Source organism: Pseudomonas fluorescens NCIMB 11764, from assembly GCF_000293885.2.
Lineage (GTDB): Bacteria > Pseudomonadota > Gammaproteobacteria > Pseudomonadales > Pseudomonadaceae > Aquipseudomonas > Aquipseudomonas fluorescens_B.
The window spans coordinates 5,388,779-5,444,591 of record NZ_CP010945.1; the positions used below are offsets into that span (position 1 = coordinate 5,388,779).

56 protein-coding genes and 1 pseudogene (2 of these 57 cut by a window edge) are annotated in these 55,813 nt (G+C 60.3%); 25 read left to right on the forward strand and 32 right to left on the reverse strand.

Translation table 11 applies throughout. The features are described from left to right. The 3 genes and pseudogenes from B723_RS24485 to B723_RS24495 all read right to left on the reverse strand — a co-directional run. A protein-coding gene (locus tag B723_RS24485) for an FAD/NAD(P)-binding protein (RefSeq protein WP_017339382.1) crosses the window boundary here: on the reverse strand, positions 1-660 show its beginning. The gene continues 774 nt to the left of window position 1, outside the view; only the first 660 of its 1,434 coding nucleotides appear in the window; it begins with the start codon at positions 658-660; the stop codon falls past the left edge of the window. Positions 661-674: 14 nt separating this feature from the next. Further along, positions 675-914, reverse strand: a pseudogene (locus B723_RS24490) (ABC transporter ATP-binding protein); the annotation flags it as partial. 170 nt (positions 915-1,084) lie between these two features. Further along, the gene (locus tag B723_RS24495; RefSeq protein ID WP_017339384.1) at positions 1,085-1,648 is read right to left on the reverse strand and encodes a helix-turn-helix domain-containing protein; all 564 of its coding nucleotides are present in this window, start codon (positions 1,646-1,648) and stop codon (positions 1,085-1,087) included. Between the two features lie 15 nt (positions 1,649-1,663). Between B723_RS24495 and B723_RS24500 the strand changes: the two genes are divergently transcribed. The 8 genes from B723_RS24500 to B723_RS24535 all read left to right on the forward strand — a co-directional run bounded on the left by B723_RS24500 (position 1,664) and on the right by B723_RS24535 (position 9,810). Then, a complete protein-coding gene (locus B723_RS24500) occupies positions 1,664-2,680 on the forward strand; it encodes an EamA family transporter (protein WP_017339385.1) in 1,017 nt (338 codons plus the stop codon). Positions 2,681-3,280: 600 nt separating this feature from the next. Next, positions 3,281-3,466, forward strand: coding sequence for a hypothetical protein (locus B723_RS24505; protein WP_017339386.1), 186 nt, complete (start codon positions 3,281-3,283; stop codon positions 3,464-3,466). Between the two features lie 280 nt (positions 3,467-3,746). Continuing rightward, positions 3,747-6,665, forward strand: a complete 2,919-nt coding sequence (locus B723_RS24510; RefSeq protein ID WP_017339387.1) for a monovalent cation/H+ antiporter subunit A — start codon at positions 3,747-3,749, stop codon at positions 6,663-6,665. Then, positions 6,665-7,009 carry a Na+/H+ antiporter subunit C gene (locus B723_RS24515; RefSeq protein ID WP_003202835.1) on the forward strand — a complete coding sequence of 115 codons (345 nt, stop codon included), beginning with the start codon at positions 6,665-6,667 and terminating at the stop codon, positions 7,007-7,009. The genes B723_RS24510 and B723_RS24515 overlap by 1 nt, the downstream gene beginning before the upstream one ends. Beyond that, a complete protein-coding gene (locus B723_RS24520) occupies positions 7,006-8,691 on the forward strand; it encodes a monovalent cation/H+ antiporter subunit D (protein WP_017339388.1) in 1,686 nt (561 codons plus the stop codon). Before B723_RS24515 ends, B723_RS24520 begins: the two co-directional genes overlap by 4 nt. Continuing rightward, positions 8,688-9,176, forward strand: coding sequence for a Na+/H+ antiporter subunit E (locus B723_RS24525; RefSeq protein ID WP_017339389.1), 489 nt, complete (start codon positions 8,688-8,690; stop codon positions 9,174-9,176). Before B723_RS24520 ends, B723_RS24525 begins: the two co-directional genes overlap by 4 nt. Next, positions 9,173-9,451: a K+/H+ antiporter subunit F gene (locus B723_RS24530; RefSeq protein ID WP_017339390.1), complete on the forward strand. Its 279-nt coding sequence runs from the start codon at positions 9,173-9,175 to the stop codon at positions 9,449-9,451. Before B723_RS24525 ends, B723_RS24530 begins: the two co-directional genes overlap by 4 nt. Further along, positions 9,448-9,810, forward strand: coding sequence for a Na+/H+ antiporter subunit G (locus B723_RS24535; RefSeq protein WP_008029177.1), 363 nt, complete (start codon positions 9,448-9,450; stop codon positions 9,808-9,810). Before B723_RS24530 ends, B723_RS24535 begins: the two co-directional genes overlap by 4 nt. A 124-nt stretch (positions 9,811-9,934) precedes the next feature. Here the strand turns inward: B723_RS24535 and B723_RS24540 are convergent, their stop codons facing one another. Beyond that, positions 9,935-10,372 (reverse strand): DUF3995 domain-containing protein, encoded by a 438-nt coding sequence (locus B723_RS24540; RefSeq protein WP_017339391.1) that lies wholly within the window; start codon positions 10,370-10,372, stop codon positions 9,935-9,937. Positions 10,373-10,463: 91 nt separating this feature from the next. Here B723_RS24540 and B723_RS24545 point away from each other — a divergent pair, with 91 nt between their 5' ends. Then, positions 10,464-10,850 carry a DUF2946 domain-containing protein gene (locus B723_RS24545; protein WP_017339392.1) on the forward strand — a complete coding sequence of 129 codons (387 nt, stop codon included), beginning with the start codon at positions 10,464-10,466 and terminating at the stop codon, positions 10,848-10,850. An 87-nt stretch (positions 10,851-10,937) separates the two neighbouring features. After that, entirely contained in the window at positions 10,938-13,070 is a 2,133-nt protein-coding gene (locus B723_RS24550; protein WP_017339393.1) for a TonB-dependent receptor, read from the forward strand. Between the two features lie 96 nt (positions 13,071-13,166). On the opposite strand, the gene B723_RS24555 is transcribed toward B723_RS24550, so the two are convergent. Both B723_RS24555 and B723_RS24560 read right to left on the reverse strand, forming a co-directional pair. After that, complete coding sequence (locus B723_RS24555) at positions 13,167-14,180, reverse strand: ABC transporter substrate-binding protein (RefSeq protein ID WP_017339394.1); 1,014 nt, start codon at positions 14,178-14,180, stop codon at positions 13,167-13,169. Between the two features lie 151 nt (positions 14,181-14,331). Further along, positions 14,332-14,802: a hypothetical protein gene (locus B723_RS24560; protein WP_017339395.1), complete on the reverse strand. Its 471-nt coding sequence runs from the start codon at positions 14,800-14,802 to the stop codon at positions 14,332-14,334. Here B723_RS24560 and B723_RS33395 point away from each other — a divergent pair. The 4 genes from B723_RS33395 (at position 14,776) to B723_RS24570 (ending at position 16,207) form a co-directional block, all read left to right on the forward strand. Continuing rightward, positions 14,776-15,111, forward strand: a complete 336-nt coding sequence (locus B723_RS33395) for a hypothetical protein (RefSeq protein WP_162491064.1) — start codon at positions 14,776-14,778, stop codon at positions 15,109-15,111. The genes B723_RS24560 and B723_RS33395 overlap by 27 nt on opposite strands. A gap of 103 nt (positions 15,112-15,214) precedes the next feature. Continuing rightward, positions 15,215-15,451, forward strand: a complete 237-nt coding sequence (locus tag B723_RS33820; protein WP_017339396.1) for a hypothetical protein — start codon at positions 15,215-15,217, stop codon at positions 15,449-15,451. 154 nt (positions 15,452-15,605) lie between these two features. Next, positions 15,606-15,836: a hypothetical protein gene (locus B723_RS24565; protein ID WP_017339397.1), complete on the forward strand. Its 231-nt coding sequence runs from the start codon at positions 15,606-15,608 to the stop codon at positions 15,834-15,836. A 131-nt stretch (positions 15,837-15,967) separates the two neighbouring features. Beyond that, positions 15,968-16,207, forward strand: coding sequence for a DUF2789 domain-containing protein (locus B723_RS24570; RefSeq protein WP_017339398.1), 240 nt, complete (start codon positions 15,968-15,970; stop codon positions 16,205-16,207). On the opposite strand, the gene B723_RS24575 is transcribed toward B723_RS24570, so the two are convergent. The 3 genes from B723_RS24575 to B723_RS24585 all read right to left on the reverse strand — a co-directional run bounded on the left by B723_RS24575 (position 16,208) and on the right by B723_RS24585 (position 19,001). After that, positions 16,208-16,411 carry a hypothetical protein gene (locus B723_RS24575; RefSeq protein WP_017339399.1) on the reverse strand — a complete coding sequence of 68 codons (204 nt, stop codon included), beginning with the start codon at positions 16,409-16,411 and terminating at the stop codon, positions 16,208-16,210. Between the two features lie 380 nt (positions 16,412-16,791). After that, positions 16,792-18,462 carry a methyl-accepting chemotaxis protein gene (locus tag B723_RS24580; RefSeq protein WP_425311798.1) on the reverse strand — a complete coding sequence of 557 codons (1,671 nt, stop codon included), beginning with the start codon at positions 18,460-18,462 and terminating at the stop codon, positions 16,792-16,794. Between the two features lie 134 nt (positions 18,463-18,596). Continuing rightward, positions 18,597-19,001, reverse strand: coding sequence for a TraR/DksA family transcriptional regulator (locus tag B723_RS24585; RefSeq protein WP_007907888.1), 405 nt, complete (start codon positions 18,999-19,001; stop codon positions 18,597-18,599). Positions 19,002-19,404: 403 nt separating this feature from the next. Here B723_RS24585 and B723_RS24590 point away from each other — a divergent pair, with 403 nt between their 5' ends. Continuing rightward, complete coding sequence (locus B723_RS24590; RefSeq protein ID WP_017339401.1) at positions 19,405-20,016, forward strand: glutathione S-transferase; 612 nt, start codon at positions 19,405-19,407, stop codon at positions 20,014-20,016. A 177-nt stretch (positions 20,017-20,193) separates the two neighbouring features. Here the strand turns inward: B723_RS24590 and B723_RS24595 are convergent, their stop codons facing one another. Beyond that, on the reverse strand, positions 20,194-21,126 hold the full coding sequence (locus B723_RS24595) for a hypothetical protein (RefSeq protein WP_017339402.1): 933 nt from the start codon (positions 21,124-21,126) through the stop codon (positions 20,194-20,196). A 278-nt stretch (positions 21,127-21,404) separates the two neighbouring features. Between B723_RS24595 and B723_RS24600 the strand changes: the two genes are divergently transcribed. Both B723_RS24600 and B723_RS24605 read left to right on the forward strand, forming a co-directional pair. Beyond that, a complete protein-coding gene (locus tag B723_RS24600; RefSeq protein ID WP_017339403.1) occupies positions 21,405-22,088 on the forward strand; it encodes a response regulator transcription factor in 684 nt (227 codons plus the stop codon). Continuing rightward, entirely contained in the window at positions 22,066-23,460 is a 1,395-nt protein-coding gene (locus tag B723_RS24605; protein WP_017339404.1) for a sensor histidine kinase, read from the forward strand. The genes B723_RS24600 and B723_RS24605 overlap by 23 nt, the downstream gene beginning before the upstream one ends. Before the next feature lie 73 nt (positions 23,461-23,533). On the opposite strand, the gene B723_RS24610 is transcribed toward B723_RS24605, so the two are convergent. From B723_RS24610 to B723_RS24620, 3 genes are read right to left on the reverse strand one after another with little or no spacing between them, the layout of a single operon-like run. Further along, the gene (locus B723_RS24610) at positions 23,534-23,944 is read right to left on the reverse strand and encodes an SRPBCC family protein (protein ID WP_017339405.1); all 411 of its coding nucleotides are present in this window, start codon (positions 23,942-23,944) and stop codon (positions 23,534-23,536) included. Positions 23,945-23,970: 26 nt separating this feature from the next. Then, entirely contained in the window at positions 23,971-24,768 is a 798-nt protein-coding gene (locus tag B723_RS24615; RefSeq protein WP_017339406.1) for an SDR family NAD(P)-dependent oxidoreductase, read from the reverse strand. 2 nt (positions 24,769-24,770) lie between these two features. Further along, positions 24,771-25,787, reverse strand: a complete 1,017-nt coding sequence (locus B723_RS24620) for an aldo/keto reductase (protein WP_017339407.1) — start codon at positions 25,785-25,787, stop codon at positions 24,771-24,773. Positions 25,788-25,903: 116 nt separating this feature from the next. Here B723_RS24620 and B723_RS24625 point away from each other — a divergent pair, with 116 nt between their 5' ends. Continuing rightward, entirely contained in the window at positions 25,904-26,797 is an 894-nt protein-coding gene (locus B723_RS24625; RefSeq protein WP_017339408.1) for a LysR substrate-binding domain-containing protein, read from the forward strand. 235 nt (positions 26,798-27,032) lie between these two features. Continuing rightward, complete coding sequence (locus B723_RS24630) at positions 27,033-27,953, forward strand: LysR substrate-binding domain-containing protein (protein WP_017339409.1); 921 nt, start codon at positions 27,033-27,035, stop codon at positions 27,951-27,953. On the opposite strand, the gene B723_RS24635 is transcribed toward B723_RS24630, so the two are convergent. From B723_RS24635 to B723_RS24650, 4 genes are all read right to left on the reverse strand, one after another. After that, positions 27,874-28,467 (reverse strand): DinB family protein, encoded by a 594-nt coding sequence (locus B723_RS24635; RefSeq protein WP_017339410.1) that lies wholly within the window; start codon positions 28,465-28,467, stop codon positions 27,874-27,876. The two genes, B723_RS24630 and B723_RS24635, sit on opposite strands and share 80 nt — an antisense overlap. Positions 28,468-28,539: 72 nt before the next feature. After that, on the reverse strand, positions 28,540-29,649 hold the full coding sequence (locus B723_RS24640) for an NAD(P)/FAD-dependent oxidoreductase (RefSeq protein WP_017339411.1): 1,110 nt from the start codon (positions 29,647-29,649) through the stop codon (positions 28,540-28,542). Positions 29,650-29,673: 24 nt separating this feature from the next. Further along, positions 29,674-30,462 carry an SDR family oxidoreductase gene (locus tag B723_RS24645; protein WP_017339412.1) on the reverse strand — a complete coding sequence of 263 codons (789 nt, stop codon included), beginning with the start codon at positions 30,460-30,462 and terminating at the stop codon, positions 29,674-29,676. A 437-nt stretch (positions 30,463-30,899) separates the two neighbouring features. Then, positions 30,900-33,665: a C2H2-type zinc finger protein gene (locus B723_RS24650; protein ID WP_031319003.1), complete on the reverse strand. Its 2,766-nt coding sequence runs from the start codon at positions 33,663-33,665 to the stop codon at positions 30,900-30,902. Between the two features lie 396 nt (positions 33,666-34,061). On the opposite strand from B723_RS24650, the gene B723_RS24660 reads away from it, so the two are divergent. After that, entirely contained in the window at positions 34,062-34,379 is a 318-nt protein-coding gene (locus B723_RS24660) for a DUF2388 domain-containing protein (RefSeq protein WP_017339414.1), read from the forward strand. Positions 34,380-34,448: 69 nt separating this feature from the next. Here B723_RS24660 and B723_RS24665 read toward each other — a convergent pair whose 3' ends face one another. Together B723_RS24665 and B723_RS24670 are read right to left on the reverse strand one after the other, a co-directional pair. Continuing rightward, positions 34,449-35,378 (reverse strand): pyridoxal-phosphate dependent enzyme, encoded by a 930-nt coding sequence (locus tag B723_RS24665; RefSeq protein WP_017339415.1) that lies wholly within the window; start codon positions 35,376-35,378, stop codon positions 34,449-34,451. 312 nt (positions 35,379-35,690) lie between these two features. Then, positions 35,691-36,482 (reverse strand): SDR family NAD(P)-dependent oxidoreductase, encoded by a 792-nt coding sequence (locus B723_RS24670; protein ID WP_017339544.1) that lies wholly within the window; start codon positions 36,480-36,482, stop codon positions 35,691-35,693. A 122-nt stretch (positions 36,483-36,604) separates the two neighbouring features. Here B723_RS24670 and B723_RS24675 point away from each other — a divergent pair, with 122 nt between their 5' ends. Then, entirely contained in the window at positions 36,605-37,543 is a 939-nt protein-coding gene (locus B723_RS24675; protein ID WP_017339545.1) for a GlxA family transcriptional regulator, read from the forward strand. Positions 37,544-37,610: 67 nt separating this feature from the next. Then, the gene (locus B723_RS24680) at positions 37,611-38,270 is read left to right on the forward strand and encodes a methyltransferase family protein (protein ID WP_017339546.1); all 660 of its coding nucleotides are present in this window, start codon (positions 37,611-37,613) and stop codon (positions 38,268-38,270) included. Positions 38,271-38,295: 25 nt separating this feature from the next. On the opposite strand, the gene B723_RS24685 is transcribed toward B723_RS24680, so the two are convergent. From B723_RS24685 to B723_RS24715, 7 genes are all read right to left on the reverse strand, one after another. Continuing rightward, positions 38,296-38,964 carry an HAD-IA family hydrolase gene (locus B723_RS24685; RefSeq protein WP_017339547.1) on the reverse strand — a complete coding sequence of 223 codons (669 nt, stop codon included), beginning with the start codon at positions 38,962-38,964 and terminating at the stop codon, positions 38,296-38,298. 88 nt (positions 38,965-39,052) lie between these two features. Next, positions 39,053-39,460, reverse strand: a complete 408-nt coding sequence (locus tag B723_RS24690; protein ID WP_031319014.1) for a response regulator — start codon at positions 39,458-39,460, stop codon at positions 39,053-39,055. A 112-nt stretch (positions 39,461-39,572) separates the two neighbouring features. Next, the gene (locus B723_RS24695) at positions 39,573-41,180 is read right to left on the reverse strand and encodes a GMC family oxidoreductase (RefSeq protein ID WP_017339549.1); all 1,608 of its coding nucleotides are present in this window, start codon (positions 41,178-41,180) and stop codon (positions 39,573-39,575) included. Positions 41,181-41,307: 127 nt separating this feature from the next. After that, the gene (locus tag B723_RS24700) at positions 41,308-42,525 is read right to left on the reverse strand and encodes a mandelate racemase/muconate lactonizing enzyme family protein (RefSeq protein WP_017339550.1); all 1,218 of its coding nucleotides are present in this window, start codon (positions 42,523-42,525) and stop codon (positions 41,308-41,310) included. Position 42,526: 1 nt separating this feature from the next. Continuing rightward, a complete protein-coding gene (locus B723_RS24705; RefSeq protein WP_017339551.1) occupies positions 42,527-43,846 on the reverse strand; it encodes an MFS transporter in 1,320 nt (439 codons plus the stop codon). Positions 43,847-43,929: 83 nt separating this feature from the next. After that, entirely contained in the window at positions 43,930-45,354 is a 1,425-nt protein-coding gene (gene aldA / locus B723_RS24710) for an aldehyde dehydrogenase (RefSeq protein ID WP_031319015.1), read from the reverse strand. 210 nt (positions 45,355-45,564) lie between these two features. Next, a complete protein-coding gene (locus B723_RS24715; RefSeq protein WP_017339553.1) occupies positions 45,565-46,497 on the reverse strand; it encodes a LysR substrate-binding domain-containing protein in 933 nt (310 codons plus the stop codon). A gap of 184 nt (positions 46,498-46,681) precedes the next feature. Here B723_RS24715 and B723_RS24720 point away from each other — a divergent pair, with 184 nt between their 5' ends. From B723_RS24720 to B723_RS24730, 3 genes are all read left to right on the forward strand, one after another. Next, entirely contained in the window at positions 46,682-47,860 is a 1,179-nt protein-coding gene (locus B723_RS24720) for a hypothetical protein (protein WP_017339554.1), read from the forward strand. Positions 47,861-48,046: 186 nt separating this feature from the next. Beyond that, positions 48,047-48,922, forward strand: a complete 876-nt coding sequence (locus B723_RS24725) for a LysR substrate-binding domain-containing protein (protein ID WP_017339555.1) — start codon at positions 48,047-48,049, stop codon at positions 48,920-48,922. A 300-nt stretch (positions 48,923-49,222) separates the two neighbouring features. Continuing rightward, a complete protein-coding gene (locus tag B723_RS24730) occupies positions 49,223-50,185 on the forward strand; it encodes an IS110 family transposase (protein WP_017341458.1) in 963 nt (320 codons plus the stop codon). 30 nt (positions 50,186-50,215) lie between these two features. Here B723_RS24730 and B723_RS24735 read toward each other — a convergent pair whose 3' ends face one another. From B723_RS24735 to B723_RS24760, 6 genes are all read right to left on the reverse strand, one after another. Then, positions 50,216-51,580 carry an MFS transporter gene (locus B723_RS24735; RefSeq protein ID WP_017337362.1) on the reverse strand — a complete coding sequence of 455 codons (1,365 nt, stop codon included), beginning with the start codon at positions 51,578-51,580 and terminating at the stop codon, positions 50,216-50,218. A gap of 125 nt (positions 51,581-51,705) precedes the next feature. Further along, positions 51,706-53,139 (reverse strand): NAD-dependent succinate-semialdehyde dehydrogenase, encoded by a 1,434-nt coding sequence (locus B723_RS24740; protein WP_017338435.1) that lies wholly within the window; start codon positions 53,137-53,139, stop codon positions 51,706-51,708. Beyond that, positions 53,136-54,170, reverse strand: a complete 1,035-nt coding sequence (locus B723_RS24745) for an aldo/keto reductase (protein ID WP_017338434.1) — start codon at positions 54,168-54,170, stop codon at positions 53,136-53,138. The genes B723_RS24740 and B723_RS24745 overlap by 4 nt, the downstream gene beginning before the upstream one ends. 10 nt (positions 54,171-54,180) lie before the next feature. Further along, positions 54,181-54,693, reverse strand: coding sequence for a formaldehyde-activating enzyme (fae, locus tag B723_RS24750; protein WP_017338433.1), 513 nt, complete (start codon positions 54,691-54,693; stop codon positions 54,181-54,183). 382 nt (positions 54,694-55,075) lie between these two features. Continuing rightward, positions 55,076-55,351, reverse strand: a complete 276-nt coding sequence (locus B723_RS24755) for a pentapeptide MXKDX repeat protein (protein WP_017338432.1) — start codon at positions 55,349-55,351, stop codon at positions 55,076-55,078. Positions 55,352-55,403: 52 nt separating this feature from the next. Next, a protein-coding gene (locus B723_RS24760) for a molybdopterin-dependent oxidoreductase (RefSeq protein ID WP_017338431.1) crosses the window boundary here: on the reverse strand, positions 55,404-55,813 show its 3' portion. 370 nt of this gene lie beyond the right edge of the window; the window shows 410 of its 780 coding nt (coding positions 371-780); its start codon lies beyond the right edge, outside the window; its stop codon occupies positions 55,404-55,406.

A 55,813-nucleotide genomic window follows, 5' to 3' on the forward strand; every position in this document is an offset into this window, starting at 1 on the left:
CAGGCCCGATCCAATGATCAGCACCGTCGATTGCGGGTCGAGCTGACGCATGGCCGCGACATCCCAGGGATCGAGTGCCGCAGCGTTCAAACCGCTGGATTCTGTCTGCGGCGTACGAGCAGCAGGGAACATTCCCGTGGCCAGCACCGCATACCCACCCTGCAACCGCTGGCCGTCGCTCAAGCTCAGCCGCACCGAATCGTCCAGCGCTTGCAGGTCAACCACCTCGGCCCGTACATGTTCGACGGTCGAGCCATTCAAGGCGCCCACCGCTTGCGCCTCGGCCAGGCGCTGCTGCACGTACAAACCGAAAATCCCCCGTGGCGGAAACAGTTCGCTGACCGGCACATGCTGCTCATCGGACTCCGGCCAGCCTCCGGCCACGATGTACTCGGTCAGCCACTGAGTCAGGTCATCGGCATTGTCCGGGTCGACACTCATGCGCGCCGCGTTGCCGTTGAGCGTATGGCCCAACTCGACCGCGCTGTACGCCTCGCCCCGGCCGAGTTCAGCGCGGGGCTCGATCACCAACAACGAGCGCTTGCCGGGCAAACGCAACAACTGCGCCGCGAGCATCGCGCCACTGAGGCCGCCGCCGATGATCAGGATGTCTGCGTGGCGGATGACGTCGGTCGTCTGTCCGCTTCGGGTTTCAGTCATGGCGTTCTCAATGTTCAGTGTTTACCTGGATAGAAGTCATGCAGATCGCCCCGCGCCAGCAACGCTTCGCGGCTGCCGGACAACACCACCCGGCCGGTATCGAGGACATAGTCCTGTGACGCGCACTTGAGCGCCACATTAATGTTTTGCTCGGCAATCAGAAAGCTCACCTGCTCGTCGCGATTGAGCTGGGCGACGATCTCGAAAATCTCCTGGACGATAATAGGCGCCAATCCCATGGAAGGTTCATCAAGCCCAAGAGGTTGTCATGGGCCGACTCCAGAATTCTGGTGAGTGGCACCGGAGCTTTCCGCAGGAGTCATATCTGAAAGTAATTACGTTTAATTTCAGCAGGATGATGAGTTATTCGAGAAATCCGCGCAGCTTCAAACCAGCAATATGTCCATCCTTGATCGGCGAACAGTTAGATCACCACGTTTCTCACGAATCGTGCAGCCACCGGCCCATCGTTGCGATAGGCGTGCGGCTGGTTGCTGGCAAACATATAGAACTCACCAGCGGAAATGTTGTGGGGCGTATCGCCGAGCATCAGGGTCAGGCAGCCTTCAAAGACATAAATCTGCTCGCTCCAGCCATCGGCATCCGGTTGCGACGGGTAAATCTCGCCCGGTTGCAGGCACCATTCCCATTGTTCCACTTCGCGGGTGGCGGTGGCTTTGGACAGCAACACGGCCTTGCTGCCGGGAATCGTCCCCGCCCAGGCCACTTCGTTGATGCGGCTCGGGTCGCGGGCATCCGGGGCCTGGATCAGGTCGCTGAACGCGACGTCGAGCGCTTCGGCTACGCGGTCGAGGGTGGTCAGGCTGACGTTCTTCTCGCCGGCCTCGATGGCCACCAGCATGCGGCGACTGACCCCGGACTTTGCCGCCAGCGCAGTCTGGCTCATGTCGGCCGCGTGGCGCAGGCGCCGAACGTTCAGGCTGACGTGCTGAAGGACCGAAGCCCGTTGCGTTGAATCTTTGTGCACTATATTGCTCACTCGATGGGGTTGGGCAGTATACTGCGCAACATTCGGCGCATTGTGCGTCGCCCTCAGGTAGCGCGCAAGGTCATGACGTCGTTGAACTCCTCCCCGGCTTCTTCCCGATTCTCCCGGTTCAGCAAGGCCGAGTGCGTGCTGGTGCTGATTACCATGGTCTGGGGCGGCACCTTTTTGCTGGTGCAGCACGCCATGACCGTCAGCGGCCCGATGTTCTTCGTCGGCCTGCGCTTTGCGGCGGCGGCGATTATCGTCTCGTTGTTTTCCTGGCGTCATCTGCGGGAACTGACCCTGTTCGAACTCAAGGCCGGCGCCTTTATCGGTGTGGCGATCATGCTGGGTTATGGCTTGCAGACGGTCGGGTTGCAGAGCATCCCCAGCAGCCAGTCGGCCTTCATTACCGCGTTGTATGTGCCCTTCGTGCCGTTGCTGCAATGGCTGGTGCTGGGACGGCGTCCGGGGTTGATGCCGAGCATCGGCATCATGCTGGCGTTTACCGGGCTGATGCTGTTGTCGGGACCGGCCGGCGCGTCGTTCAACTTCAGCCCTGGTGAAATCGCCACGTCGATCAGCGCCATTGCGATTGCCGCTGAAATTATCCTGATCAGCACTTACGCCGGCCAGGTCGATGTGCGGCGGGTCACGGTGGTGCAACTGGCGACCACGTCGGTGTTGGCATTTTTGATGGTGGTGCCGACCCAGGAAGTCATTCCCGACTTCTCATGGTTCCTGCTGTGCAGCGCCCTCGGCCTGGGTGCGGCGAGTGCGGCGATTCAGGTGGCGATGAACTGGGCGCAGAAAAGCGTTTCGCCGACGCGGGCGACGTTGATTTATGCCGGTGAGCCTGTGTGGGCCGGGATTGTCGGTCGGATCGCCGGGGAGCGGTTGCCGGCGATTGCGTTGCTGGGGGCTGGGTTGATTGTCGCGGCGGTGATTGTGAGTGAGTTGAAGACCAAGGGTAAGGATCGTGAGGCAATTGAGGGGGAGCTGGAAAGCGAGCCTGTCGATTCAAATAAATGAAAATCTCGATCGACGTTCAAGCCTCCAACTCCCGACACACACCTATTCTGAATTTACTGTCACGGGTGTAAGGACCACCAACCAGTAACTCCGTATAAGCACCAGAAACCACCAATTGATTGGTCTTGGTTGTTTTGCCTAGCGCCCCCTGCACAGTATCGAGAGATGAGAGGTCTTTCCTGGACCGAGAGGCAGGCGGCTCGCACGCAGAAATGGACACATGACGGTATTTTTATGCCGGCAGACTTGCAGGCTATGCTCGAATTATCCGGTCATTACCGTTTTAAACGTCTGCACCTCTTTCAAAACTTACATTCCCGGAGAGAATAGCCTCGGGCGAACAACGACTGGTTTTGTTTATAATCTGGAGCGCTCCAAGGCTGAGGTCATGCGGCGCTGCGTGTGGTCGTTGGCAGTAAAGACATTACATACGATTTTGGACGATATGGTAAAACCTGGGGAACCTTTGATAGCGAAGGTGAGGTTGTTTTGCAGCCTGCGTCGTGCCCGACGCCTTAGTAGACTCAGCCATTAAAGATGTTCCATATCTTCAAGTTATGGGAACTTTATGCTGCAGCTTCCCCTCGGGACATTTGCCACATGAACAAATCCATTTTCATCGAGAACGCCGGTAATGACTGCGCCGTCAGGCAACGTGAGTTCATACGCTTAGTTGGGAATCGGCTCTTCCCTGTCATTGAGCAATTGAAACTCGACAAACGTCTTTTCTTGCAGAAGTTTGCGAAAAACACTGCTGGCACCGCTGGAGCCGGCATTACCGACTAACGTGTCTGGAGAACCCACTATCGTCTCGGAGCGCGAGAAAATTCAGCGCCAGCGGGATTTTCGATCATTTGACGGCCCGATCAAGGCTTGAGATCCCATCGATTTAAAGATCGTCTTCGCGAGCAAGTCAAAGGGGCCAGACTCGCTGAACACATCCCTCTGAAACAATGTGAACCAGGCCTTTTCCATCTACCGTGTAGGATTCTGCGACAGCTTGCCGTTTGGCGATCCGGGGAGTGGCACGTATGATGCTTCACAAACTTCCGCAGATTAGAAGCCTATGTCCCTGATAGTTCTACTGCTTCTGCCTTTTATCGGCAGCTGTGTTGCGGCTTTGCTGCCGCACAACGCGCGTAACACCGAATCGCTGTTGGCGGGTCTGGTTGCCTTGATCGGCACCATTCAGGTCGCTCTCCTGTATCCGCAGATCGCCCATGGCGGCGTCATTCGCGAAGAATTTTTCTGGTTGCCCAGCCTTGGCCTGAACTTCGTTCTGCGCATGGACGGGTTTGCCTGGCTGTTCTCGATGCTGGTGCTGGGCATCGGCACGCTGGTGTCGCTGTACGCCCGTTACTACATGTCGCCGGACGATCCGGTGCCACGGTTCTTCGCGTTTTTCCTGGCGTTCATGGGCGCCATGCTCGGGCTGGTGATTTCCGGCAACCTGATCCAGATCGTGTTTTTCTGGGAGCTCACCAGCCTCTTTTCTTTCCTGTTGATCGGCTACTGGCACCACCGCGCCGATGCGCGACGCGGCGCCTACATGGCGCTGATGGTCACGGGTGCGGGCGGCTTGTGCTTACTGGCGGGGGTCATGCTGCTTGGCCATGTGGTCGGCAGCTATGACCTGGACAAGGTCCTGGCCGCCGGCGATCTGATTCGCGCACATGCCCTCTACCCCATTTTGTTACCCCTGATTCTGATCGGCGCCCTGAGCAAAAGCGCGCAGTTTCCCTTCCATTTCTGGCTGCCCCACGCGATGGCGGCGCCGACTCCGGTCTCGGCGTATTTGCACTCGGCGACCATGGTCAAGGCCGGGGTATTTCTGTTGGCGCGCCTTTGGCCATCACTTTCCGGCAGTGAAGAATGGTTCTACATCGTCAGCGGCGCCGGCGCGTGTACCTTGTTGCTCGGCGCGTATTGCGCGATGTTCCAGAACGACCTCAAGGGTCTGCTCGCCTACTCGACCATCAGCCACCTCGGCCTGATCACCCTGCTGCTGGGCCTGAACAGTCCGCTGGCTGCCGTCGCCGCCGTGTTCCATATTCTCAACCACGCCACCTTCAAGGCCTCGCTGTTCATGGCCGCCGGGATCATCGACCACGAAAGCGGCACCCGCGACATTCGCAAACTCAGCGGTCTGATCAAGCTGATTCCGTTCACCGCCACCCTCGCGATGGTCGCCAGCGCCTCCATGGCCGGTGTGCCGCTGCTCAACGGCTTCCTGTCGAAAGAGATGTTCTTCGCCGAAACCGTGTTCATCAATGCGACCGCCTGGGTCGAGATGACCCTGCCGATCGTCGCGACTATCGCCGGCACGTTCAGCGTCGCTTACTCACTGCGCTTCACGGTCGACGTGTTTTTCGGTCCGACCGCCACCGACCTGCCGCACACCCCGCACGAGCCGCCACGCTGGATGCGCGCGCCGGTGGAGTTGCTGGTGTTCACCTGCCTGATCGTGGGGATTTTCCCGGCCCAAGTGGTCGGCTCGTTACTGGCCGCCGCGGCCCTGCCCGTCGTCGGTGGCACGCTGCCGGAGTACAGCCTGGCGATCTGGCACGGCTGGAACGCGCCGATGATCATGAGCCTGATCGCCATGTCCGGCGGCATCGTGCTGTACCTGCTGCTGCGCAATCAGCTCAAGCGCGGACGCTTCAAATACCCACCGATCATTGGCCTGTTCAACGGCAAGCGCCTGTTCGAGCGCAGCCTGGTGATCATGATGCGCCTGGCCCGTCGCCTGGAGCGGCGGATCAGCACCAAGCGCCTGCAAACCCAGCTGTTCCTGATGGTGCTCGCCGCCGTGCTGGCCGGGCTGATTCCGATGCTCCACAGCAGCCTGAGCTGGGGTGACCGGCCGAAGATTCCAGGCTCGATCGTGTTCGTGACGTTGTGGCTGCTGGCGATTGCCTGTGCGCTGGGTGCGGCGTGGCAAGCCAAGTATCACCGGCTCGCGGCCCTGACCATGGTCAGTGTCTGCGGCTTGATGACGTGCATCACGTTTGTCTGGTTCTCCGCACCGGACCTGGCGCTGACGCAACTGGTGGTAGAGGTGGTGACCACGGTGCTGATCCTGCTGGGCCTGCGCTGGTTGCCGCGACGGATCGAAGAGGTCTCGCCGCTGCCAAGCACCCTGCGCAAGGCGCGCATCCGGCGTCTGCGCGACTTGCTACTGTCGATTGCCGTCGGTGGCGGCATGGCGCTGCTGTCGTACGCCATGCTGACGCGCCAGACGCCCAATGATATTTCCTCGTTCTACCTGAGCCGCGCCCTGCCGGAAGGCGGCGGCAGCAACGTGGTCAACGTGATGCTGGTGGACTTCCGCGGCTTCGACACCCTCGGCGAAATCACCGTGCTGGTGGCCGTGGCGTTGACCGTGTTCGCCCTGCTGCGACGCTTCCGCCCACCAAAAGAAAGCCTGCAACTGCCCGCTCAACAGCGTTTGCTCGCGCCGGACGTGGTCACCGATCTGGTCAACCCGCGTCACGCCAGCGACACCGCGCTGGGTTTCATGATGGTGCCGGCGGTGCTGGTGCGCCTGCTGCTGCCGATCGCGTTCGTGGTGTCGATCTACCTGTTCATGCGCGGGCACAACCAGCCGGGCGGCGGTTTTGTCGCGGGGCTGGTGATGTCGGTGGCGTTCATTCTGCAATACATGGTCGCCGGCACGCAGTGGGTCGAGGCACAAATGAGCCTGCGACCGCTGCGCTGGATGGGCACGGGCCTGTTGTTCGCCACGGTCACCGGGCTCGGGGCGATGGCGGTCGGTTACCCGTTCCTGACCACCCACACCTGGCATTTCGAACTGCCGCTGCTTGGTGACATTCACATCGCCAGCGCGCTGTTCTTCGACATTGGCGTGTATTCGGTGGTGGTCGGCTCGACGCTGTTGATCCTCACCGCCCTCGCCCACCAATCGGTACGCGGCCACAAAACCGCGGCCCTACCCAGATCCGTCGCCACGAAAGGAGCCGTCTGATGGAAGAAGTCATCGCAATCGCCATCGGCGTGCTGGCCGCGTCCGGCGTCTGGCTGGTGCTGCGGCCACGGACATTCCAGGTGGTCATGGGCCTGTGCCTGCTGTCCTATGGCGTCAACCTGTTCATCTTCAGCATGGGCAGTCTGTTCATCGGCAAGGAGCCGATCATCAAGGACGGTGTGCCCCAGGATCTGTTGCATTACACCGACCCGCTGCCGCAAGCGCTGGTGCTGACCGCCATCGTGATCAGTTTCGCCATGACAGCCCTGTTTCTTGTGGTGCTGCTGGCTTCGCGCGGTCTCACCGGCACCGACCACGTGGATGGCCGGGAGCCTAAAGAATGAATGCGATGACACACCTGATCGCCGCACCGATTCTGCTGCCGCTGCTGACCGCCGCCGTCATGCTGATGCTGGGCGAGAAACATCGCCCGCTGAAGGCCAAAATCAACTTGTTCTCCAGCCTGCTCGGCCTCGGGATCTCCGTGCTGTTGCTGCAATGGACGCAAACCACCGGCGTGCCCGGTTCCATCGGGGTATACCTGCCGGGCAACTGGCAAGCGCCGTTCGGTATCGTACTGGTGGTCGATCGTTTGTCCGCGCTGATGCTGGTGCTGACCGGAATCATCGGCGTCAGTGCCCTGCTGTTCGCCATGGCCCGCTGGGACGGCGCCGGTTCGAGTTTCCACGCGCTGTTCCAGATTCAGATGATGGGCCTGTATGGCGCATTCCTGACGGCGGACCTGTTCAACCTGTTCGTGTTTTTCGAGGTGCTGCTGGCGGCCTCCTACGGCCTGATGCTCCACGGTTCGGGTCGGGCACGGGTGTCATCGGGGCTGCATTACATCTCGATCAACCTGCTGGCCTCGTCGCTGTTCCTGATTGGCGCGGCGTTGATCTACGGCGTCACCGGCACCCTGAACATGGCCGACCTGGCCCTGAAAATTCCGTTGGTGCCGGAAGCCGATCGCGGCCTGTTGCATGCCGGCGCGGCGATTCTTGCGGTGGCGTTCCTGGCCAAGGCCGGCATGTGGCCGCTGAATTTCTGGCTGGTGCCGGCCTATTCCTCGGCCAGCGCACCGGTGGCGGCGATGTTCGCGATCATGACCAAAGTCGGCGTCTACACCTTGCTGCGCCTGTGGACCTTGCTGTTCTCCGGTCAGGCCGGCGCTTCGGCGTACTTTGGCGGCGACTGGCTGATCTACGGCGGCATGGCGACCATCGTCTGCGCGGCGGTGGCGATCCTCGCCGCGCAACGGCTGGAGCGCATGGCCAGCCTGAGCATTCTGGTGTCGGCGGGTATTCTGCTGTCGGCCATCGGTTTCGCCCAGCCGAACCTGATCGGCGCGGCGCTGTTCTATCTGGTCAGCTCGACCCTGGCGTTAAGCGCGTTGTTCCTGCTGGCCGAGTTGATCGAGCGTTCGCGTTCGGCCAATGAAATGCCGCTGTTCGATGACGGCGACCTGATCGCCCGGCCGCTGGAGTCCCTGCAACCGCCCAAAGGCATCAACCTCGACGACGAACAGAAAGCCGTGGTCGGTCAGGTGATTCCCTGGACCATGGCGTTTCTCGGTTTGAGCTTCATCGCTTGCGCGTTGTTGATCATCGGCATGCCGCCGTTGTCCGGGTTCATCGGCAAACTGGGCTTGCTCAGTGCGTTGCTCAACCCGCTGGGCTTGGGCAACGGGACAGATGAACCGGTGTCGAACGCCGCGTGGGGCTTGCTGGCATTGCTGATTCTCTCCGGGCTGGCGTCGCTGATTGCCTTTTCGCGTTTGGGTATCCAGCGCTTCTGGACGCCTGAGGAACGCCCCTCGCCGTTGCTGCGACGGTTCGAATGCGTGCCAATTATCGCGCTGTTGGGCCTGAGCATCCTGCTGACCTTCAAGGCCGAGCCCCTATTGCGCTACACCCAGGCCGCCGCTCAAACCTTGAACAATCCGCAGCAGTACGTGATGGCGGTGCTCGGCACCCGGGCGGTCCCGAGTCCGGAAGCCAAAGGTGCAGTCGCGGAGGTGCAACCATGAAACGCCTGTTTCCTGCGCCGTGGCTGTCGCTTGCGCTGTGGTTGTTGTGGCTGCTGCTGAACCTGTCGATGAGCCCCGGCAATCTGCTGCTGGGCGCCGTACTCGGGTTTTGTGCGCCGTTGATGATGCGCAAGTTGCGGCCACTGCCAATCCGCATTCGGCGTCCCGGCGTGATCCTGCGTTTGTTCTTCATCGTCGGACGTGACGTGCTGGTGTCCAACCTTGCCGTGGCCTGGAGCGTTTTGAACGCTGCTCGGCGCCCGCCGCGCTCAAGGTTCATCAAAGTGCCGATGGATTTGCGCGACGCCAACGGCCTGGCTGCACTGGCGATGATCTGCACCGTGGTGCCCGGCACGGTCTGGTCGGAACTGGCGCTGGATCGCAGCATTCTGTTGCTGCACGTCTTCGATCTGGATGACGAAGCGCTGTTCATCCAGCACTTCAAGGCGACCTACGAGCGCCCCTTGATGGAGATCTTCGAATGAGCCCGATACTGTCGAATGCGGTTCTGCTGAGCCTTTTCTTTTTTTCGCTGGCGATGGTTCTGACGCTGATCCGCCTGTTCAAGGGGCCATCGGCCCAGGACCGGGTTCTGGCGCTGGATTACCTGTACATCGTCGCGATGCTGATGATGCTGACGCTGGGCATTCGTTATGCCAGTGACACGTACTTCGAAGCGGCGCTGCTGATCGCGCTGTTTGGCTTTGTCGGCTCGTTTGCCCTGGCAAAATTCCTGCTGCGTGGCGAGGTGATCGAATGAACGCAGAACTGTCTCTGTGGGTGGAAATCCCGGTGGCGATCCTGCTGGTGCTCAGCAGTGTTTTCGCATTGATCGGCGCGATCGGGCTGGTGCGGATGAAGGATTACTTCCAACGCATGCACCCGCCGGCACTGGCCTCGACATTGGGTGCGTGGTGCGTGGCGCTGGGATCGATCATCTACTTTTCCGCGCTCAAGTCCGGGCCGGTGTTGCATGCCTGGCTGATCCCGATTCTGTTGGCGATTACCGTACCGGTCACGACGTTGCTACTGGCGCGGGCAGCGTTGTTCCGCAAGCGTATGGCGGGGGATGATGTGCCGGCTGAGGTGAGTAGCCGGCGGACCGAGAGCGGAAGTTAGGTTTAGAGATTTGTGTTGATTGGCAGGCCTCATCGCTAGCAGGCCAGCCCCACATTGGGATCTTCAGCGTTTACACGATCCCAGTGGGAGCGGGCTTGCCCGCGAAGGCGTCAGTCGAGGCAACTCATACCCAGGCAACGGCCAACAATCCCGCCCCCAACATCACACACAACGGCGAATAGACCCACGTGTCCAGCCGGGCAAATTTCGAGTCTTTGACGTCTTTGAAAAAGCCCACCAGGTTCGAATCGCCGATCGCCCGGGCGAACATCAGCATCGCGATGGCGCTGATCACCCATTGCAGCGACTGATGGGTCACCGCCGGCATCCACCAGCCGACCCGCAAACACACCAGCGCAGCGATCAGCAGCAATCCGAAAGCCACCAGCAACGTCAGCCACCCCGAAGGCTTGAACGCGGGCCGCGATCTCGCGCCGTTCTCCCCCGGCACCTGCGGCACCGCCGCCACGGCAGCCCACTGGCCACCCAGCGCCCAGTAGACATGTATCAGGCTGATCACCGCGAAGATGGTCACCAGCCATTGAGCCAACACAAACGTCATGTCGAGGATCCTTGAAAGGCATTTAACAGAATCATCCTAGTCGGCATTTTTAGAAGTGCGCGGATGATCAACGGTGATAAAGTGCCGCCCCATGAAACTCGCCCGGACCGATCGCTCACTCATTGCCTGGATGCTGTATTGCTGCGTCCTGTTCAATGTGTTCGCCTGCAGCATCGGTCACGGGCAAATGGTCGGGATGCAGCTCAACGGCCTCGGCGGCCAGTTCTGTACGGTCGATCCGGCCACCCAGGCCCCGGTCGCCTCGAACACCTCCGAAGACAAACTGCCGACCCTCTCGAAGGCCTTCGGTTGCCCATTATGCTCCACCGGTGGCATGGGCCCGGCGCTCAATTCCAGCCTGACCCTGGCGATCCTCCCGGAACAACACAGCCCGCCCCTGGCGGTCGTGGCCAACGCTGACCTCCCCGCTCGCTACACCTGGCCTTCGGCCAACCCCCGCGCCCCGCCGCTCGCCTGAATTCCTTCGCCTTTCAATCAGCTCACTTCGCCAACGCGAGGCGTTCGCCTGTGCGCTGTTTCCTAGTCAAGTCTTCAGGATTCATCGATGAAAACCATCTCTTTGCTGGCCAGCCTGTGCGGCTGCCTGTCCGTTAACACCTGGGCACAGGCCACGGTGGACCTCGCACCGATCACCATTGACGGCCAAGTCACAGCCGAGCCGGGCCTGAGCCTGGATCAATCCAGCGGCATGGCCTCACACCTTGGGCTGAGCGTGCGTGACACCCCGGCCTCGGTGGCGATCGCCAACCGCAACGACATCGAACGTCACGGTGCACAGAATTTCCAGGACGCCGCCAACACCCTGCCCGGCGTCAATGCCAGCGCGCCGCCGGGGTTCGGCGGGTTCGTTTCCTATCGCGGTTTCACCAGCAGCCAGATCACCCAGATGTTCAATGGCGTCAACGTCTCCGGTGGCCTTGCCCGGCCCGTGGATGCGTGGATCTATGACCGGGTGGAGCTGGTGGGCGGCCCGTCATCGCTGATCAATGGCGCCGGCTCGGTAGGAGGTTCGCTGAACTACGTGACCAGACTGGCGACCCGTGAAGAGCAAGCAGTCGAAGGTCGGGTCAGCTACGGCACTTACGACACCACCGAAACCGCATTCGGCCTCAACCATGCCCTCAGTGAAGCCGGTGCGGACGTGCAGCATTACGCCCGGCTCGACGTCAGCCACAACACCGGCAATGGCTACATCGATCGGCAGGAACGCGATGCGTGGAGCGTGGCGTTTTCGCTGCTCAGTGACCTGACGCCGAACCTGTTCCACACCCTGGCCCTGGAGTATCAGGATGAACACGAAGACAGCCCTTACTGGGGTACGCCGGTGCTCAACCCCAAGGCCGGTGAACTGAAGATCGACAAACACAACCGCTTCAACAACTACAACGTCGAGGATGGACGCTACGAACAACGCACGATCTGGGTGCGCTCGATCATCGACTACCGGATCAACGACAGTACCACCCTGCGCAACACCCTTTACCATCTCGACAGTCAGCGTGACTACCGCAACCTGGAAACCTACCAGTACAGCGCTGACAACCGGGCGGTGAATCGCTCCACGGCGTATCAGGTCCGGCATCAGGGCGAGCAGAACGGCAACCAGTTCGAACTGCGTCACGACAACACGCTGTTTGGCCTCGATACGACCTGGTCCGGCGGCTTCGAGTACAAGGTCAACCAGACCACCAACTCACCGCTGAACGTCAAAGGCGCCAGCACGGTCGATCCGAACAACTTTCAGCCCGGGCACTTCTACGACATTCCGGGCACTCGACCGGGCTTTGTCAGCGACAAGACCAACGAAGTCACCACCCGGGCACTGTTCGTCGAGAACCGCCTGGCACTGACCGACAAGCTGTCGTTGCTGACCGGCCTGCGTTACGACGACATAGACCTGGACGTGACCAACCACCGGCAGGTGACCGCCAGCAATCCACGTCATCTCAGACGCAGTTGGGAACCGCTGACCGGCCGCGCCGGCCTGACCTGGCAATTCATCCCTGACGCCAACGTCTATGTGCAATACAGCACCGCCGCTGAACAGCCCAATGGCACGCAGGATTTTGATGTCTCCACCGGCAAGCAATGGGAGGTCGGCAGCAAATTCGATTATCTGGGTGGTCGCGGTTCGGCGACAGTGGCGGCTTACACGATCGAGCGCAAAGACTTCGCAGTCACTGATCCGCTGGACCCGACCCTGAGCATTCCCGTGGGTCAGCAGACATCCAAGGGAATCGAACTGGCGAGTTCGCTGCGGATCACCGACAAGCTGTTGGCCGAAGGTAACTTTGCCTGGGTTGACGCTCAGTACGACGCGTTCACCGAGAAGAATGCAGCGGGTGTGGTGGTGTCACGCAAGGGCAACACGCCGACCAACGTGCCGGACCGGGTCGGCAATCTGTGGCTGACCTATGACTTCGCGCCGCAATGGCAAGGTGGTGTCGATGCGCGATATGTGGCGTCGGTGTTTGCCGATAGCGCCAACACGATGACCGTGCCGTCTTACACGCTGTACGGCACGTTTCTCAGCTACAAGGTCGATCGGCACACCACCGTTACCGGCCGGGTGCGCAACCTGACCAATGAGGTGTATGCCGAGTTTGCACATGTGTCGCCGGCGTATTACCTGGGGACGCCGCGCACCTTCGAACTGGCTGTGCAGACCCGGTTTTAGTCGTAGCACCGGCTCCCTGTAGGCGCTGCCGCAGGCTGCGATCTTTTGATCCTGCCGTAACAAGCAAAATCAAAAGATCGCAGGCTTCGCCAGTGCTTACAGTCCAGCAGACACTTTATCCGCCACATCCTTCGGCACCCACGCCTGCCATACCTCCGGGTGCGCCTTCATGAACGCCTCCGCCGCCTGCCGTGGCGGGGTGTGTTTCTCGCTCATTTCAGCCAGCGCCTTGTTCAACGGGCCGATGGGAAAATCGACCTTGGCAAAGAACTCGGCAATCTGCGGGTACTGTTTCTGGAACGGAGTGGACACGCCAATCGACAGTTTCGAGGGCAATGAGCGGGTCGGTTTAGGGTTCGGGTTATCAGCGTCGGTCAGGGTCTTCCAGGCTTCGGCGTCAAACGGCGGCTCTTCCAGCTGAACCAGTTTGAAACGCCCGAGCAAAGGTGTCGGCGACCAGTAATAGAAAAGAACCGGCTTGCCACGACGAATCGACGAACTGATTTCCGCATCCAGCGCCGCCCCGGAGCCGCTGCGGAAATTCACATAGCTGTCATCCAGGCCATACGCCTTGAGCTTCTGCTTGTTGACCACCTCCGACGTCCAGCCGATCGGGCTGTTGAGGAACCGCCCCTTGCCCGGGGTTTCCGGGTCGCTGAACACGCCCTTGTATTTGGGCAGGTCGCTGACGCTGCGCAGGTCCGGCGCCAGCGGCTTGATGCCTTTCGCCGGATCGCCCTTGATCACATATTCAGGCACCCACCACCCTTCGGTGGCGCCCTTCACCGTATCGCCGAGGCTGACGACCTTGCCTTCGGCCTCGGCCTTGACCCAGACCGGACTGCGACCAGCCCATTCTTCGCCAATGACCTGGATGTCATCTTTGGCCAAGGCGGTCTCCAGCGTGATGGTCGTCCCCGGCAAGGTATCGGTCGGCAGCCCGTAACCCTTCTCGACGATGATCCGCAGGATATCGGTGATCAGGCTGCCGCTTTCCCAGTTCAGGTCGGCGAAGTGGATGGGCGCCTGGGCGGCGAATACCGGAACGGGCGAACCCCACATACCGAAAGCGACCAGGACAGCGGTCAGCAACCGTCGAAATCCGTTCATGCTTTTGCACCTCGTGCTGTTCACAGCAATAGCAGGATGGCCTGATAAAGACCGCAAGCCTCAAAATACTCAGTCAACTGACTGTAGTAGAGGTTCCTGCTTTCGAGGGGTGAGGATTAAATTTCGGAAAGTTCCTGCAAGCCCGAAGCCATTACTCGCTCGCTTTGAACGTCACCAGTTCACCCTTGCGCCACTTGGCGGCCTTGGCCGTCACGGCTTTCAGGGTTTTGGTCAGGCCTTCCTGCAACTGTTGGTGAGCGGCAAACACCATCACCACGCTGTGACCTTCCTTGAACACGATCCCGTGACCGTCAGCCGTGGTCACGAACGCGTAATCGCCGAGGCCGTAGACCGTCAGTTTGATTTCGCGGAACTTGATCTCCAGTTTGCCGCCTTCACGGCTGGGCAATACCGATGCACTGAAATGATCGCCAACCTTGAGTTTCAGGCCGGGCTTGTCGTCCACCACCAGTGCTGATTCGGTGTCGAGTTCGGCAATGTAAATGCCTTCAGCGTTCTGTTCGGTGATGTAAACAAAACGTGACTGGAACTGTTTAACCAGCTTTGCGCGCAAATCACCCAGCACGAACAAAGCATGCATATCGAGATTACTTACTGCCAAGGAAACATCCCCACATCTGAAATGATGCTGCACGCTGACAGGCAGCGCACAGCAGAAAAAAGCGGCAATGCCGAAAGTTGTAGCCAAGGGGCCCGGGTCGAGTCCGGAAACGAGCAGAGTGCTCATCCATCGCGAGGCGTGAGAAGACTACTGGAATGTCACTCGCGTCGTCTTGTCTGGCGTTCGTCAGAAGTTGAAGGAAAACGCACTTCTGTCCGCCAGAAAAACAGGATTACCCACCTTAGGGAAAAAACGCTGCAAAAAAAGCATTTTTCCGACATATCGCCCGTAAAAAATTGCTTTAGATGAGCAGCAATCGCCAACCCGTGACGGTGATTCTAGAGCAGCGATGCTCATCGAGACTACCCAAAACGACGTACACACGTCGGCAAAACCATGAAAAGGACTTCATATGTGCACCCCGACACACTTTATTTCTCACACACACCCTCTGTCCACGCTGTCTCCGGCGCTGTTCCCGCATACCGCGTTTGTCCGAGCAGAGCCTGCCACGCTGCGCTTCCAGGTGGTATTGGCCGGCACTGCTTTCTTCCATATCAAGGAAATTTCCACGGGCCACGTAAGAGGTTTCCGCAGTAACCATAACGCGGCCTGCGCGCTTGCCCGCGCGCTCGAGTTGCGGTGCTGAACGTTCTGCCTCACGCCTATAGACGTTTCGTCACGTCGACGAGTTAACTCAGCCGTCGGCAGGCAACTACTGCCATACTGCCGAACCAATGAAACCCGTTCCCAAGCCGGACGGCGTTCAACACAACAGAATATTTCCAAGGGAAGGCTGCTACGTGACGGAATTTGATATCGGTGAATTTTTTATCCGGGGCGAAGCCAGAGAAGTCGAGGGCGAATTCCAGGCGGTCATTATCATGCGCGCCAAACCGCCACTGACTACAGTGACGTATCACCAGGTCGAGAAAGATCGCTGGTTCAAAACCCCGGACGTCGCCGCCATCGCCGCTCAGGAAGCCGCCAAGGCCCTGAAGCTTGCCGTCGATGAAGGTGCGTTGAAAGCCTGATCAGCCGGTTCGCAGTCTATGCTCATTCCTGCTTTCGAACATCGCTATCGAACTCCTGAAGTGCGGCCGCCTCAGATGCTATGCAGCCGCACCTCAGATCTCGCACCCGTGCGACCAGCAAGGAGATGAAGATGGATTCACCTACACACGATTTGAAAGGCTTGTTCGACCAGCTCGGCCTGGATTCCAGCGAAAAGGCCATCGACGATTTCATCGCCAGTCATTCCCCGCTGCCCGATGATAAAAAGCTCATCGATGCCGAATTCTGGACTCCGCAACAAGCTGGCTTCCTGAAAGAGCGATTGCGTGAAGATGCCGATTGGGCGCGGGTGGTCGACGACCTGAACCTGCGTATGCATCAGGTTCACTAGTCAATGCAGGCTGTCGGGTGCTTCGGCGTTTAATTGCGCCAACCAGGCAGCCTTGCACTCTTGCGCTTCTTCACGACTGGAGAATGCCGTCCCCCGGCGTTCGCCGTTCAGCAACACGACCCAGCAGACACTTTGCCCCGCCGCACGCAAACTGGCGGGCACGCCGCTGCCAATCATGACCGCGACATCGACTTTGGTTTGCATGCTGACCTCTTGAGCTTCATTAACTACCTAACCGTAGACAGGGTAATGAGTTCATTGGCGAGGAAAAAGCGACTGCGCTGCATAGATTAATTGCCAGAATCGCAACAATGCCGTGATGCACATTGCTTGAAAAAATGGCTGCGGTTCAGTTCCCACAGGAGATCGGGGTACGGCTGTTGCTTTCACCACTCTTCAGGCCGAGCATTAGCTCGCCTGCAGCTTTTGATCTTGCGGTGTACGCCCCCTCACGCCCTGAGCCTGTCCGTCAACTTGTGAGCGCCTCCATCGGCGCTTCTCCAAGTGACTCGCCGTAAGGGCGAAACCAATAGCCGCCGTTACCGCAGAAACGGATATGTCCCCACCCCCAAATACCCAGCCGCTCAACGAGCACTCTCCGGCTTATACCCCAAACGCAACCCACCCCAATGCCGCCCCTTGACCATGATCGGCACCGAAAGGTCGTGCATCAGCTCTCCGGTATCCCGCGTATAGGTCTGCAACAGCACAGCCTGTTGATGGCTGCCACAACGAATCCCCGTCCGGTCGGCAAACTTGCGTTTGGTGCGGTTCTGCAACGTATCAACCTGCACATCCCCCGTCAGCGGCTGGCTGAACACCGTGTTATGGGTCGGCACATACCCCTGCTGCGTACAGGCGATGGCAAACACCAGGCCTTCATGACGCGGCAACAACGGTTCCTGAATCGCCGGCAAAACCTTATCGGTGTAACGGTCGAAACGCGTCTGAAACTTCGCCGGGCTCGTATTGGGGATGGCCTGATAACTGCGATCAAACAAATCATCAAGACTGACAACGCCCTGGTCGATATCAGCTTCGAAACGCACCGCAATCTGACGCGCGCCTTCACGGGCCAGGTCATAAATCCGCTGGTGATAGTCATCCAGCCCGACCTCGGCGAGTCGCTCACTGATGGTTTCGGCCTGCCCTTCCATCTGCACCGCCGCCTGGGCCAGGCGCTGGGTCTGTTGATCACTGATCGCCAGGTCGCTGCGCATCTGCTCGATCGCGTGAAACAAGCTGTCGAGTTGCTCGCGATTGGTCTCCGCGCCCTTGGCAATTTCGCCGACCTGACTTTCGACACCGGCCGCCAGGCGCGCAATGTTTTCCAGGTGCTGACCGGTGTGCTCGACCTGTTCGACACCGATGTCGAGGTCGCTGGACAACTGGCGAATCTGCTCAACCACCTGCGCGGTGCGCTGCTGGATATCGGCAACCATCTCGCCGACTTCGCCCGTTGCCGTTGCCGTACGCGCCGCCAGACCGCGAACTTCATCGGCGACCACCGCAAACCCGCGTCCGTGTTCACCGGCCCGCGCCGCTTCGATGGCCGCGTTCAACGCCAGCAGGTTGGTCTGGCTGGCGATGGACTGGATCACCAGGGTGACCCGCTGGATGTCGTCGCTGCGCAGGCTCAGGGCTTCGATCAGCTCACGGCTGTTGCTGGCGCGCTGACTGAGTTGATGCATGCGATTGATGGACTCGATCAACTCCGTGCGCCCTGCTGCGCTGCTCTGATGAGCTTCACTGGCAGCACTGAGGGCGGTTCGACTGAGTGTCAAGGTGGCGTGTTCGGTGGCGATCATGACTTCGGCGTTGCTGACAATCTGTGCCGCGGCACCGAGTTGTGATTGCAGTTTGTCCGCCAGCTGCTTGACCGAATAGGCCACGCCAGCGGCTGACAGAGCGTTATGACTGGTGGTGTAGGAAAGATCGCGAGTCAGCTCGGCGATGGCATTGGAACTGTCTGCTGAGGATGCTTCGGGGATGGCTCGGGAACGTAGCCGAGGCAGCCAGATAATCAGGACGGCCAGCGGCAGGCCGAGATAAAGCGACCAGCCCCCGAGCGTCATGCCGCACAGCAAGAGCATCACGGCGATGCTTTGCAGTGTGGGCGTCAACCAAAGGTTTTTCGGCGAAAGCACGGGTGCAGGCACTGCCCCGACCAGAGATCCGTCCCGCGTCATATCTTCACCCCACACACTTCTAATTGTTGTACCCGCATTTAACGCCACTACAAGGCCATTATCCATGGTCCATTAGTAGTGGGCGTTGCAGCAGATCAATAGAAGTGCCCGCGGTTTTGCGCAGACGAAAAAAAGCATCGCGGGCCAGAGCCTTGCTCCTTCAGGAGTGAGGCTGGCCCGCGATGCGGGGCGCTACGAAATCAGGCCTGACGCTGGTGCTTGTCGATCTGTTCGTGACGCTCTTGAGCTTCGATGCAGTACTTGGTGGTCGGGCTGATCAGCAGGCGTTTCAGGCCAATGGCCTCGCCGCTGTCGTCGCACCAGCCGAAGCTGTCTTCCTTGATGCGTTCCAGCGCCTGTTCCAACTGAGGCAGCATGCGCTGGTCGCGATCGATCGCGTTCACCAGCCAGGTGCGCTCTTCTTCGACAGACGCCGCGTCAGCCGGATCGGCCGGGGTGTCCAGGCTCTCGATGGCGATGCGGTTCTGCTCGATGCGCTCATGGGTTTCGACTTTCATGTTCTGCAACAGCTCAGAGAAAAAAGCATGTTGCTCGGCATTCATGTAGTCATCCGCCGGCATGGCCAGCAACTTGTCCTTTGTCATTGATATCTCTATAAAAAAACGTGCATTAAGGCGAATTAGGGAGCGTTCCGGCGGACCTGGTCTGGCCATCGGAACGGCGCCGTTTATTCCAAGCGCCACCCGGCACTCAATTTACGAGGGGCGGCAGTCTAAGGCCGACTTGAGGCCCCAGCAACTGAAAAGTCAGCGAATTTGTCCGACAAAGCCCTGAAAGTGCTCTATGGCAGCCTTTGCGGTGGTTATCGGAGTGCGTTTATAGCAAGAAATTCAATCGAGCGGCTGTATATAGAAGACAAACGGCTGCGACAGTAGGGGTTATCGACCGCATTTGCCAGTTGATGAGCCGCCGGTGCAACACGTTTGCAGCGCGGGCAACCTCGGCTAAGGTTATCCATCCCGAAACGACCATCTGAGGAGCGGTGCAATGAAACTGATCGGCATGCTGGATTCGCCTTACGTACGGCGGGTCGCCATTACTGCCAAACGCCTGGGCATCGACCTTGATCACCAATCGGTTTCGGTGTTTCGGCACTTCGAGCAGTTCCAGCAGATCAACCCGGTGGTCAAGGCGCCGACGCTGGTACTGGATGACGGCGAGGTGCTGATCGACTCGACGTTGATCATCGATTACCTGGAAGCGCTGGCGCCAACGGGTAAAAGTCTGATGCCTGGCGAGCTGGATCAACGCCTGCGTTCGTTACGCCTGATCGGCCTGGCGCTGGCAGCGTGCGAGAAGTCCGTGCAGCTTTATTACGAACGCAACCTGCGCCCTGCGGAAATCCAGTTTGAGCCCTGGGTGGAACGGGTCGAAGGGCAATTGGCGGCGGCGTATTCGGCGCTGGAGCGGGAATTGGAAATGCAGCCACTGAAGACTGACGGTTCGATCGATCAGGACGGGATTACGCTGGCGGTGGCCTGGAGCTTCACCCATCTGGTGGTGCCGGATCAGGTGGATGATCAGCACTTTCCCCAGATCAGTGCCTTCACAGCGTATGCCGAAGGGCTTGATGAGTTTTTGAGCACGCCGATTGAGTAGACAGATGTGTTGTGACAGATCCCCCGTCAAAACAAAAACGCCGCGTCCACCAGAGGCAGAAGCGGCGCAGGCATGAGCCTCAGCGGATCAGTGCATGAACAGGGCGATCAGTATGATGATCGGGATCGGTACACCGAGAAAGAACAGCAGTAATGAGCGCATGACGATTCTCCAGGGTTAGCGAACAGGTGCAGTGGTCACATAAGCGTCGGATTCCAGATACACCACGGCATCCCGACGACGACCGCCGAATGTGGCGGCGAAGCTGGCGAAGAAAGCGCCGATCAGCAGCGCGATGAACATCCACAGCGACGTCCATGCCGCGACTTTGGCGGCGGTGTCCGCAGCTTGTTGGGCAGCCAGTTTCGCGTCGGCTACGGCTTTTTGGGTACGGGCATAGACTTCATCGACACGACGTTCAGCGTCCGCTTGCGTGAGGTTGGTCCGTTGCGCCACCAGTTGTGCCAGATACGTGCGGTCTTCGGCGGCCAGTTGACCGTCGTTGCCCAGCGAGCGCACGAAGATGCGGGTGACAGTGCCGCGGGCGGCGTCATCACTGACGGCAGCCGGGCGATCGTCGCGGAACAGGCTGTCGACAAAATAGCCGTACGGGTCGCTGTTGGTATTGCCGGCTGCGGTTCCGGCCGCTTGCGTCGCGGCACTTGCGGCACCACCCATCACATTGGCACCGGCCTGCACACCGCCGCTGACGATGCTGCTGACTGAGCCGACCACCAGCGTCGCAGTCACCAGCGTCGCCACGCACCAGGCCAGGAAGCCATGGGCCGTGTCGCGGAAGTAGACTTCATCGCCATGCATGTTCGCCCATTTCACCCGCAGGCGGCCGGCGATGTAACCACCGAGCCCCGAAGCGACGATTTGTGTGGCGGCCAGCCAGATAATCGTTGAAATGCCCAGGCCCTTGGCGCTGACGCCTTCGTTGGCCCATGGGGAAACCGCCGAGAAACCCAGGCCGAAACCGAGCAGTACCAGGATCAACGACAACGCCGCCGCAGCAGCGGCCCCGGCGAAAATCGCACCCCAGGAAACGCCCGACAGCGTGCTTGACTCTTCTGCGGCAGGATAGAAACCATCAGAGGATCTATTCATTATTATGTCGCTCCAGGCAGGAAAGATGTTGTTACAACTCGTCAAAAGAGGAATTGCAGTCAACGTGCCAGTCGCCAATCCTAGATAAGTTGTTGAATTTCAATCACATAGAAAATCTGAACTTAAATTTCTCATGCAAATTGCAAGAAACCGGCAATATCAGCGGGTTTTCTGCATGCCACGGGAAGCACCGCCAAATGAAGTTTTATTTAAAAAGGTTGCAGCCATTTATTGGCAAAATGCCGCACATCGCTGTGAACCTTTAATCAGGCCAACCTATGACCCGCATCTTGACCATCGAAGACGACGCCGTGACCGCCCGGGAAATCGTCGCCGAACTGAGCAGCCACGGCCTCGACGTGGATTGGGTCGACAACGGCCGCGAAGGTCTTGAGCGCGCGGTCAGCGGCAACTATGACCTGATCACGCTGGACCGCATGCTGCCCGAGCTCGATGGCCTGGCGATTGTCACGACGCTGCGGACCATGGGCGTGTCGACGCCGATCCTGATGATCAGTGCCCTCTCCGATGTCGACGAGCGCGTGCGTGGCTTGCGTGCCGGCGGGGACGATTACCTGACCAAACCCTTTGCCACGGATGAAATGGCCGCGCGGGTCGAAGTGTTGCTGCGCCGGCAGAACACCGTGACCGCCCAGGCCACCACGCTGCGGGTGGCCGATCTGGAACTGAACCTGATCAGCCACGAAGCCAGCCGAGACGGTCAGTTGCTGACGCTGTTGCCCACCGAATACAAGTTGCTGGAATTCCTGATGCGCAACACCGGGCAGATTCTGTCGCGAATGATGATTTTCGAAGAGGTCTGGGGCTATCACTTCGACCCTGGCACCAACCTGATCGACGTGCACATCGGCCGCCTGCGCAAAAAGATCGACCCGCCCGGCAACGTCCCCCTGATTCGGACCGTGCGAGGCTCGGGTTATGTCATTGCCGAACCCCTCTAAAGGCTGGCGTTCTTCCATCAGCCGCTTGCTGGCGCTCTACAGTTCGCTGTTCGTGCTCTGGAGCGGGATTCTCATGGGGGTCATGTACTACGAGGTGTCCGCCTACCTGGATAACCTGGCCAAGCACTCGCTGATGCAACGTCAGCATTTGTTCTCGCGCTTTTCCGGCGAACAACTGGTGGACGCCCTCGCCGTCAGCATGACCTTCGACATTCGTGGCATCGACGCCTACGGCCTGTTCGATGCCGAGCATCGCTACCTCAGCGGCGCCCTGCGCCACATACCCGCAGGCCTGCCACTGGACGGCAGGATTCACATGCTCAGCGACTGCGCCGACTCCGATGATCCGACCTTGCCCAGCGACAGTTGCGATGCGGTGGCGACCCAGACGCGTGATGGTCGCTGGCTGATACTGGTGCGCGACAACGGCTCGCTGTTCGCCGTGACCCGGATCATCCTCCACGCGCTGTTCTGGGGCGTGACCCTGACCATTTTGCCGGGCATCGTCGGATGGCACCTGCTGCGCCGTCGACCGCTGCGGCGCATTCGCGGGATTCAGGCCAGTGCCGAGGCGATTGTGGCCGGGGATCTGACCCGACGCCTGCCGCTGTCCAATCGCCGCGACGAACTGGACATGCTCGCCGCCATCGTCAATGCCATGCTCGAACGCATCGAACGCTTGATGAACGAGGTCAAGGGTGTGTGCGACAACATTGCCCACGACTTGCGCACGCCGCTGACCCGCTTGCGGGCGCAGTTGTACCGCATGCAGCAACAGGCGGGCGAAGGTTCCCAGGAAGCCGCGCAACTGGATTCCGTGTTGAGTGAAGCGGACACGCTGATGGCGCGCTTTCGCGGTTTGCTGCGCATTTCCGAGCTGGAAGACCGGCAGCGGCGCTCCGGTTTTGTGCAACTCGACCCGGTGCCGTTGTTGCAGGAACTGCACGACTTTTACCTGCCGCTGGCGGAGGAAGACGAGCTGGTTTTCAAGCTGCAATTGCCCGAATCATTGCCGGCGCTGAAGGGCGATCGGGCGCTGCTGTTCGAAGCCGTGGCCAATCTGTTGAGCAATTCGATCAAATTCACACCGCCGGGTGGCGAGGTGATTTTGCGCGGGGTCAATGAGGGTGGGCATACGCGGATCGAAGTGCTCGACTCCGGACCGGGCATTCCTGCAGCCGAACGCGAAGCCGTGTTCCAGCGTTTCTACCGCGCCGAAGGTGGCAATCAGCAAAGCGGGTTCGGGCTGGGGCTGTCGATCGTGGCGGCGATTGTCAGCCTGCATGGGTTTACGCTGGAAGTGGGTGACAGCGAATGGGGTGGCGCGCGGTTGGTGCTGGATTGTCGGCAGAGCCTCATTCCCCAGACCTGACGCAAATCTGCTGAACTGACACATGACCTGTGGGAGCGGGCTTGTCCGCTACCACAGGTTCTGTGTCGATCAGTCAGGCCGGGTAGTTGGCTCGAAGGGCTTCGAGTCCACCCTGGTAGATCCCGCCAAACAACGCCGTCACCTCCTCCTCACTCACCCCGACCGGCGCAAACCGACCCGACCAGGTCACCCGCGTACTCTCACCCTGCGCTTCAACGCGAATGGTCGCCAGATAATCAGTCGCCGGGAACGGCGCCTGCAAAATCGAGTAGCTGTATGTTTTCCCGGCGTTATCAAACGCCTCCAGCCGCTCAATCACTACCGCGCCATCCGCGGTTTGCAGACTGCGCACGCGCCCGCCTTCGCTCAGCTCGCTTTTGGGAATGAACGGCAGCCAGTCAGGCAGCGAATTGAAGCCACCGATCAAATGCCAGACCTGGTCGGCCGAAGCCGGGATGTCGATAAACGCTGATGCCGTTGCCATGTAATGTTCTCTCTCATTCAAAAATTTCAGATCGCCATGCTGTCGACGACGCCGCCGTCAACTCTAAGGGCTGCACCGGTTGTTGCCGACGACAGCGGCGACGCGATGTAGGCCACCAGGTTGGCGACTTCCTCGACATTCGCCACGCGCTGGATAATCGAGGTCGGCCGGGCCTTGCGCACGAAGGCGTCGGCTTCTTCCCGGACACTGCGCCCCGATTCGGTCGTGGCGTCCTTGAGCATCTGCTCCAGGCCATCGGTCAACGTCGGGCCGGGCAGGATCGCGTTGACGGTCACGCCAGTGCCCGCCAGCCGCTTGGCCAGCCCGTGGGACACGGCGAGGTTAGCGCTTTTGGTCACACCATAGTTGAGCATGTCGGCCGGGATCGCGATCCCGGATTCCGAGGACAGGAAGATCACCCGCCCCCAGCCCTGCTTGACCATGTCCGGCACGTAATGCCGTGACAGGCGTACACCGGAGATCACGTTGACCTCGTAGAAGCGCGTCCACTCGCTGTCCGGGGTGTCGAAGAAATCCACCTCGTTAAAGATGCCGAGGTTGTTGACCAGGATGTCGGCACGCGGCTCGGCGGCGAACAATTGCTCGGCGCCTTCGGCGGTGCCGAGGTCGGCGGTCAGGCCTCGCAGTTGCGCACCCGGCACGCTCTGGCGAATGCTCGCCAGCGCTTGCTCGACCTTGGCGGTTTCGCGTCCGATCACCACCACCGTGGCGCCGGACTCGGCCAGTGCCTTGCTGATGCCCAGGCCAATGCCGGCGGTGCTGCCGCTGACAATGGCGAGTTTTCCAGTCAGATCGATCTTCATGTTCAAACTCCTGTGACAGGCAATGGAGCGCGTTCAGACACCAGCTTCGCTTCGCGCATCGCTTGCCAGAACGCAGCGGGAATGACTGCCGACAACGCAGCCACATCTTCAGCAATCCGGTCCGGACGGCTGGACCCCGGAATCACCGCCGCGACGGCAGGATTGGCCAGGGAGAATTGCAATGCAGCGGCCTTGATGTCGACGCCGTGGGCCGCCGCGATGCGTTTGATCTGCTCGACTTTCTGGATGATCGCCGGGCTGGCCTTCTGGTATTCGAAGTGCGCGCCGCCGGCCAGAATGCCCGAGCTGTAAGGGCCACCGACCACGATCTCGACATTTTGTGCCAAGGCAGCGTCCATCAAACGTTGCAGGGCACGATCGTGATCCAGCAGCGTATAGCGCCCCGCCAGCAGAAAACCGTCCGGTTGGGCTTCGGTCAGATCAAGGGTCAGTTCGCACGGCTCAACCTTGTTCACTCCCAGGCCCCAGCCTTTGATTACGCCTTCTTCACGCAAACGGGTCAGTACCTTGAACGCGCCGGTGCGGGCCTGGTTGAAGTACTCCAGCCATTGATCGCCGTAGAAGTCCTGCGCGATATCATGCACCCAGACGATGTCCAGGCGATCGGTTTGCAGACGCTCGAGGCTGTCTTCGATGGAATGCATCGTCGCGTCGGCGCTGTAGTCGTTGACGATCCTGTTCGGGCGACCGTGCTCGAACACCCCGCTCTTCTCGCCCAGATCCCGGGCAGCGGCGTCTTCGATTTCGTCGAGAATCACCCGGCCGACCTTGCTGCTCAGTACGTAGTCGTCACGGTTGTAGCGAGCCAGCGCGGCGCCGAGGCGAATCTCCGACAGGCCCGAGCCGTAAAACGGCGCGGTATCGAAATAACGCACGCCAGCATCCCAGGCGGCGTGTACGGTGGCCATCGCCTCTTCTTCCGGGATGGCGCGGAACATATTGCCCAGGGGGGCAGTGCCGAAACCCAGCGCGCCGGGCAGTTTGTCTTTCAAGCTCATGTATGAATCCTCTCGATGTCAGTGGTCAGTCAGGTGACCGATGAGCCAATCCTAGATTGCGAGGATCGGACCGTCCAAGACATAATGCGCAGCACTTGAGTCCCTATAGGTCTGACATGATCGACATCCGCCAATTGCGCTACTTCGTGGCCGTCGCCGAGGAAGAACACGTCGGTCGCGCCGCCGAGCGCCTGCACATTTCCCAGTCGCCCCTGAGCCGGCAGATCGCCCAGCTCGAAGAACGGCTGGGCCTGACCCTGTTCGAGCGCAGCCAGCAACGCATTCGGCTGACCCGCGACGGCCAGACCTTTCTCGCCGAAACCCGCGCCCTGCTGACCCACGCCAATCGCCTGGAATCCCTCGGCAAACGCCTCGGTCGTGGCGAAGAAGGCGGCCTGTGCATCGGCTACATCGAAAACGCCATGCACGCCGGCGTCCTGCCGAATGCCTTGCGGGTGTTGCGGGTGGACCGGCCCAACGTGCACGTCGCGCTGTACAACCTCAGCTCCGCCGAACAACTCGAAGGCCTGCGTCAGCGTAGCCTCGATATCGCGTTGGTCAGCGAACCGCCCGTCGCCGACGATCCGGACTTGCTGGGTTTTCAGGTGCTCGACGACCCGATGCTGTTGGCGCTGCCCGAGCATCATCCCCTCGCCCATCAAGCGACACTGGGCCCGGAAGACCTGTCCGACCAGGAATGGATCGGTGTGCAACACCGACAGAACTGCGCCAGCCGCGAAGACTTCGTCAGTGCCTGCATCCGCGCCGGTTTCACCCCGGACATCCGCATGGAGGCCACTGAACCCTTCACCGCACTGGGGCTGGTGGCGTCGGGGCTGGGCATCGCGATGATTCAGAAAGGCTTGAGCCGCAATGCGCCACCGGGCGTGGTGCTGCGGGAAGTGCCGTGGATTGCGTTCACCACGCCGCTGTGGGCAGCGTGGCACCGGATCAATTTGCGGCCGTTGGTGGAGACGTTCAGGAAGGTGCTGACCGAGCCCGTCAGCTAAACCACCATCCGTGTGGCGAGGGAGCTTGCTCCCGCTGGGTCGCGAAGCGGCCCCAATCAGGCGACGATGGTCAGTTCTGACAAACCGCGCATGCAGGTTTTACGACTGCTGCGCAGCCGAGCGGGAGCAAGCTCCCTCGCCACAGTAATCCTGTCATGACAAAGGCGTGCGGCTCCTGCCCCGGGAGTTCGGTGCTTTACTGAGTAAACCCCGAAGCCCTGCGAGTAGCCCCGCCATGAACCGCAACGACCTGCGCCGCGTGGACATGAACCTGCTGGTGATTTTCGAAACCCTGATGTTCGAAAAGAACCTGACCCGGGCCGGGGAAAAGCTGTTCCTCGGCCAACCTGCCGTCAGTGCTTCACTGGCCAAGTTGCGCGATCTGTTCGATGACCCGCTGCTGGTGCGCAACGGTCGTGTGCTGGAACCGACCCAGCGCGCGCTGCAGATTCTCAAGGAATTGCAGCCGGCGATGGACACCATCTCCGGTGCGGTCAGCCGGGCCAAGGATTTCGACCCGGCCACCAGCCGCGACGTGTTCCGCATCGGCCTGTCCGACGACGCCGAGTTCGGCCTGTTTCCGCCGCTGCTCAAGCAAATCCGCGAAGAGGCGCAGAACGTTGTGGTCGTCGTGCGGCGAGTGAATTTCCTGCTGATGTCGTCGATGCTCGCCAGCGGCGAGATTTCCGTCGGGATCAGCTACACCACGGAACTGCCGGCCAACGCCAAACGCAAGAAACTGCGCGATCTGAGCGTGAAGATCCTGCGCGGCGACAACCGTCCCGGCGCCCTGACGCTGGATGACTACTGTGACCGGCCGCATGCGCTGGTGTCGTTTTCCGGGGACCTGACCGGCGCGATCGACAACGATCTGGCGCGTATTGGCCGCTCACGCCGCGTGGTGCTGGCGGTGCCGCAGTTCGCCGGCCTGCGCGCCCTGCTGGCCGGCACTGACATGCTCGCCACGGTGCCGGACTACGCCGCCTGTGCGTTGATCGAAGGCAGCAGCCAGTTGCGGGCAGATGACCCGCCGTTTGACATCAACCTGTCCGAGTTGTCGATGGTGTGGAACGGGGTCAACGATAACGATCCGGCAGAACGTTGGTTGCGCTCGAGAATTGCCCAACACATGTCGGCGCCACTGCCGGGGCATTGACCGCGTTGAAGCCCGGGTCGGTCTCGCGCAGGAAAATCGGCAGGTCTGTCATCGGCGGCATGGCCGGAATGTCGAAGTACATCTGGATCACCCAGCCACGGTGATAGCTGGCGTGATTGACCACGTGCAGCAACATCGCGCCAGCGCTCATGGTCCCGCTTTCGCCCGAGACAAACGTGAACTCGACAGGTTTATCCAGCGACGCCTCGGTTTGCCGGTCGCTCCAGTTGCAGTACCAATGATCGATGTCCTTTTGCGCCATGCGCAGGTCGGCAAGGTCGGGATGCAGCAGATCGTGGGAAGTCTTGAAGCCGTGCCCCCGGCCTTCGAGGTGAGCCTGCCAGATGCAGTCCACCACGTAGATGTGGTTGAGGGTACCGATCATGTTCTTGAACACCGAGACCCGCGCTTTGTTGACCTCGCCCGGCGGCAAATCGGCCAGGCTGTCAAAGAGGCGCTGATTGGCCCAGCGTTTGTAATCGGCCAGCATGCGGGCCGTGCGTACGTTGATCATCGCAGGTCTCCCATTGCAATGGGCGCACTGCAAAGCATAGCCCTCATCTCGCGGGGGCAGCTCAAACGCTGATCATCGGTCGCTCAGAGCCTGCGTTACCCGCCTGGCCAGCGCCAGGCAACTGGTCAGCCCCGGTGATTCGATGCCGAACAGATTGACCAGTCCGGGCACGCCATGGTCGTCGGGGCCGCTGATGATGAAGTCGGAGGCGGGTTCTGTCGGGCCGGTGATTTTCGGACGGATGCCGCTGTAGGCCGGTTGCAGCCTGTCATCGGGCAGGGCCGGCCAGTAACGCCGGATCGCCTCGTAGAAACCCTCGGCACGGCGCGGATCGACGCGGTAATCGATGTGGTCGATCCACTCCACATCCGGTCCGAAACGCGCCTGACCGCCAAGATCGAGGGTCATGTGCACCCCCAGCCCGGCACTTTCCGGTGCCGGATAAACCAGACGCCGGAACGGCGCGCGACCGCTGAAACTGAAATAACTGCCCTTGCACAAACGAGCCAATGGAACGTGCAGCGACGACAAGCCTTCAATGCGGCTCGCCACTTCCGGTGCGGACAACCCGGCGCAGTTGATCAACTCACGACAGCTCAAGGTCATCGGCTGGACGCCGCCCATGTGCAACTGGAAACCGTGTTCGCTGCACCGCGCCGATGCCAGCGGCGTATGAAATGCCATCGAGGCTCCGGCGGCCTCGGCGTCCGCCTGAAGCGCCAGCATCAGGGCATGGGAATCGACGATTCCGGTGGAAGGCGACCAGAGCGCGGCGACGCAGGACAGCGCCGGTTCAAGTTCGCGAGCCTGATTGGCGTCCAGCCATTGCAAGTCATCGACACCGTTGCGGACGCCCTGCTCCAGCAACTTCTGCAACGCCCCGCGCTGGTGATCATCAGTGGCGACGATGAGCTTGCCCAGTCGCTGATAGCCGACGCCGCGATCATCACAAAAGGCATATAGACGTTGTTTGCCTTCCACGCACAATTGCGCCTTGAGGCTGTCGCTCGGGTAATAGATGCCGGCGTGGATCACTTCCGAGTTGCGCGAACTGATGCCCACGCCGATGCCTTCGCCGGCTTCGACCAGCATCACTTCGCGCCCGCTCCGGGCCAACGCTCTGGCCACCGCCAGCCCGACCACGCCGGCCCCGACCACGACGCATTCGATATCGACGCTCACCTGCCCTGCGCTCCTTTGCAACGATCAAAACGTGCCGGGATAACTGCCGCCGTCCAGCAACAGGTTTTGCCCGGTGAGAAAACCCGCCTGGGCGCTGCAAATGAACGCGCAATAGGCGCCGAACTCATCGGGCTGGCCAAAGCGTTGGGCTGGCACGTTTTTGCGCCGCTGCGCACTGATGTGCTCGACGCTGGCGCCATTGGCCTCGGCGGCAGCACTCAGGGTCTTGTGCAGGCGCTCGGTCTCGAACGGGCCGGGCAGCAGATTGTTGATCGTGACGTTGTTCCCCGCCAACTGCGACTGACGCGCGAGTCCGGCGATGAAACCGGTCAGGCCGCTGCGGGCGCCGTTGGACAGACCGAGCACATCGATCGGCGCCTTCACCGCGCCGGAGGTGATGTTGACGACGCGTCCGAAACCGCGCTCGGCCATGCCATCGACGCAAGCCTTGATCAGCTCGATGGGCGTGAGCATGTTGGCATCCAGCGCCTTCAACCAGTCCTCACGTTGCCAGTCACGGAAGTCACCCGGCGGTGGGCCACCCGCGTTGTTGATCAGGATGTCCACTTGCGGACACGCCGCCAATACTTGCTCACGCACGGCCGGCTCGCTGATGTCGCCGGCGACCGTGCGCACTTCGATGGTCGGCGCCAGGCTGCGCAATTCAACGGCGGCAGCCTGCAAAGTGTCGTTGCCGCGAGCGTTGATCACCAGGTTCACGCCCTCTTTCGCCAAGGCACGCGCACAGGCCAGCCCCAAGCCCTTGCTGGCGGCGCAGACGATCGCCCAGCGACCCGATATTCCCAATTCCATGACGATGCTCCCGACGGTTCGAGCGCCCTACGTTACCACCGTGCGCGGGACGGAGCCGAGGGGAAACAGCCCTGCCCCGGCAATTCAATTGTTCCGGATTATCACGAGTGGAAACGGGGGCAACGCGCAGGCAAAAAAACACCGGTTGTCCCGCGACAGAACGGCAGTAAGCCACCGCGCACACTGCCAAGCCTCGCGGGTCAAAGACTGCAAGATCGGGCGTGCCCTTGTCGACGCGGAGACTGTTCATGCGGGTTGAATAACATGCCATTACTGACACAAATGAAAGGTAACGCTAATGAAGGCAGCACCTTGGAGCTTAGTGATGGGGTACGCCTCATGTTTCAGCACAGACCGAGGGTTCACCGCGGGAATATTGGAAGCGGTTTTCGCGGTGAGCGAAAAGTCTGGGGCAAACTGACTTCATTCGAATATGGCTATTCCAGAGCACCATGTTTGCGCCGCTGATGATTATTCCTGCTATTGGAATCCGCAAAACACATATAGCAACTCGAGCAGTCATAAGGCTTTTCCAGGGTGTGTGTTCGTCTGTGGCGCGTCAAAGTAGTACTTTCTGCAAAACCTTGATGGCAAAACTCGCAGACGTACGGCTTTTCTCCGGTGTGAGTTCGTCTGTGGCTCGTCAAAGCACCATTTGTTGCAAAACCTTGATGGCAAAACTTGCAGACGTACGGCTTTTCTCCGTTGTGAGTTCGTCTGTGGCTCGTCAAAGCATCGTTTCGCGCAAAATCTTTGCCGCAAGTCTCACAGTGGTACGGCTTTTCTCCGGTGTGGCTTAGCATATGTCTCGTCAAATGCCTTTTGAGCGCAAAACTTTTTTTGCAAACCAAGCAATTGAAAGGCTTTTCTCCCGTGTGGGTTCGCATGTGCATATCAAAATTATGTTTTCTCTTAAACCCTTTCGGGCAATGCTGACAGCTGAACCGTATATTCCCGTCGTGCGCCTGCTCCGCGCCGGTCTCATATGCCGTACCGGGAAGGGCAGATGCAGATACGTATCCCGGGAACTGAGCAGGCAATGCCTGCGTTTGGGAGGCCGCTTGCCCGGAGCGGCTCAGCTCCTCGGCAAGGCTTCTCACCCGAGGCCCATCGTCCGCAGGGTTGCTCGTTAACGTTTGGAGAAATGCGGTTGGATCGATCACGTTCTCGCTCACGTGCCCAGATAACCCCACCACAAGTTCCATCACCGTTTGGTCATCTCCCCCGGGGTTGTATTTCAAATTACTGATGAATTGATCCAAGGTGTCATCCATCATCCGCCCATCAGCATCGGCATATCGCATCGGCGAGTTCCCGACAAAACAGTACCGGTTCAACCCGTCCACCTCTCCCGCCGGGTCCGGGTTGAGCCAGCCGTGTTGCCACGGCGCGTAATAGCGATAACCGTAGTAACTCAACCCGGTCACGTCGCATTCCTTGCCCGAGTAACCCGTGGTCTTGTACGACGCCTTGGCGGCGTGATGGGCCACCCACCACGCCCGACCACCAAACGGCAAATAGCCTTCCTCACTGATCACTGCACCCTCTTCGTCAAGTTCCAGTTGGCTGGAACGCAGGTGATCGCTGACGCTGTAACTCAAATGGTTGTTGTCGACGCCAGTCGGGGGAGTGCCGACCCAATGCCGCAGCCGCACCGTGTTGCGCCCGGCCTCGATCTCCAGCACATGCCGTTCGGCGCCATTGGCGGCGCGGTGGATTTCCAGCCCCGGCAAGTAACGTACGTCGGCGATCAAGCTGCGGTGTGAGGCCAGTGCGCAACGTACCTTGCGCAGGCGCTTGCCACCGCCGCCGTAGCGATACAGTTCACAGTCGTCCGGGCCGTCTTCACGGGTGACCGGGGACACCTGGCTCAGCTGGTTGCGCGCATCCCAACCCATCGCTTGCCCCCGCAGCAAATGAAGCTGATTGCCGTTACCGTCGAATTCGCGGGGGAAATCCGGCGCTGGATCGCCGTCGTACGCGATCACCCGACGGTTGCTGGCCGCGTCCACCGCCCAACGCCGGGTGAAGGGTTGCGCACCGAGGTGGCGCAGTTCCAGCAGGTTGCCGCTGGCGTCGTAATCGTATTCTTCGCGGTAGTTGACCAGCGCGTTCGGGTCGTTGGCGGCGCGGTAGACTTCGCGGCCGGTGGCGCGGGTCAGGCGGTACAGGCTGTCATAGATGTAGGTGCTGACGGGGTCGATGCGCTGGTTTTTGAAATGGGTGGTGGCTTTGGCCTGGTCGTCGATTTGCAGCGGGTTGCCAACCGGGTCGTAGGTGTAAAGCAGGTTTTGCAGCAAGGGTTGGTTGGGCAGGCCGGCGCTCAAGCGCAGCAGACGCGCGTCGTCCGGACTGAACTCGGCACGGGTAATCACGCCGTTGCCTGCCGTTTCCTGCTCGACCAGCCCCCCGGCGCTGTAGCCGAGATCGCTGACCAGCGTCACCTCGCCTGCACCTTGGCGCTGCAAGGAAACGGCGCGCAATTGCCCGGCGCAGGTGCGGCTGAACCGCCGGCGATTGAGCATGGCATCGGTTTGCGTCGCAACCTCGCCCAAGGCGTCGTAGGTCCAGCGACTGTCGAGGCCGGGCGCCGGTTCGAGCAAGGCATTGCGCGCGTCGATCTCCAGCGGCCAGTGCAACGGATCCAGCGACGTCAGAAAGTGGCTGCTCTCCAGCAACGGTTGGCCGCGCAGATCATAGTCGAGCATGTGCCGGGTAGTGCTCGGGTCGTCGTGGCGGATCAACTTGCCGCACTGGTTGCGAGTGCTGCCGCCGGGGCCGCCGTACTGGAAGCGTTCGACCACCCGCGGGGTTTCGTCCTCGAGTTGTTCGGTGACGGCGACCGGACGTAATTGCACATCGTAGTCGCGTTGCTGGCTGCTGCGACTGTTCCAGCGTTGCAGCCGCTGCCCCGCCGGGCCGAACAGCAACAGAGTCCAGCCCGAATCAACGCTGACGTTGAGCAACTCGGTGCTAGACAATGCGCGGACGGAGGTTCGATTCGGCCCACGCTGCTCGGCCCACAATCGCGGATCGAAGCGCTCGACTTCACGGCCCAACGGGTCGAACACCCGCCGGGTGATCTGCGGCTGCACCGGCTGTCCCGCGACCGAACGGTAGTAAGCCACCGCGCACACTGCCAAGCCTCGCGGGTCAAAGACTGCGAGATCGGGCGTGCCATTGTCGATGCGGAGGCTGTTCATGCCTATTGAATAACATGCGGCGTTGATGGCGGCTACTGACACAAATGACAGGTCTTTCAACTGGGCGCGCCTGCTTCGGTTGATGCCCTGCTGTTGCGCTTTCTCAATGAATGCCGGGCTTCGCGTTGCGCCGTTCGCTGGGCATTGCGCAGCAGGTGTTGAACGCCGCGGATGTCGAACAACTTGAGCCCGAGTTGGCCAGCATAGCCTTGGCCGGGACTCTGTTTCCCGAGCCGTCGCATATGGATGTCCCGCGCGTGCGGCGAGGTCCGGCTCGCGGATCCAAGGCTGCTGGTTGAAGTGATAGTTTGTGCTGCAAGGAACTCCTGACCGTCGCTGCATATCCTAAACTGTGTGGTACTTCCTTTACGCTTCACGCTTTCGGAGGACACCGTCATGCGCCGTCTGATCATCATCTCTTCCCTTGTGTTGTGCTTACCCTTCGGCTCGGCTTTCGCGAAAGTGGATGCGGGCGATGTCGCCACCTCCGCCGGGGTTTCCGCTTCGCTGTACTCGACCTTCAAGGACGACAAACTCATGATTCCCGCCCGGGATGACGCCTCCAGCTTCGTGGCCAGCGGCGGTGCGATTCGAGGCGTGTATCTGGAATCGGTCATGAAGCAGATTCGCCAGGACAATCCCGGGCTGAACGCCAGTGACGAAGACCTCGCCAGAGCCATTCTGATCCAGGACAGTGCCGCTGCCGGGCAATGAGGGCTGAAACGGGCGCGGTGGGGCCTGTAACACCTGGACAGGTGTTAACGGCCCTGCTTTGCTTTGCGGCTACTTTGCGCTTGTAGCGGATGAACGCGCCCATCCGGCAACGAGTTGTACGCTGATGCTGATGCCACCACACACCACGATCACCACATCATGGGCATCGGCGATTGCCGGGTGGTCCAGATAGCCGATGGCCAATGAAACACCGCACGCCGGCTCCACCAGCTGACGCAGGTCATTGGCGTAACGCACCACGCCCATGATCGCTTCGTCATCGCCGAGCACCACGCATTGGTGAGGGAAATCGAGGATGTGCTGCACCGGCCAGGCGGCCACTTGAGCGGCGCCGAGGGAGGTCGCCACGGTGTCGATGCGCGAAAGCCTGACGGGATGCCCGGCCTTGATCGCCGCCGAAAAAGACGCCGCTCCCGCGGTTTCGCAGGCGACGATGCGGCAATCCAGGCGGTCATGCCGAATCAATCCCGTGAGCAGGCCCGCCAGCAAACCACCACCCCCCACCGACGTCACCAGCGTATCGACTTGAGGGCAGTCCTCGAGAATCTCATCGATCATCGTGCTGTGCCCTTCCCACAACACCGGATGATCGAAGGCCGGCACGTATTCGGTGTCCGCCGCTTGTGAAAGCTCCTTCGCCCGTTGATTGGCGTCGTCCCAGACCTTGCCGTGAACGATTACTTCGGCACCGGTTTTGCGAATCCTCGCGCGGGTGCTTTCCGGGGTGGTGTGCGGCACCACGATGCAGGCTTGCAACCCCAGGCTGGCCGCCGCGACAGCGGTGGCGAAACCGGCGTTGCCCCCCGAAGGACAGACCACCTTGCGCTTGCCCTGGGCCTTTGCCTGGCTGCACAACAACCCCATGCCACGCAGCTTGAACGAACCGCTGGGTTGCAGGTTTTCCAGCTTGAGCCAGATCCGCCGAGTGGGGGTCGACAAGCCCGGGTGCAGGATAAGGGGAGTTCTGATGTGAAGCATGTTGGGCTCCTCGGTCGCACACCGACTTGTCGAGTGGTTCAACGAATCGGTGTGGAGCGCAATGCTGTTCACTTAAGCGCGCTCTTGGATCGTGCATACCTTTGTGGCGAGCGAGCTTGCTCGCGCTGGGCTGGGTAGCGGCCCCAAAAATCTGACAACTATTGCCGAGTTTTGTGAGTGCTACGCACTCAAGCGGGAGCAAGCTCCCTCGCCACAAGTTTCCTTTGATTCAAGACACTCTTAAGTGAACAATATTGCGGTGTTGTACGGTCCTTATCCAAGCTTAGTTCACCGCGGCCCGAGCTTGCCGTTTCAACGATAACGCGGTGCCGCCATGGAGTTGCCGAACAAGCCCGACAGGGTTTGGCGCTGGGCTTCGTGACGATCCCATTGCGAGCCGTCGTGCAGACCCGGAATAGTCACCACCTCTCCATTCGCGAGCCCTGCCAGCGCCGCATCGACCATGTCCTCGGCGGTCATGACGATTTCCTGCGGCAGGTTTTCCACCGGGTTGCCGGCCTCGCTCCAGAAATCGGTGGCGGTGGCGCCAGGCAATACGGCCTGAATACGAATGCCTTTGTCGGCCAGTTCATGGTGCATGGATTGGCTCAACCCCAGAACGAACGCCTTGGTCCCGCCATACACGCCATTAAGAATCTCGGGGGCAATCGCCACGATCGAGGAGATGTTGATCACGGTGCCGTTGCCACGAGCGACGAACCCGGGCGCTACCGCGTAGGCCAAACGCATCAGTGCGGTGACATTCAGGGTGATCATGTCTTCCATGTCATCCACCGGGCTCCCCAGCAGCGGCATGACAGCACCGACCCCGGCGTTGTTGACCAGCAAGGTGATGCTCGCGTCGGTGCGCAGAATCCCTTCGACCCGGCGCAGATCGGCCTTGTCTTTCAGATCGGCAGCGACGACTTCCACGGCGCGACCGGTTTCGTTGCTCAAGTGATTGGCCAAGGCGTTCAGCCTGGCCTGGCTGCGGGCGACCAGAATCAGATCGTAACCCTGACGCGCGAGACGATCGGCATAGACCGCGCCGATGCCGGAAGAGGCGCCCGTGATGAGGGCGGTGCCTTTGGATGAGAGAGCCATGTTCAGTGTCCTTCACAGTGAGGCGAGAGGTTCGCCGGGTGTGACCGTTATAAATTGACTGACCTTCGTCTCAAATGACGTTTAAAGTACGCTTTTGGGACATATCCATTGAGGGCCTATCGATGACTTCCGTGGCGTTTGTAGTGTTTGAGGGTTTTCAGACCATGGCGCTGGCGGCCATGCCGGTGTTCGAGTACGCCAACTTCAGCGCCGGCGAAGCGCTTTACGACGTCAGCGTACTGTCCGAGGACGGCCGTACCTTGCGTGCTTCCGGCGGTTTGAGTGTCGGCACCCAGGCGTTCGATGAGCGGGTGTTCGATACGGTGATCGTGGTCGGCGGCGATGCCATCCTCGAACAGGCGCCCGAGGGTGTGCTGGATTACCTGCGCGCCAGCGTTAAAACCGCGCGGCGCACGGCGTCGATTTGCTCCGGGGCGTTTGTCCTGGCCCAGGCCGGTTTGCTTGAGGGGCGCCGGGCGACCACGCACTGGGCTTATGCAAGGGAACTGCAAGCACGGTTTCCATCGATCAAGGTGGAAGAGGACCGCATTTACGTGATTGACGGTTCGATCTGGACTTCAGCCGGGATGACGGCCGGTATCGACCTGGCGCTGGCGATGGTCGAGAAGGATCACGGCCCGCTGCTCGCGCGCTCCGTGGCACAGAAACTGGTGATGTACCACCGGCGGGCGGGCGGCCAGTCCCAGCATTCGGCGCTGTTGGAACTGGAGCCGAAATCCGACCGCATCCAGACCGTGCTCGGTTACGCCCGGGAACACCTCGCCGAGGCGTTGTCGGTGGAACAACTGGCGGACGTGGCGCGCCTCAGCCCGCGCCAGTTCAGCCGGGCGTTCCGGGCAGAAACGGGACAATCGCCGGCCAAGGCCATCGAAAACCTGCGCCTGGAAGCGGCGCGACAAATGCTGGAGCGCGGGCGACTGAACCTCGATCAGATCGCTGCCGAATCCGGCTTCAGTGATCGCCGGCGCATGCGCGAAGCGTTTCTTCGGGCGTTCGGGCAGCCACCCCAGGTGATTCGGCGCAACGCCCGTTCGGCCTGAAGCGTTTATCCGCGCAGCCTGCGGCAGCTCCTACAATGAGGGGGCAGGTTCGCGTGTGGAGGTACGGATGAACATCTCGGCCAGACTGGCGTTTTTCGCCATCGTGAGCACCCTCGCCTACCTTGGGTTCGCCGTGTGGGGGATGGGCTCGTTTGCGGCGTTTTTCTCTCATTCGGCGTTGGTGGTCGTTGCCTTGGCGACCCTGGTGATGGCGATCGCGGCGCTGTTCTCCGAGGTCAATCTCAGCTCCGGCGAACGGGAAGACCGGGCCAATCGCTGGGTGCTGCCGGCCTTCGGGGTGATCGGGACAGTGAGCGCTTTTCTACCGGCCTACACCGACCGGATCGACGTTTGGACCTTCGGCGGTGAAGGCGTGCGCTGGCTCGGGGCGTTGCTGTTCATCGTCGGCGGTGTATTGCGCCTGTGGCCGGTGTTTGTGCTGGGCAAGCGTTTCAGCGGGCTGGTGGCGATTCAACCGGGGCACCGGCTGGTCACCGACGGGATTTATCGAACGTTGCGCAACCCCAGTTATCTGGGGATGTTAGTCAATGCCGTGGGTTGGGCGCTGGCGTTTCGTTCAGGCGTTGGCCTGTTGCTGGCAGCGCTGACGTTGATCCCGCTGATCGCCCGCATTCACTCGGAAGAAGCGCTGCTGCGGGCGCAGTTTGGCAGTGAATATGAGGCGTATTGCAGCCGCAGCTGGCGGTTGATACCCGGTGTGTACTGAACAAACCCATTCCAACATGGGGGGATTACGAATATCGCAGACGGATCCGGCCATCGCCGTCGACACCGCAGGCGATCGCTTCATAACTGACCATCGTCGCATGCGGCGTCTCGAGCGGATGTTCATGGGTCGAGGTGATGATCACAAGGTCTGCCCCCGCCGCCTCCGCCGCGAGAATGCCCACCGTGGCATCTTCGAAAATCAGGCAATCGGTCACTTCGACGCCCAACCGCCTGGCCGCCAATCGATACCCCGCAGGATCGGGTTTACCCGCGCTGACATCTTCCGCCGTGACCATCACCGCAGGCTCCGGAATCCCCGCCGCCGCCATCCGTCGCAGCGCCAGTGCCCTGGGCGCAGACGTCACGATCGCCCACTGACCGGCCGGCAGCGACGTCAGGAACTCCGCCGCCCTGCCTACCTCGACAATCCCCTCGACGTCCTCGATTTCCGCCTGGGTAATCCACGCCGCCTCAGCTTCGGCATCGACACCCGGCAAGGCCTGGCGGTTGACCGTGTCGATGGCCCGGGCGCCATGAATGGTCGGCAGAAAAGCGTCGACATCTACCCCGTGGCGCAAGGCCCAGGTGGTCCAGATGCGCTCGGCGGCGGCGATGGAGTTGAGGACGGTGCCGTCCATATCAAACAGAAAGGCACGATAAGGTTTGTTGAAAACCGAATATTGAGCTGACAAGGATGAGCGTCCTTTTACAAGAGCCAGGCGAGTTTTGCCGAGCAATGTAGCATTTGCGAGAGGGGTGGGCTCAACCGCGCGCTGATGTTCAGCCCACCGTCTTCGGCTTAAATGCAGCTGCCACGCCATCGAGCAATTGTCCCAGCGCCCAAGGCTTCTTGATAAAGGACACCTGATGCCTCACCCCGGACGATTCCGGCGTTTCGAAGCCGGACATGATCATGATCGGCTTGTCCGGCCAGCGGTCGCCAAACAGATTAGCCAGATCCGCGCCATTGAGTTTGCCGGGCATGGTGATGTCCGTGAGCAACAACCGTACCTCATCGGCGTGCTGCTCCAGGTAATTGGCGGCTGCATCCGCGCTGACCTGTGGTTCAACGACGAAACCCTCCTCCTGAAGAATTTCGCAGAGAAACTCCAGGATCAACGGGTCATCCTCAACCACAAGAATCAACCCGCCAGGAAGGTGCTCGCCCGCCATCGATTCTGGACACATGACTTTGCCACTCCCTGATCGCCTAATGATTTCGCGGGCTCAAACCCGCTGCTTACAGGTATGAGCAGCGGGCTCGGCGGAAATTCATTTTTGATACAGGCAAGTGAAAAAATCAGGCGTCCTGCAGAATCAGATCGGCGCCCTTCTCCGCCACCATCAGCACCGCTGCATGGGTATTGCCGGACGTCACGTTAGGGAAAATCGACGCATCGACAATGCGCAACCCGTCAATACCGTGGACTTTCAAACGCTTGTCCACCACCGAAGTCCGTTCATCCGCACCCATCGCGCAGGAACCGCACAGGTGATAGATCGAACCGCTGTTTTCACGGAAATACTGCAGCATCTGCTCGTCGGTTTCGACCACCGGGCCCGGCAGCACTTCTTCGACCGTGATGCCTTTGAGCGCCGGTGCCTGCATGATCTTGCGCATCAGCCGGCTGCCCTGGATCACCTCGTCGATGTCCTTTTGCGTACTCAGGTAATTCGGGTCGATCAAGGCCGCGTCACGGGGATTTTTCGACGCGATCTCGATGTGCCCGCGACTGGTCGGCCGGCACGGGTTGAAGCACAGCAGGAAGCCTGAATATGGTTCGGGCTTGAGGCTGGCCTTGTTGTTTTTCGGGATCTGGTACGACAGTGGGTTGAAGTACAGCTGCAGGTTCGGATGGCTCTGCTGCTCGCTACCCCGAAAGAAGCCGCCGGCCTGATTGACGCTCATCGCCAGTGCGCCCTTGCGGGTGAACAGGTATTTAAGGCCGAGTTTGAATTGCCCGAACAGCGAGCTCAGTTGATCGTTGAGTGTCGGGATGTTGGCCTTGTAGTAATAACTGGCGCACAGGTGATCCTGCAGATTCTGCCCCACCGCCGGCAGGTGTTTGACCAGCGCGATATTGTGCCTGGCCAGCAGCGCCTGATCGGCGACACCGGACAGTTGCAGAATCTTGGGTGTGTCCACGGCACCGGCACACAGAATGACTTCCTTGCTGGCGGTGAAGGTGCGCACCACGCCGTGCTGGGTCACCGATATACCGGTCGCCCGGCCGTTGTCGAACAGCACCCGATCCACCAGGGCGAAATGCTCGACGGTTAGGTTCGGCCGGCTCAAGGCCGGGTGCAGATGCGCAAAGCTGCTGGAACAGCGCTGGCCATTTTTGGTGTTGACGTCGTAGATCCCCGAACCTTCGAATGTCGGTCCGTTGAAGTCGTCGCTGTGCGGGTAGCCGAGTTCGTCGCAGCCCTTGATAAACACGTCGCAGATCGGATGGGTCTGGCCTTTCATCGGCGTGATGCTGATCGGGCCGCTGCCGCCGTGGTATTCGCTGTCGCCCAGGGGATGGTTTTCCAGTTTGCGGAAGTAGGGCAGCACGTCCTTGAAGCCCCAGCCCTCGTTGCCGTTGGCCGCCCAGTCATCGAAGTCATGGGCCTGGCCGCGGACGTAGATCATCGCGTTGATCGAACCCGAACCGCCCTGGACCTTGCCGCGCGGGGCATAGATTTCGCGGTTGTTCAGCTGCTTTTGCGGCTGGCTGTAGTACATCCAGTTGAACGTCGGGTTGTAATACATTTTGGCAAAACCGACCGGGACCTTGAACCACAGGGAACTGTCCTTGCCGCCCGCTTCCAGCAGGAGCACCGAATGTTTGCCCGAAGCCGAGAGCCGATTGGCGAGGATGCAACCTGCGGCGCCAGCGCCAGCGATGATGTAGTCGTATGTCATGCAGGGTTACCGCGTAAGTCGTTGTACAAAAAAACCGCCCGGCAGGTATGGCGTAAAACCTGGGGGGGCGAGCTTGCTCCCACGGGGACTGGGTTCACCCGCAGTGCCTGCCATGGGCGGCAAATCTTCAGCCTCGGGCTGGCGATGAGTCTTTGACGTCAGCCGGGGTCGGCGCCATTTGCAGGTGCAAACGCTCACCGGTGTACGGCGAATGCTTGCGCACCACGTCCATGTTCAGCTCTACGCCAAGCCCCGGTTCGGTGGACGGAATGATGTAGCCGTCCTCCCACTGCAACGGCTTGGTCAGGACTTCGGCGTGGAAACCGCCCCAGGTCATGATGCTTTCCTGGATCAGGAAGTTCGGCGTGCAGGTGGCCAGCTGGAAACTTGCCGCCGCGCCAATCGGCCCGTTGTAGAGGTGCGGTGCGATCTGCGCGTAATAGGCCTCGGCCATGCTGGCGATCTTTTTCGCTTCCAGCAGACCGCCACAACGGGCGACGTTCATCTGCAGGATCGACGCACCGCCCGCCTGCAACAGCTTGAAGAATTCGTATTTGGTGGTCAGCCGCTCGCCGGTGGCAATCGGGATGCTGGTCTTGGCCGCGACTTGCGCCATGGCCTCTTCCTGGCCCGGTGGCACCGGCTCTTCGAACCACAGCGGATCGTATTTTTCCAGGCGCTTGGCGAGGCGAATCGCCGAGGACGGCACCATTTGCCCGTGGGTGCCGAACAGCAAATCGCACTTGTCGCCCACCGCTTCGCGGATCTTGCGACAGAAGGTTTCGCAGCGATCCAGCACCTCCAGCGAGATCTGGTGCCCGGAGTACGCCGTATATGGCCCGGCCGGGTCGAACTTCACGGCGGTGAAGCCTTTGTTCATGTTCTCGATGGCGCATTCGGCCGCCAGGTCCGGGTCGTCGTAGTCGTACTCACCCTTGCTGTTGACCGGGTACAGGTAGGTGTAGGAACGCAGCCTTTCGTGGACCTTGCCACCCAGCAGTTCATACACCGGCTTGTTCGCCGCTTTGCCGATGATGTCCCAGCACGCCATCTCCAGACCGCTGACCACGCCCATCATGGTCAGGTCCGGACGTTGGGTGAAACCGCTTGAATAGGCCTGACGGAAGAAGCGTTCGATGTGGTGCGGATCGTGGTTGAGCAGGTAGCGTTCGAACACGTCTTCGATGATCGGCAGCATGGCTTTCGGGCCGAAGGTCGCAGCGTAGATTTCGCCCACGCCTTCGATGCCGCAATCGGTCTTGAGTTTGACGAACAGCCAGTACATGCCGCCGACGTGCGGTGGCGGTACAGCAACGATATGGGTTTCAAGGGCGACGATTTTCATCTCAGGCACCTGTCTTATTGAAAGTTTTACGATTGATACGAGCGCGCAGAGTCAGGGCCGCCAGGGTACCGAGCAGGCCGACGAAGGCGATGTAGCCGAAATACAGCTTGTAACCAAAAGCGCCGGGGAAATGCTCGGTGAGGTAGCCGTTGATCAAGGGAATGAACGCGTCGGGCATATAACCGACCACCGAGACAATGCCGATTGCCAGGCCGGTGATGCGCAGCGGGATGTTGCAGGTGTCGAGGATCGCCCAGTACAAACCGCGAATGGCGTAGGTCATCAGGCCGATGAAAATCACCGTGCCGATCAACAGGCCCATGCTGTTGAGTGCCGGGAACACGATCAGGCCGACCATCGCCAATGTCGCGAGGAACAGCGCCACGATCAGCACCGAAATGTTGGAAAACCTGTCACCGAGCCAGCCACCGCCGATCCCGCCAATCGGGCGCATCCACAACTTGATGGTCGTGATGGTGCCGGCCATGACGGCGGTCATGCCGCCGCCCTGCAGATAATCGGAGAAACTGTAGGTGGCCCAGAAGATGTGATAACCGCAGAACACGATGGCCGTCACCAGCCACAACTCGGGGATTTTCACCAGCGTGGCCAGGTCGCTGAGCAGGTTGTATTTGCCCTTCTCCACCGCCGCGGTGCTGTCCATCGACTTCGGGTCCTTGATCAGCACCAGCACACAGCCGATGGCGATACAGGTGAAGGCATAGAGGTAAACCACGTGCTTGAAGCCTTGCGCCGCCGACTCGCCACGGGTTTCGGTGGCGAAGGCAAACAGCCCCAGCGCAACGGTCGCCAGCAACGCTTCGACCAGGCCGCGACCGCCATCAAGGATGCCGAAGAACCGGCCTTGCTCGGTGTGATGGGCGATCATCTTCACGCGCTTGAGCACCGAGGCCCAGAACGTCAGGCCGGTGGTCAGCCCCCAGCAACCGAAGATGATCATCAGCCCGGTCAGCGACGGCGCAGTGGAATACCAAAGGCCCAATGCACCGGTAGCAACCAGCGAGAAGAAAATCAGAAAACGCGGGGCGATGCGGTCGGCCAGCCAACCGCTCGGCAAGTAGCTCAGGAGGAAAATCGTACCGAGCATCGAGTACAGATAACCCAGCTCGCTGTGGTTGATCTGGAACACCTCGAGCATGGTGGTCTGGTAGACCTGACGCAGGTACAGGATCGGGTAGATCGCACCGGCGGCCAGCACCAGGAGCATCAGTTGGACATAGCGACTTCCCTTGTCACTGTGGCTTTTTGAACCCGCGTTCGAACCCTGAACAGCGGCAGCAGTGGATGCATGCTTGGACATTGATGTGACCTCGGGCAGCCCGGTGACCGGGCGCCCCTGATAATTGTTTTTATGGGTGCAGCGTGAGGCGTTTTACCGGTGGATCAATACTTCATGACCACAAGCCGGGTCTGAGTGAATTCGAGCATGCCGTGCTTGCCGTCATCGCCGCCCAGGCCCGAGCGTTTCCACCCGGCGTGAAAGCCCTGGTACGGGTCCGCCGGGGTGCGATTGACGTACAACTCGCCGGCTTCAATGGCGTTGGCGACTTTCATCGTGGTGCGGTAGTTCTCGGTGTACAGCACCGACGACAGGCCAAACTGATGGTCGTTGGCCAAGGCCAGCGCTTCGTCGATGTCGCGGTACTTGAGCACCGGCAGCACTGGACCGAAGATTTCTTCCTGGACGATTTCCATGTCCTGACGGCAGCCGCTGAGCAGGGTCGGCGGGTAGAAGTGACCTTTGCCCTGCGGAATAAAACCGCCTGTTTCCAGTACAGCACCGGCGGCGACGGCGCGCTCGACCATGGCGTGGATGTTCTGCTGCGCACTGGCGTTGACCAATGGCCCCATCCGACTGGCGTCGGTGGCGCGGTCGCCGAATGTCACGGCACTGATTTTACTTTTGAGCAAGGCGAGGAATGGCTCGTAGATGCTTTCCTGCACGTAGACCCGCTCCACCGCCGTGCACAACTGACCGCAGTGGGTGGTCTTGGAGGCAACAATCGCTGTGGCGGCGGCTTCAAGGTCAGCATCGGCTTCGATGATCGCCGGGGTCTTGCCGCCCAGTTCCAGCGACGGCTTGGCGATGTTGGCCTTGCAGTAATCGAGCACGATACGCCCGGCGTTGACGCTGCCGGTCAGGGTGATCAAGCCGACGGCCTTGTGCGTGCAAACGGCAGCGGCGGTGGCGTGGTCCATGGTCAGGATGTTGATCACGCCCGCAGGCATGGTGGATTGCTGCACAGCCTTGGCGATTTCGAACGCGGACGTCGGTGTGTTGTTGCTTGGACGCACGACCACGGTGTTGCCGGCAATCAGCGCCGGGGCAATTTTGCGCAGCAACGTATAGACCGGGTAGTTGAACGGAATCAGGCACGCGACTACGCCAATCGGCTCGCGGTGCAGGAACAGGCTTTCGTTCGGGGCGTCGCTGGGAATGATCTCGCCTTCGATACGACGCGCCCATTCGGCGTGGTAGCGGGTGATCTGCGCGGCGTAACGGGCTTCGTTGCTGGCGTCAGCGACGCTCTTGCCGGATTCGGCGGCCAAGGCTTTACCGATGTTCTCGGCACCGGCATCGAGTGCATCGGCAAGCGAACGCAGGTGTTCGGCACGCTCGATGCTGGTGAGTGTGGCCCAGGCTTTCTGTGCCGCAGCGGCCGCTTCGACTGCGGCGGTGGCTTCATCGGCATTGGCCGCTGAAACATGGCCCACCAGCGCTTCGGTCGCGGGGTTGTACACCGCGATCAGCGCTTCGCTGGCGGGTTCGATGAAGTGGCCGTTAACAAAATTTCGCTCGAGTCGCATGTGCATCGCCCATCGTTGTTTTTATCCAGTGAGATGCAGTCTTGGCATCTGACCGGCATTGAACAAACGATTTATTGAGCGATGTAACATTCAAAAAAAGAATGTTATATCCAGGTCGACGCAGAACCCTGCGGGAGAGGGCTTGCCCGCGATGGCGGCGGCACATCAGCCTCTTTTTGACTGACAGATCGTTACCGCGGGCAAGGGTGATCAGAGAGCAGCGGTCGAGGGTTCAAGCTGCCGTTGCGCCAACCAGATCTCCTCCTGCAACCACTGACTGAACACCTGCAATTGCGGCATCTGCGTCTGCTCCGGCCGGGTCACCAGCCAGTAGGACTGGTGGCCTTCGACATGCACGTTGAGCACCTGGGTCAACTGCCCGCTGGCCAGTTCCGGGGCGACCATGTGCCAGTCGGCAATAGTGATGCCCAACCCGTCGGTGGCCGCGCGGATCGCCAGGTCCAGCAAGTCGAACTCGTAGCCGCCCTGGGTATCGACGCCGGTGATGCGCGCCGCGTCCAGCCAGTGTTTCCAGGTCAGATAGCGCTGGTCTTCCCGGGCGAGCACGTGCAGCAGCGTCAGGCGATTGAGGTCGATGCCCTGCTCGCTCCATTCCCGCGCATACAAGGTCGGTGCGCACACCGCGATATGCCGCTCCTGAATCAGCAGGGAGCTGTCCATGCCATCCCATTCCCCGTCGCCGAACCGGATCGCGCAATCCAGCGTGCTGGTTTCCGCAAGGCTGTCCTGCAAGCGCGTGGTGATGCTCAGTTCCAGCTCCGGATGCTTCTCGCGCAACCGGCCCAGACGCGGCATCAGCCAGCGATTGGTAAAGGTCGGCGGCGCGTTGATGTGCAGGCGATTGGAATGGGTTTTCTGCTGGATGCTGCGTACCGTCAGCTCGATCTTGTCGAAGGACTGATGCAGCGCCCGCAGCAGAATGCGCCCGGCGCTGGTCAGTTCAAGGTGATGGTGACGGCGCTCCAGCAAGCTTTCGTCGAGCTGTTCCTCCAGTTGCCGCACCTGGCGACTGACCGCACTCTGAGTCACGTTCAACAGTTCGGCGGCGCGGGTGAAGCTGCCCGTGCTGCCGGCCACTTCAAAGGCTTTCAGCGCGTTGAGGCCGGGCATTTTGCGTTTCATGGAAGGCTCTCAAGGTGGATGACAAGGCGTAAAGCATCCCACGCCGACGATGAATTGTCCTACAGGATTTTCCCAGTAACATGCATTTGATGAAGGTTTCGACGCATTTTTTATCGTTTGTTCAACGCAGCGCTGATGGCAAGACTGGCCAGCATCTCTAATAAAAATAAACGAGAGCTGACCCATGCCCCTCCCTGCTTCCCTGCGCCTTAGTCCGTCGTACCTCGCTCTGCTCTGCACCTTTGCCGCGCCCGCCATGGCGGTACAAGTCACCGACAACCTCGACCTCGGCGGCGCCGTTCGCGCACGCTGGGATTACGACCCCGACCGCGACATCCAGAAGTTCGGCCTGGACACCGTGTTCCTTAGCGCCAAGTACAACTCCGACAGCTGGATCGGTGAGGCTCAGTACCGTTTCTACGGACGCTCCTACCCGTACCAGTACACCAAGGACTACGGTGATATTCAGTTCGCCAAGTTTGCGTGGGCCGGTTACAAGTTCAACCCCGACCAGCAAGTACAGGTAGGCCTGAACACAGTGCCATTCGGTTTGCAGCCCTATTTCGGCAGCACCTTCTACGAAACCCTGGGCAACGTCATCGGCCTTGAGGATGTGCAGCAGATCGGCGCCAAGTACATCCAGCAAAGTGGCGACTGGAACGTCCAGGCCGGCTATTACCTGCGCCCGGCGTGGCAAGGCAAAGGCACCAGCAAGGGCGTGACCTACTCCAGCGTGGTGTCCGGGGCCGACAGCTACGTCGGCGATGGCAGCGACAACCAGGAACGCAACACCGTGGTGCTACGGGTGGCCAAGTCGCTGGACCTGGGGCCCTGGAAATCGGAAGTCGGGATCTCCGGCCTGACCTCGACCCTGGAAAACAAGGACACCGACAACGACGGCCGACGCAACGCCGTGGCCGTGCACTACCTGGGCAAGAACGGTCCGTGGGGCGTGCAATTGCAAGCGGCGCGGCAACAGATGTCGCCGCGCAACGCCGGCACTGATGAAGTGGTAACGCTGGGTGGTTATGACGGCACCTACAACGTCGCCAGTCGCGGCAACCTGTACGTGGCGGACCTGAGTTATGACGTGGCCGGCAAGTACCTGTTCGACCAGATCAGCGGCGTGAAGCTGTACGCCAACTACAGCGCCTTCGACAAATCCGCCGACGAGTTCAAGACCTCGCAACGGATGATTCTCGGTACCTCGTTTTCCTTCAGCAAACTGTGGATCGCGACTGAGTGGCTGTATGGCAAGAATGATCCGTACATTGGTGGCAGCAGCTACACCCAGAGCCTGGGCGCTGGCGGGACTGATCATTGGGAGAATCAGTTGTACATGAACATTGGGTATTACTTCTGATCCAGGATTTTTTGTCGCCTCTAAGTACGCCATCGCGGGCAAGCCCGCTTCCACAGGTTCGGTGATCCTTGTGGGAGCGGGCTTGCCCGCGAAGACGTCCGCCCGAACACCACTTGCATCAGCCCCTTGCTAATAGTCAGATAGGCATTACAAAACCATCCAAAAACAACAAACCAGGCCTCTGCCATGCGTCAACTGCCCTCGCTCAACATGCTGCGCGTTTTCGAAGAGGTCGCGCGGCATCGCAGTTTCAGCCAGGCGGCGCTCGGTCTGAACGTCACCCAGGGTGCGGTGAGTCGCCAGATCAAACAGCTCGAAGACTACCTCGGCGTCGCACTCTTCATCCGCACACCCCAGGGCCTGTCCCTGACCGAAACCGGCAGCGCCCTCTCCCCACACCTCGCGGAAGCCTTCGACCACATCGAACGCGCCCTGCAAGCCGTGCGCGTGCCCAACCTGCGTCAACGCCTGCGCATCCTCGCGCCACCGACTTGGGCCACGCGCTGGTTGTCGGCGCATTTGCGCGTGTTTTGCCAGCGCTATCCGGACATCAGCCTGAGCGTGACCAACCAGGCCAGCCACGACAGCCTTGCCGAAATCGACTGCCACATCCGCTTCGGCCTCGAAGCAGCCACCCACTGCAGCAGCCAATTGCTCGTGATGGAACGGCATATCGCCGTGGCCAGCCCGGAGCTGTTCAACGATGGCCAGCCACCGGATCTGCGGCAGTTTCCGTTGCTGCACATCCTGCATGACGGCAAGCGCCTGAAGGTCTGGGAAAACTGGCTGGCGGCGATGGGCCGGGATGATGTCGATGCGGACCAAGGGCTGGAATTCAGCACGCTGGATCAGGTGATCCACACTGCGCTGGCGGGCGGTGGCCTGGCGGTGATCGACCGGCAGATGATCGAGAAGGAACTGGCCAATGGCAGTTTGTTGCCGATCACCCCCGTGGAAGTGATCGGGCCGTATGGCTATTGGCTGGATGTGGCGAACGACAAACAGGGGTTGTCGAAAGTGCGGTTGTTTACGGATTGGCTGGGGTTGGTCAGTAATCCCTGAAACAGTGATATTCCCCCTGTGGGAGCGAGCCTGCTCGCGATGAGGGCATTACATTCAACATTGATGTTGACTGATCCACCGCCATCGCGAGCAGGCTCGCTTGTATGTTTAGACTTGAAGGGGTGGGTGGGACTAAAGCTCGTCATCTGACTCTGACCAGTACAGACCGTGGGAGACTTCGTCCCACCCCTTCACCTAATGCGCCGATAAGGAATGCATCGGCTCGGACCGACGATAGAAACAAGCCAGCGCAACGGTGAACCCCGTCAAGTATCTAAACCCTAGCTCGGAGGGTGTGCCATGACAATCCTGGATTCGCAGGTGGTCGTCGGTGTGGATGTGGCGAAGGACGAGATCGTTATCTATCGATCCGACCTGGAAAAGACCCTAAATATCGCGAACAAGCGATCAACCTTGAAGCAATGGCTCAAGACGCTGCCAGCGCACAGCGCTATCGCGCTAGAAGCGACCAATATCTATCACCTTGATACAACGGAAATGGCCCATGAAATGGGCCATGACGTTTACGTCATCGATGGCAGTCGCCTCAACAAATACCGCGATGGAATAGGCATGAGGGCGAAAACAGATACGTTGGATGCCGAGCTGCTGGCCCGTTACTTGAGCCGCGAATCCGACAGATTGAGGATCTGGAATCCGCCACCGAAGGCTTACACACAAATGAAAAGCCTGCTTCGCCGTCGGGCTCAGTTGGTCCGGGCCTGTGTTGCACTCAAGCAGAGCTGGAAAAACGAATCCTTGCTGAAAGAGCACTTCAACCAGCTTCTGGCCGCCATTGCCCAGTTCGAAAAGATGATTCAGAAAACGCTCAAGGAAATTGCTGAGGAAGGTGGGATTGATGATCAGGTGAAGCGTTGCCAGGCCATCGAGGGCGTAGGGCTCCTGACGGCCACCGCAGCGGCCACTGCTTTTATGCGTGGGGAATTTGCCAACAGCGACGAGTACGTCGCCTTCCTCGGCATGGATCCGCGTGTGAGGCAGTCAGGACAAAAGGATCAAAAGCGCCGACTCTCTAAACGAGGGGACTCGGAGTTCCGGCGCTTGTTTCACAATAGCGCTATGGCTGCCAGCCGTTCGCCGACCTGGAAGCCGTACTACGAACGCTATCTGGCCAGAGGTCTAAAAGGCACTCAGGCCTTGGTTATCCTGGCACGCAAGCTGGCCAGAGTGATGTTTGCCCTGATGAAAAACCAAACCGAATACAAGCCAAATTCTATGTTTGGGTGTTCCCCCCAAACATAGAATCTCCCACATTTGATCCGTCGTAAACCTTTAGACCGGTGTCGCGACTTTTGCTGCCAGCGGAACGCCCGCTTCGACCGGACTCTGCGCCTTGCACGCCTGGCTCAACGTCAACGATTTGGTCTCCGGCGCCCAGGCCCAGGACAACAACGCGCCCAGAGCCAGAATCGCCGCCAGTATCCCCATGGTCGGACTCAAGCCAATTCCCGCCACACTCACCGGCAACAGGAACGTGCTGACCGCCGAGCCCAAACGACTCACTGCCGTCGCCAGGCCGATCCCGCTGGCCCGCACTTCGGTCGGGAAGCTCTCGGCCGGGAACACGCCCACCAGATTGCTCACCGCCGACAACACCAGGGTGAACAGCCCGAACACCAGCACCATCAGGAACGCTGCGCTACTCGGCAACACGGCCAACATGAACAACGCCACCGCCAGGATGATGAACGAGTTGATCAGGAACCCGCGTCGCGAGAACTTGATCGTGCACCAGATCCCGATCAACGCGCCGAGGATCAGCAACAGGTTCAGCATCAGCTCGGTGCCGAAGCCTTCGGCCAGGCCCATCTTCTGCAGGATCGACGGCAAGAAGGTGTAGATGGCGAAATACGGCATCACGATGCACACGAAGAACAGGCAGTTGAACGCGGTGCGCTTGCGGTATTCGCGACTGAACAACACCGCATAGCCAGAACGGGTTTCGGTGGACTGGGTTTCGTCGAGCTCGACGTTGGCACCCAGGTGTTTTTTGACGATGGCTCGGGCCTCGGCAATCCGGCCCTGATTGACCAACCAGCGCGGAGACTCTGGCGTGCCGATGCGGGCGATCAGAATCAACGCCGCCGGGATCGCCGACGAGGCCAGCATCCAGCGCCAGGCATCGTCGCCAAGGCTGAGCATGGCGGTGCCGACGAAAGTTGCGGCGACGTAACCGAAGGTCCAGATCACGCTGAACGAACCCAGCAATACACCCCGGTGTTTCTTCGGCGCGAACTCGGCGAGCATGGCGTGGCCGACACTGAAGTCACCACCCAGGCCGATACCGATCAGCACCCGACAGAGAAACAGGCCCATGGCCGTTTCAGCGTAGAACTGCATGACCGAGGCGATGGTGATCAACACGAAGCTGACCAGGAAAATTTTCTGCCGGCCGACCTTGTCGGAAATCCAGCCGAAAAACAGGCTGCCGAGAAACAGCCCGATCAGCGCCGATGCGCCGATCAGCCCCTGCCAAAATGCATCCAGCTGCATCTGTGGGCTCAGCAGGGTGAAGGCGATACCGATCAGGCCGAGAATGTAGCCGTCGGTGAAATGTGCACCGAAGGTCAGGCCGGCGATCTTGAGATGGAAGCGCCCGATGGGCAAGTCGTCGATTTTTACCGGTTGTACGGACATGTAAGTCTCCAATTGTTGTTATTGACGGAGAAATGAAACCGATCGTTTTTGCTGTGTGCGGACTGGTGTGGCGAGGGGATCTGTCCCCTCGCCACAAAAGCGCGTTCCTACAGGGTTTGATGGGGTTAGAGACCACCCATCAACAGGTATTTGATTTCCAGGTAATCATCCAGGCCGTACTTCGAACCCTCGCGACCGAGGCCCGATTCCTTGACGCCGCCGAACGGCGCCACCTCCGTGGAAATGATCCCTTCGTTGATCCCGACCATGCCCGCTTCCAAGCCTTCGGCCATGCGCCACACTCGGCCGATGTCGCGGCTGTAGAAGTAGGCCGACAAGCCATACGGCGTGTCGTTGGCCTTTTGCAGCACTTCGGCTTCGTCCTTGAAGCGGAAGCAAGCGGCAACCGGACCGAAGGTCTCGTCCTGAGCAATCAACATGTCGCTGTTGGCTTCGGCGAGGATGGTAGGTTCATAAAACGTGCCGCCGAGTGCGTGGCGACGGCCGCCGCACAATAGCTTGGCGCCCTTCCCCAATGCGTCGCTGACATGCAGCTCGACCTTGGCCAGCGCCGCTGCGTTGATCAGAGGACCTTGCTCGGTTTCACCGTCCAGCGCACTGCCAACCCGCATCGCCGCCACGGCTTCGGCGAGCTTGCCGGTGAAGGCCTCGTAGACGCCGTCCTGAATGAAGAAGCGGTTCACGCAAACGCAGGTTTGCCCGGTGTTGCGGAATTTCGAGGCCATTGCGCCTTTGACGGCGGCGTCCAGATCGGCATCGTCGAAGACAATGAACGGCGCGTTGCCGCCCAGTTCCAGCGAAACTTTTTTCAGGGTGTCGGCCGCCTGACGCATCAGCAATTTGCCGGTGCGCGTGGAGCCGGTAAACGACAGCTTGCGCACGATGCCGGAAGCTTGCAGCGCCCCGCCAATCGCCACCGCATCACCTGAAACGATGTTGAACACGCCCGCCGGAATCCCGGCCTGCTCGGCCAGTACCGCCAGGGCAAACGCCGACAGCGGGGTTTCTTCCGAAGGCTTGAGAATCATCGTGCAACCCGCCGCCAATGCCGGGCCGACCTTGCGCGTGACCATCGCCAGCGGGAAGTTCCATGGTGTGATCGCAGCGACCACGCCGATGGCTTCCTTGACCACGATGATCCGCGCATCCGCCTTGTGGCTCGGGATCACGTCGCCATAGGCGCGCTTGGCTTCTTCGGCAAACCACTCCAGAAAACTCGCGGCGTAGACCACTTCGCCCATGGCTTCGGCCAGCGGCTTGCCCTGCTCGCGGCTGAGCAGCGTCGCCAGCTCCTTCTGGTTGCTCAGCATCAGCTCGCCCCAGCGCTTGAGCTTCTGGCTGCGTTCCTTGGCGGTCAACTTGCGCCAGGCCGGCAAGGCACGGTTGGCGGCGTCGATTGCAAGGCAGGTTTGTTCGGCGCCGGCCTTTTGCACGTCGGCGATCAGTTCGCCATTGGCCGGGTTCAGCACCGGGTAAGTGACACCACCGCTGGACCATTGGCCATCGATGAAATTGCCGTGACGGATCAACGCGCTCATGCCACAGCCTCGGTCAGGTTGAAACGTTCCAGACCCGGGCGGGCCGAACGCAGGATACGTTTACCGGCGGTGTAATCGTTGATCACGTCGCACGGGGTGTAGTTGCGTTCCAGCTCATGCAGCTCTTCGGCATCGAGTCGGGTTTCCAGCGCGGCCAGGGCGCTGTCGAACTGCTGCGTGGTGTCGGCGCCGACCAGCATGCAATCCACGCCGGGATGATTGGCGACCCAGGCCTGGGCGATCTGCGCGTTGGACACGCCGCGAGCACGGGCCACACGCTGTACCGAATGCGCGATCTCGAACGAGGCTTCGTCGCTGTACATCTGCTGGGTGAAAAAGTCAGTCTGGTTGCGGGTCGATTGCACGTCGCCGGTCAACAGACCTCGGGCCAGCGGGCTGAAAACCGAGACGCCCAACCCCTGGTCGCGGCAGAACGGAATCATCTCGCGCTCTTCTTCGCGGTAGGCGCAGTTCAGTTGCAGTTGCATGTTGATCGGTTTGACCCAACCGTTGCGCTCGCAGGCCATGAGTATCTTCGCCAGCTGCCCGGTGAGCATGGTCGACACGCCGATGTAACGCGCCTTGCCGGAGCGCACGATGTCGTTCATCGCGCTCATGGTTTCTTCGACCGGAGTATTCACGTCGAAGTAATGCAGCATGAACACATCGACGTAATCCATGTTCAGTCGCTTCAGCGACGCGTCGATGCTGTCCATGATGTGCTTGCGCGAATGGCCGCTGGCGTTGATGCCAGCGCGGGTGCCATAGCCGACTTTGGTGGTGATCACCAGGTCTTCGCGGCGGGCCAGGCGCTTGACGATGCGCCCCACGACTTCCTCGCCGACACCGGCGGAATAGAAGTCCGCGAGGTCGATGAAATTCACGCCGTTGTCCAGCGCGTGCGCCACGATCGGCTCGCTTTTCTTCTCATCGAAAATCCACGGTTTCCAGTCCGGGGTGCCCATGTTCATGGTGCCCAGGCACAGACGGGAGACTTGCAGGCCGGAGTTGCCCAAACGAATGTATTGCATGGTTCGGACCTCAGGCTTTTGGCGTGTAGAAAGGGTTGCTGATGTGATTGACCACATCCGCCAGTTGCGCGGTTTCCGGTTTGCCGGTCAGCGCGGCACGGATCGCCGTGCGGCAGGCGTTGTAGTTGTTCAGGTAGACCGCATCGAGGTCATCGCACGCCGGGTTGACCCAGTTCGCGGTGACGATGGCCCACTCGTCTTCGGCCTCCGGCGGCAAGGTGCCGTCGAGCAAGGCTTCCAGCACCGCCTTGGCGATCCCGGCCTGGGACGCGCCCCAGGTTGCGTTGCCGTGCAGGTCACTGCCGATCGCGGCTTTGTTCACGTAAAGGGTCATCGGCTTGACCGGAATGTTCGGCTGGGCGATCACCATGAACGGGCAATGGCCCTGGCTCGGCGATGCCAGACTATTGGCGAACGCCTGCCCTGCCGGGCCGTTGCGCGGGCCGATCAACATGTTGATGTGCGCGGCGTTCACGCCCGGGCCTTCGAAGCCTTCACCGATATACAGGTCGAGTTCTTTCATGAGTCGTTACTCTTCAGGGATTTGGGGTGATCAGAAATGCACGCAGACCGTGGCGGTCGCGTGGCAAATGTCGGGAGTCGAAGAGCGCGGGTCGTGGCGGAGAGAATCAGTCATGAGTGCAAACGCTCTTTTTTGTTGTTGATGAGCTGTGTTTGCGATTTTTTAACACTGGGGGTTGGCGGGGCTGTAACCATTAAAAGTCATGGGGGCATGACTTCAAGTCATACCCTGATAAATCTGCAGGAGCGAACTCTTGTGGCGAGGGAGCTTGCTCCCGCTGGACTGCGCAGCAGGCCCATTTTCTGGGTCCGCTCCGCGAACCAGCGGGAGCAAGCTCCCTCGCCACAAGAGCTGGCTCCTGCAGGGGTCGCGCTGTGTTGGCTTATTGCGACATGTTGTCCTTCTTCATGGCGTCCTTGGACATCGCATCTTTCTTCATCCCGTCCTTGCTCATCGAATCCTTGGACATGGCATCTTTCTTCATCGTGTCCTTGCTCATGGCATCCTTTTTCATCGTGTCTTTCTTCATGGCGTCCTTGGACATCGAATCCTTGCTCATGCTGTCATTGCTCATGCCGTTGGTTGCTTCAGCGGCAAATACACTGGCAGCACCCATGGCGAGGCACATGGACAGAACGACGGTGGTCAACTTTTTCATGATGAAACTCCTTGAAGCACAGGTTGCGGGTGAGTGAAGTTGTCGGGCGCCGTCAGCTGCCACCGAACCAGTTGTAGCCCTGGTCTTCCCAGTAGCCGCCGCTGTAGGTGTTGCTGACGAAAATCGCCTGGATGTGTTTGGGGTTTTTGTAGCCGAGCTTGGTGGGCATGCGCAGCTTCATCGGGAAGCCGTATTCACGAGGCAGCACCGCGCCGTCATAGGTCAGCGCCAGCAGGGTCTGCGAGTGCAGCGCGGTGGCCATGTCGATGCTGGTGTAGTAGTCGTCGGCGCATTTGAAGCCGACATATCTGGCATCGGTGTCAGCACCAACTCGTTTCAGGAAATCGCTGAACCGTACGCCGCCCCAACGCCCGATCGCGCTCCAGCCTTCGACGCAGATATGCCGGGTGATCTGCTCGTTCTGCGCCATGGCACGCAGCTCTTCGAGGCGCCAGCTGCGTT

Excerpts from the sequence above, each read along its gene's own strand:
- B723_RS24500 (WP_017339385.1), top strand. The coding sequence starts at position 1,664 with ATGGGGTTGGGCAGTATACTGCGCAACATTCGGCGCATTGTGCGTCGC.
- B723_RS24505 (WP_017339386.1), top strand. The coding sequence starts at position 3,281 with ATGAACAAATCCATTTTCATCGAGAACGCCGGTAATGACTGCGCCGTC.
- B723_RS24510 (WP_017339387.1), top strand. The coding sequence starts at position 3,747 with ATGTCCCTGATAGTTCTACTGCTTCTGCCTTTTATCGGCAGCTGTGTT.
- B723_RS24515 (WP_003202835.1), top strand. The coding sequence starts at position 6,665 with ATGGAAGAAGTCATCGCAATCGCCATCGGCGTGCTGGCCGCGTCCGGC.
- B723_RS24520 (WP_017339388.1), top strand. The coding sequence starts at position 7,006 with ATGAATGCGATGACACACCTGATCGCCGCACCGATTCTGCTGCCGCTG.
- B723_RS24525 (WP_017339389.1), top strand. The coding sequence starts at position 8,688 with ATGAAACGCCTGTTTCCTGCGCCGTGGCTGTCGCTTGCGCTGTGGTTG.
- B723_RS24530 (WP_017339390.1), top strand. The coding sequence starts at position 9,173 with ATGAGCCCGATACTGTCGAATGCGGTTCTGCTGAGCCTTTTCTTTTTT.
- B723_RS24535 (WP_008029177.1), top strand. The coding sequence starts at position 9,448 with ATGAACGCAGAACTGTCTCTGTGGGTGGAAATCCCGGTGGCGATCCTG.
- B723_RS24540 (WP_017339391.1), bottom strand. The coding sequence starts at position 10,372 with ATGACGTTTGTGTTGGCTCAATGGCTGGTGACCATCTTCGCGGTGATC.
- B723_RS24545 (WP_017339392.1), top strand. The coding sequence starts at position 10,464 with ATGAAACTCGCCCGGACCGATCGCTCACTCATTGCCTGGATGCTGTAT.
- B723_RS24550 (WP_017339393.1), top strand. The coding sequence starts at position 10,938 with ATGAAAACCATCTCTTTGCTGGCCAGCCTGTGCGGCTGCCTGTCCGTT.
- B723_RS24555 (WP_017339394.1), bottom strand. The coding sequence starts at position 14,180 with ATGAACGGATTTCGACGGTTGCTGACCGCTGTCCTGGTCGCTTTCGGT.
- B723_RS33395 (WP_162491064.1), top strand. The coding sequence starts at position 14,776 with ATGCATATCGAGATTACTTACTGCCAAGGAAACATCCCCACATCTGAA.
- B723_RS33820 (WP_017339396.1), top strand. The coding sequence starts at position 15,215 with ATGTGCACCCCGACACACTTTATTTCTCACACACACCCTCTGTCCACG.
- B723_RS24570 (WP_017339398.1), top strand. The coding sequence starts at position 15,968 with ATGGATTCACCTACACACGATTTGAAAGGCTTGTTCGACCAGCTCGGC.
- B723_RS24575 (WP_017339399.1), bottom strand. The coding sequence starts at position 16,411 with ATGCAAACCAAAGTCGATGTCGCGGTCATGATTGGCAGCGGCGTGCCC.
- B723_RS24580 (WP_425311798.1), bottom strand. The coding sequence starts at position 18,462 with ATGGATAATGGCCTTGTAGTGGCGTTAAATGCGGGTACAACAATTAGA.
- B723_RS24585 (WP_007907888.1), bottom strand. The coding sequence starts at position 19,001 with ATGACAAAGGACAAGTTGCTGGCCATGCCGGCGGATGACTACATGAAT.
- B723_RS24590 (WP_017339401.1), top strand. The coding sequence starts at position 19,405 with ATGAAACTGATCGGCATGCTGGATTCGCCTTACGTACGGCGGGTCGCC.
- B723_RS24595 (WP_017339402.1), bottom strand. The coding sequence starts at position 21,126 with ATGAATAGATCCTCTGATGGTTTCTATCCTGCCGCAGAAGAGTCAAGC.
- B723_RS24600 (WP_017339403.1), top strand. The coding sequence starts at position 21,405 with ATGACCCGCATCTTGACCATCGAAGACGACGCCGTGACCGCCCGGGAA.
- B723_RS24605 (WP_017339404.1), top strand. The coding sequence starts at position 22,066 with ATGTCATTGCCGAACCCCTCTAAAGGCTGGCGTTCTTCCATCAGCCGC.
- B723_RS24610 (WP_017339405.1), bottom strand. The coding sequence starts at position 23,944 with ATGGCAACGGCATCAGCGTTTATCGACATCCCGGCTTCGGCCGACCAG.
- B723_RS24615 (WP_017339406.1), bottom strand. The coding sequence starts at position 24,768 with ATGAAGATCGATCTGACTGGAAAACTCGCCATTGTCAGCGGCAGCACC.
- B723_RS24620 (WP_017339407.1), bottom strand. The coding sequence starts at position 25,787 with ATGAGCTTGAAAGACAAACTGCCCGGCGCGCTGGGTTTCGGCACTGCC.
- B723_RS24625 (WP_017339408.1), top strand. The coding sequence starts at position 25,904 with ATGATCGACATCCGCCAATTGCGCTACTTCGTGGCCGTCGCCGAGGAA.
- B723_RS24630 (WP_017339409.1), top strand. The coding sequence starts at position 27,033 with ATGAACCGCAACGACCTGCGCCGCGTGGACATGAACCTGCTGGTGATT.
- B723_RS24635 (WP_017339410.1), bottom strand. The coding sequence starts at position 28,467 with ATGATCAACGTACGCACGGCCCGCATGCTGGCCGATTACAAACGCTGG.
- B723_RS24645 (WP_017339412.1), bottom strand. The coding sequence starts at position 30,462 with ATGGAATTGGGAATATCGGGTCGCTGGGCGATCGTCTGCGCCGCCAGC.
- B723_RS24650 (WP_031319003.1), bottom strand. The coding sequence starts at position 33,665 with ATGAACAGCCTCCGCATCGACAATGGCACGCCCGATCTCGCAGTCTTT.
- B723_RS24660 (WP_017339414.1), top strand. The coding sequence starts at position 34,062 with ATGCGCCGTCTGATCATCATCTCTTCCCTTGTGTTGTGCTTACCCTTC.
- B723_RS24665 (WP_017339415.1), bottom strand. The coding sequence starts at position 35,378 with ATGCTTCACATCAGAACTCCCCTTATCCTGCACCCGGGCTTGTCGACC.
- B723_RS24670 (WP_017339544.1), bottom strand. The coding sequence starts at position 36,482 with ATGGCTCTCTCATCCAAAGGCACCGCCCTCATCACGGGCGCCTCTTCC.
- B723_RS24675 (WP_017339545.1), top strand. The coding sequence starts at position 36,605 with ATGACTTCCGTGGCGTTTGTAGTGTTTGAGGGTTTTCAGACCATGGCG.
- B723_RS24680 (WP_017339546.1), top strand. The coding sequence starts at position 37,611 with ATGAACATCTCGGCCAGACTGGCGTTTTTCGCCATCGTGAGCACCCTC.
- B723_RS24690 (WP_031319014.1), bottom strand. The coding sequence starts at position 39,460 with ATGTGTCCAGAATCGATGGCGGGCGAGCACCTTCCTGGCGGGTTGATT.
- B723_RS24695 (WP_017339549.1), bottom strand. The coding sequence starts at position 41,180 with ATGACATACGACTACATCATCGCTGGCGCTGGCGCCGCAGGTTGCATC.
- B723_RS24700 (WP_017339550.1), bottom strand. The coding sequence starts at position 42,525 with ATGAAAATCGTCGCCCTTGAAACCCATATCGTTGCTGTACCGCCACCG.
- B723_RS24705 (WP_017339551.1), bottom strand. The coding sequence starts at position 43,846 with ATGTCCAAGCATGCATCCACTGCTGCCGCTGTTCAGGGTTCGAACGCG.
- aldA (WP_031319015.1), bottom strand. The coding sequence starts at position 45,354 with ATGCGACTCGAGCGAAATTTTGTTAACGGCCACTTCATCGAACCCGCC.
- B723_RS24715 (WP_017339553.1), bottom strand. The coding sequence starts at position 46,497 with ATGAAACGCAAAATGCCCGGCCTCAACGCGCTGAAAGCCTTTGAAGTG.
- B723_RS24720 (WP_017339554.1), top strand. The coding sequence starts at position 46,682 with ATGCCCCTCCCTGCTTCCCTGCGCCTTAGTCCGTCGTACCTCGCTCTG.
- B723_RS24725 (WP_017339555.1), top strand. The coding sequence starts at position 48,047 with ATGCGTCAACTGCCCTCGCTCAACATGCTGCGCGTTTTCGAAGAGGTC.
- B723_RS24730 (WP_017341458.1), top strand. The coding sequence starts at position 49,223 with ATGACAATCCTGGATTCGCAGGTGGTCGTCGGTGTGGATGTGGCGAAG.
- B723_RS24735 (WP_017337362.1), bottom strand. The coding sequence starts at position 51,580 with ATGTCCGTACAACCGGTAAAAATCGACGACTTGCCCATCGGGCGCTTC.
- B723_RS24740 (WP_017338435.1), bottom strand. The coding sequence starts at position 53,139 with ATGAGCGCGTTGATCCGTCACGGCAATTTCATCGATGGCCAATGGTCC.
- B723_RS24745 (WP_017338434.1), bottom strand. The coding sequence starts at position 54,170 with ATGCAATACATTCGTTTGGGCAACTCCGGCCTGCAAGTCTCCCGTCTG.
- fae (WP_017338433.1), bottom strand. The coding sequence starts at position 54,693 with ATGAAAGAACTCGACCTGTATATCGGTGAAGGCTTCGAAGGCCCGGGC.
- B723_RS24755 (WP_017338432.1), bottom strand. The coding sequence starts at position 55,351 with ATGAAAAAGTTGACCACCGTCGTTCTGTCCATGTGCCTCGCCATGGGT.